Below are 56832 nucleotides of genomic sequence, written 5' to 3'. Positions count from 1 at the left end.
CCGACAGTGCGCTTTTCGACCTTGCGGCGTGGCAGGTCGGGCACGTCTTGGCGGCGCCGGGTCGACTTGGCTTTGCGGCGGGGGCTCTCGTCCAGGGCGGGGAACCGGCCACGCACGCCGAGGTCGCGCAGCTCGGCGTCGAGGTCGGCCACCAACGCGGCGATGGATTCGGCGAGGTCGTGATCACCATCGCGGAGAGCGTCGTGGTACTGGCCGAACAACTCGGCGCGAGCGGTCAACAGCTCCCGCTGCGCATCGGTCGGTTCCACGACATCGTCCACGGGTTCGGCCTGCAAGCACCAGCCCTCGCGGCACTGGTCCATCCGCAACCGCTTGAATTCCTTCGCGCACGCCGGGCAGACCGCAGAGTCGCGGGACTTGCACGGCGCCCCGACGTAGCTGATCGTTCCGGTGCGGTCGTCGACAGCGCGCATGGGGATGACCCGCGCGCATACGCCTTCCTTCTCCGCGGCGCTGGTCGCAACGTCGCGCAGGTCAGGCAGGGCGCGGCGCTGGGCCGCGGTCATCTTGCCGACGGAGGCCGCAGGAGCGGAATCAGTAGTGGCGTTCATCGTGTGGCCTCCTCAGCAGGATCGGGATATCGGAGTGGTGGTGGTCATGCAGCTTTTTGACCGGGCAGGGTCTTGAAGCCGGCGACCGATTCGATCGGGACGACGACGGTGTCAGCGAGCGCGTCGGAACGGCGGAACAGGATTTCGATCTGGGCAGGACCGGCGATCTTGACCCGGGCGTTCTGCGCGCCGAAGGCGTGCGCGAGGTGCTCGGCGCGGCCGGTCCACGATTCGGGGCAGTGCCCGGGCAGCATCCGCGCCCGCACGATGTCGGAGTTCTCACCGATGAGCACCTCGCTCAGCCGCGGCACCAACACCCGGTCACCGTCGACAATCGACAGCCCGCACGCGGTCATCAGCGCGGCCCACCGGCGCCGGTAGCGGAAGGCGGCCAGGAACCGGGCACGGGCTCGGCGGGTGAACCAGTCCTCGAAGGTCTCCCGGTGCCAGTGCCGCCACGCCAGCAGCGCAGCGACCATCACCCCGGCCACCGCGATCCCGGCGGGCCAGCCCAGCAGCAGCCACGCCGCGGCCGTCGCACCGATCGGGATGGTGACCATCGGGAACAAGATCGCCCACCAGATCAGTTCGAAGATCCCGAGCACGGCCCGGCCTATCCCGGTGAGGACCGCGTCGAACACCTCGCTGGTCGGATCGTGTTTGGTGGTGGGCTTGCTCATCGGTTTGCCTTCCGGGTCAGGTCTTCGACGGGGAACAGTGGTAGTTGGTCGGGAGTCGGAACCGGCTCCGGCAGTGCGGTGTCCGGCTGTTTCCGGATCTTCGCGGCCGCGGCAGTGACATCCGGATTTGATCTGCGGCCAACGGATTTCGTGGTCATGCCGCCTCCTGGGCGCCGGTGTTGGTGACGTGGTCGAGCAAGTGCAGGCCGAGGTGGTTGGTGTAGGCGGGCGGGATGGCTTGGGCCAGTTCCGGTCCGGTCATCCAGTCGATGCCCATGCACGCCGGACCGAGCCAGGTGCCCACATCGCCGGTGATCGAGATGTTCATGCCGGCGTCGAAGTCGCGGCGCCGATTCTTGGTCGAGGTACGCGCGGTGTGAGCGGGATGCCACGGAACCGAGGGCAGCCACGGAATCCGGTGATCGACCGCGAATTTGCGGTGCCGATAGGTCCGCAGCCCGAACATCGAGCCGCACAGCACGACATCAGAGCGCATCTCGGCGCCCATGACGTTCTCGACCAGCCACGGCACCGGCTGCGCGGCGAGCTGCCGCAGGGTCGCGCCCAACAGCCACCCCGAGCCGTTGACGCCGGCGCGCGACGACAGCGGCGAATGGTCGTGGCACGGCGGCGAGGCATGGACGGCGTCGAACTCGTGCCCGTGCGCGGCCAGGAACTCCAGCGCATCCCCCTGATGGAAGTCGAACGGGTAGCGCGGCTGGGGCTCGATATCGACGCCGACGACATCGAACCCCGCCCGGTGGTAGCCCATCGCGGCACCGCCGGCCTTGCAGTACAGGTCCAGCAGACGCGGACGGCGCACGGTGTTCATGCCGCGTCGCCCCAGTCGTCGCCGCTGTAGTCGTTCCAGGCCGGAGCCATCCCGGTTTCGGCGAGCATGTTCACCGCCACGGCGACCGGGTCGAGGCCGCGAGCTTCGGAGCGGCAGCGCGCCCGCGCGGCGAAGTCGATCACATCGGCCAGACCGGTCTCGGCGTGAATGTTGTTGCGGGCCATGGTCAGATCTCCTGTTCGGGTGCGAGGAGCCCGCAGCGCGAGCACTCGACGGTGTCCAGCAGCGGGGGCTGGTAGCGGGTGAGGACGAAGTCGTGGCCGTCGCGGCGGCACTGTTCGCCGATCAGGCAGGTCTCGCAGCGCACGAGGTCGCCGTCGAAGGCCCACCCGGTCGCGGTGTCCACGGCCAGGAACTCCACGGCCTGGGCGGTGGTGTCGAAGCAGATCGACTCGCCATCGGCGTCGGTGTAGATGTCGCCGCAGACGTGGCAGTAGGCCACGACGTGGCTTTCGGTGTGGAATCCGCGCTTCATGCCGCACGCCCCTGTTCGTCGTCCTCGCCGGGGATGTAGTCCGGGTCGAACGTGGCCGGGTCGAACTCGCCGTCGGCGCCGTCGTCGGACAGGTCGATGACCTCGGCCGGGGTCGGGGCGAAGGCGTCGACGATCGCGTCGGCCTGCTCGTCGGAAATCCAGAACGCGCGGACTCGCACGAACTCGGTGGTGCCGTCCTCGCCGACGTAGCCCACGCCCGGGGTGGTATCAGGGATTTCGTGGCACAGGGCACCGCGGTCCTTGGATCCCTGGCCGTGGATCATCGAGGTCTGCGTCGGCTCGTCCAGCCGGAGTCCGATGCGGACCGGGAACAGCTGCCGGAACGGCATCGTCTCCTTCGACGGGTCCTGCAACGCCGCGATCACCGAGACCCCGACCGCACGGCCCTGCGACAGCAGCAGCCCGAGCAGGCGTTCGAACTCCTGCCGCTGCTCACGACTGGCATAGGCCGACAGGGCGGCAGCCTCGTCGATCACGATCAGGATCAGCGGTGCGTCCGGGGTCGGCACGTGCTTGCGGACACCGGCGCCGCGCAGGTCCGACGCGCGGTTCTGCATCAGCTCCACTGCTTCGGTGAGCATGGCGAGGATGCCGTCAGCGGTCCATTCGAACCGCACCCACAGCTTGCCGCCGCGCCCGAACTCCATGCCGCCCTTCGGGTCCGCCATCCACACGTCCACGAATCCGGCTTTGATCGCCGGGCCGATGCCGCGGATGATCGACCACAGCACCGAGCCCTTGCCCGAACCGGTCGCCCCGGCGAGCAGGATGTGGGCGTAGAGGACCCGCAGCAGCCACAGCTGCCCGTCCTCACGGATACCGGCGACCACCGCTTCGAGGTCGACACCGGTCGAGGACACATCCAGCGGCGTCACCGGATCGACTGCGGCCGACAGCGTGTCGAAGGTCCGCAGCTCGATGTGCACGAACCCCGGTTCACGCTGCTGCACGAGCACTTTCGCGACGCCGAGGTACTGCGCGAGGACATCGCGGGTTTCCTCGTTGGTCCAGTCGGTCAGCTTCTGCCCGCCGAGGATCTGCACCTCGAACACCGCGCCCGAGGGGACGAGGTCGACGCCGCCGACGATGGTCGGCCAGTTGCCCGCCGAGCCCAGCCCGACCGCGGACCACATCAGCGCCAGGTGCCGGACATCGGTGAGGATGTTGGCCGCGGCCCGCAGCTCGACCGGGATGCCGGCGAATGGGTCGGTGTCCATAGCCGGACGGATCACCCCGTCGAGGTGGCGCCACCACAGCAGCACCCCGGCAGCGAGGATGGTCGACAACGCGACAATGGTCGTGACCATCACGCCACCGCCCGCAGGGTCGCGGTGTAGGCGTTGAGGGCCTCGGTGAGCTGGTCGACCAGCGTGGCGGCGTCGACCGGCGGCATGAACAGCCTGCTGTCCCCGAGCTGCACGACGAGCATGCCGGTCGGCTCGCTGTAGCGGACGTCGCAGGTGTTGTCGTCGGAGATGGTTGTGACCGTCATGAACGAGTGATCAGCCATGTCAGTTACCCCTTGTAGGGATCGGGACCGCGACAGGCAGCAACGGCGCAGCCGAACGCGGAGGATGGATGGTGTGCACCGGCACGAGAGCCGGAGCAGGAGCCGCGACCGCGGGCACCACATCGGGTCCGGGATCGGCGGAGTCGGGTTCTGCCACCACCGCGGTGGCGGGTATTGCGCTCTGCGACGGGGTGTTCCGCGCCCGCAGGAGCACGGCCAGGCCGTGAGTGTCGACCAACAGGGCGGCCGGAGCGATCACCGCCAGGACCGCGGCCAGGACGCCGTGGCCGGACACAACTGCGTGGGCGATGTTGCCGCCGATCGAGACCGTCGCCCCGGCGATCAGAACCCGGGTGAAGAAGGACCGTTCGGGACTGTCGGCCAGGGCGAGCACCGCGATGGTGGCTTGAATGATGGTGCCGTCCACGATCACCGGGAACAGCCACGCCAGTGGTGCGGGGGTGTTCGCCATGACCGCGAGGTCACGCAGCGCCGCGAACGACAATACGAACGCTGCGGCGCCGATCGCGACGACGATGACCACGGCGGACCAGCGTGCCCACCGGATGCCCTTAGGCTGCTGATCCGCCGTACCCATGGTCACGCCGCCTGGGACTCAGCCACAGCCGTAGCCTGCTCACGGGCAGCGCGTTCGGCGGCGTCGTGAGACATGAGGATGTCGGGCAGCTGCTCGGCAAGCTGGCGGACGTGCTCGATGTCCAAGAAGACCGTCGTATGCGCGGAGTTCTGCTCGTTCTCCATGGTGATCCAGACCGATGCGGGGCGGGTGTACCCGCGATCGGTGACCTTGGCCGGGTGGTACTCCACCGCCAGCCCGGTCAGCGTGCCGCTCGACGTGCTCGCGTGCGACATGGCGATCACGCGGCCTTCTGCGCGGCAGGCTGGTTGACCTTCGCGCCGGAGGTGTCGCCCTTGATCCCGGTCGCGCGGATGTAGAAGCTGATCGACTTGAACTCGCCGTTGCCGACGACACGCGGCTTGATCAGCAACCCCTCCAGCTCGATCGAGCGCAGCCCCGGCGAGACCTCCACGCCAGCCGGGATCGGCTGCTGATCGGCGACGAACGTGACGTCGAAGCTGGAGTTCTTCGCGTTCCCGCCCGAGGGGTCCATGATCGTGGCCTTCCACAGGCGCTTGCCGGTGCCGTTGCCTTCCCGGTCGAAGTCGAGGGCGTGCCGCTTCGGTGCGTTGCGGTCCGAGCTGAACTCGGTCTGAGCCTCGATGTTGCCGATCAGGAATACGCCCATCGGGAAGACGGAACGGAAGTCGGTGGGGATCCACATGTCCTTGAGTGCCATTGAATTCAGCTCCTGGTGTCAGAGGGATTGACAGAACGTCTGATGCGGTCGAATTTGACCGAGTCATACCCCTAGGTTCCCTAGGTAGCTTCAAGGTTACGTTAGCTCCCTAGGGAGGTCAATACCTACATGATTTACCTAGGGAATCGGCCCTATGCTGGGGCAATGGAGACAATCGACCCCGACGACCCGCGCCCGGCGTCCCAGCAGATCGCCAACATCCTGCGTGCGGCGATCCTCACCCGGAAGTTCGCTCCCGGCGAGCGCATCCCCTCCGGTCCGCAACTCGTTGAGCGCTTCGGAGTCGCAAAGGCCACCGCCGAAGCAGCGATCCGAGCGCTTCGCGAGGAGGGCCTAGTCGTCAGCAGACCGGGCAGTGGCACCTACGTCCGCGAGCGCACCGAGCGGCCGGTGGGACTGCGCCCGCACATCGAGCAAGCGTTCGAGGCGCCGAACGTCACCGTGGACTTCGCCGGGTTCTCCGGCGAGACACTGCACGGCGCGATAGCCGAACCGCTCGACCGCATCCGCGAAGGACGACTCCGTCCGGACAGCCTTACCGTCCGCCTACTGCTCCCCGATCCGTCGCAGCCGTGGTCGCTGCCAGCCCGAGTTGACAACCTCGAGGACAGCCCAGCGTTCCGCAAGCGAGCGACCAAGATCATGGACCGCCACGGCAGCGCCATCGTGGAGTCTGTCGCTGAACTCGGCCGACTGGGACTTGTTCCGTCGGCCTCTGCCCAGATCCGAACGTACCCAGCTGTCCCACTGTTCAAGCTCTACGTTCTCAACGGCGAGCAGGCGTTCTCTGGCTACTACCCAGTGGTTGAGCACACGATCCCACTCGACGGCGAGGACGTCGCTATGTGGGATCTCATGGGCAAGGACGCCACACTGTTCCACTACTCGCGGGATGTCGACCCAGACACCATGGGAAGCCAATTCGTCACTCAGTCGATGATGTGGTTCGACAGCATTTGGACCTCAGTCGCCCGGGACTACCATCCGTGAACGACCTCCGCCGCCTTATCGCCAACCGCCCGTGCCTGCTGCTCGACTTCGACGGCCCGATCTGTTCCGTGTTCTCTGGCATCTCCAGTCGACGTGTCGCCGAACAGCTCGGTGCAGCGATGGGCATCGCCCTACCTCCGAACCTCGGGGCGACGTCGGACCCGTTCGAGTTGCTTGACTACGCAGCCCAGATTTCCCCCGAGATTGCCATTGCCACTGAGGCGGAGCTGACGCGTCTAGAGGTTGAGGCAGTTGCCCTTGCATCTCCAACACCGCACGCGCACAACGTAATTCGTGAAGCATCTGCCCGCCGCTCAGGATCAGTTGCCATTGTCAGCAACAACTCAGCCGAGGCGATCGACGCCTACCTCCGCACCTACCACCTACGACGCGACGTTGCCGGCATCTTCGCGCGCACATCCTCGACGACGAGGCTCAAACCGAGCCCATACCTGCTCGACTTTGCGCTCATGGACCTACGGGTCGATGCGGGAAAGGCAACCTTCACTGGCGACTCAGTGACGGACCTGCAGGCAGCAGCCTCCGCCGGAATCCCCGCAATCGGCTACGCAAACAAACCAGGCAAGGCTGAGCGGTTCGCTCCTTTCGAACCAGTCGCGACCATCGCCAGCATGTCGTCACTGCTGAGTGCAATCTGCGGCAGGTCAGACTAACAGCGGCAGGCGCGTCGTCTGGATCGAATAGGCGGGAGGCACACGAGCACGCCCCGACGACCAAGCCGCCTCAAGCCACTATCGTCGCATACTCGCGATCGAATAGCTTTTGCGTGCCATCCTCAACAATCCGACGTACTGACTAGGCGACAACACGATCACCTGACTACCGAGAGAGCCGTCGCTGTGAGCCTTCAGGAAACCGCGGTCGCGGGTTACGCAGTAGACAGTACTAAGCGGGTCTTCGCTCGCCAGCGCTCTGCAGGCGCCGAACACCATGCCGTCCTCGTGATCGAGTGGCGGATCGCCCTCCGGGTAGTTGGCGCCCAGAGTACCGCCAGCGGACCTCGCCGTGACGTCGTAGATCAGGTCATCAATCAGCCCAGACGCGTCATCGTCAGTCCAACCCAGCCCCTTATGCCCACTGGCATCGTCAGGCACAGGTGACTGTTTTGCCTTGTACTGGACAGTCTGATCTATGTGCGCCGAAGTCCAGACCTCAAGTGTCTCACTCCCCGCAAACCGTCCTGAAGTACTCGCTGCCACGGCGCGCAGAGAGTCCCACGCCCGGTCACTCGGATGCGGGACCGGCACTGCAGCAAGAGTTGCCGTTAGTTCGCTGAACCTCAGCCACGTGAACGGCGGACCAACCAAGTTTGCGACGTCAAGGTAAATGTTGCAGTCAAAGACGACGACATGGCGGTTGTCAGGATGCATCGCTCACGCACCCGCAAAGGTGCGATGACGCTGCTCCTCAACTCCCTCTGCCTTTAAGGTAGCCCTATCGTGCAAGTTTGCGCCGCCCCATTCGTCGATACCTGGATCCGAGTAGTCGTCATCCATATCTGCAAGCAGTCCGCGAACATCAACGGGCTCCCTAACATCAGCACATCGAACGTAGATCCCGGTAGCCGACAGGTCGGCAGCGGTCCGCCCACCAAGCGTCCGACTAGCCCGGTAGAACCGCGCCATGGTGTCGAGTGGGATCTCGCTGTCGCACGAAGCTGACTCACCCAGGTCGCCACGAGCGTCCATCCATGGCTCCTCTACGTGGGTGAGTGCACGCAGCTCTTCGCCCGACATAGATCCATATGTGCCGAGAACCAAATCAATCAGCTCGGATGCAAGCGGCGGCAGGTCAACGCGCTCCGCATCTTGGTTAGCAGCGAGCCGGCTTTCCTGGCTGCGACGAGAACGCCAAACTGGAGGAACGACCGGGCCGTCCTTCCATGCCTCGATCCGATCCTCAAACAAGGGCGTGTTCGTAACCGCCATGTGCCACGCCTGCACGTAGTAGAGCAACTTCTGAAGGCTCCAGGCGTCCATCCATGTACCGCGTCGTGCGATGATTACCGAAGCAACATCGTTGGCAGCCAACACCTCGACACCCCACTCACTGTCTAGGCTCGTCCCTGCACCGTACAGCCTCTAGCCTTGACTGTTCAGTATATCGCCAGGTGGGGACAGATTGTTGCCCATGTGAGGTAAACCGCGTGGTCGGACGGACGCCACATCGTTGCTGAATTTGGCTATACGGGATCAAGACGGCGCGCTGCGCGCGCCGCGCCCCGCGGCGACGCACAGCCGCCCACCTCCGCTGGCGCTCCGGCGGGCGGGAGCGGCGGCGGGTCGCGGCACACCCAGCACGCCGAGGTTGATCCAAGTAATAGCCAAATCCGTCAGCCGCCCGTGACAGCAGCGTTCGACAACCGGACCCGGCCGGAGCAGACCCGCTCACCACGACCGCTCAGAACGGCTGCTCGTCGACCTGACCACTGCCGGCACTGCCGCGACTGCACCGGCTGACCTCCGCCTTCTGGGCCTGCACGCCGACGACGACCATGCCGACGGCGAGCCCGAGCACACCACGCGACTCGGCGCCCTTCCCGCTCCAGGCACCGCCGCTGACCCGGTGACCGGCAACGGCAACACGTCAGCCCTTGTCCATCCCGCCACCGGCGACTCCGACCACCTCACCCCAGCAGCCGACCCGGCTCACGGCCTCGGCCACGTCGACCCATCCGCCACGTTCACACCCGCACCACCGCCCGCCGCAGACCACACTGAACCCGCCGACGACCTCACCGGCGCCCGCGGCACGCACCCCGACGTCGACGACGAGGTCACCACTGCTGACACCACTGCCGCCGCCGACCACGCCTGTCGCCTCCCGGCTGGACCCCGCATCCGTCTCCCGATGGCGCGCGGGCCGAATGCCACCCTGGCAGCACCTCACCGACCAGGCCAAGACCAAGCCGAGGTCACCCCGAAACCGCCCCACATCAATGAGCTACGCCCCCAACATTCCTGTGCGTCGGCCCCGTGGCGAGTCCTGTCCCGCCCGGCAAGGCCCCGCCCTGCTGTCCTCCGTCCCACCCACCACCGGGAACCGGCTACCGGGACCCCCAGCCAGGAGGCAACAGTCATGGCCAACAACGTCACCGTCACCATCACCGGCCACCTCACTGCCGACCCCGAGGTCCGTACCACGGGCTCCGGCAAGCTCGTCGCCAACTTCACCGTGATCTCCAACGACCGCCGCTACGACCGCGAACGCAACGAATGGGTCGACGCAGCCAAGACCGCCATCCGCATCGCCTGCTGGGGCGATCTGGCCGAACTCGCCGGCGACAGCCTGGTCAAGGGCTGCCGAGTCACCGTCACCGGCCACCGCATCACCACCGACGCCTACATCGGAAAGGACGCCAAGCCACGCGCCGCACTCGAACTCACCGCCGACACGGTCGCCGTCGACCTGAAGGCCCAGAAGGCGAAGATCATCCGCTACAGCCGCAACAGCACCAGCAGCACCCAGGCCGACGAGCCTCCGTTCTGATCGGCCGCGGTGACCGGGCCTGCTCCACCCGGGTCCGGTCACCGACCACAACCATCACGAACAACTGCCGAATTCGTCTATTACTTAGATAGATAGCGGACCGACCCCAGCGCGCCCCGCGAGGCACCGAAATCGCCTGCGTGCCCTCGAATCTCATGGCCGTTCGTTGGTCGCTTCTGGCATTGCCGAGCAGTGCTGGGCGCGTCGGGTGCCCTACCGGACTGCCTCTGCCGCGGGTCGGGTGCCTTGGTCTCCGGTTCCAGCTGAGGGACTTGCTGTGGTCCGGTCGCGCGAAGGAACTACCCCGATTGACGTGGGATCGGCCCTGTCCGGTGTCGGCCTGCATTGTGTTCGTGCGCCCCTCACGCGTCAAGGGCGCCTTTGGCGTCAGCTGCGCTGATGGCTATCGCCACCCTTGACCCGTGAGCCTCTGCGCACGAAGGGCAGGCCCTAAGGGGCAGGCCGGAAGCCAGCCCCGCCATGCGCAGGCCGACCCCGCACAGGGCCTACCCAACGCAGCAACCGCGGACCTACTCGACCGGAATCTCCTCTCGGTCGAAACTGGCTGGCCACCGAGGCGCATCGGCGCCGACCGGCGTCGGAAGCGGTTCCAGCGCCGGTTCGTACTGCGGCACTGGCCGAACTACTACGTGCTGATTCTCTGTCATGCCTGGTTGGACGTTGCTGAACAGAATTCGGTTCCAATCGTCCGCCTTTGACCTGCGAGGAGCCCCGGCATGTGACAGGCAGGCCTAAGGGCAGGCCGGGAACCAGACCACATCATGCGCAACCCGACCTAAGCCGAGGCACTCGCTGGCCTATCTTCCTGTGAGCATGGCCAAGCAGGCGATCAGGACCGTCGCCGCTGTGTCCCAGTCCGTCACCACGCCGACGGCAGTGAAAACTGCGACGCAGAAAGCTGCTGACGCCATCGGGTCAGTTGGCCGATCGGGCTCGGGTACGTTGCGGCGGGGGTCGCTCTGTCCTGGTGTATCCAAATCAGGCATGATTGTCCTTGTTCATGGGTCGCGATATTCGTGGACATGGCTGCCCCCTCTCTGTTGCCTCAGATTGGGGGCAGCGCCCTTTTGGCGATCAATCACCAATGGGGCCAAGGCCATTGGAGCATGTTTCTGCGCCCTTGCGCCAACTGTCATCGTCGACGTCAGATCCTGAGATGTGGGTTCTGACGTGCATCGACGGCCTGGGGTTTTTATGGTGGATACGTGGGGGTGATGGCTTTTTTGTGGGGGTGATTGGCTGTTTCGCTGGGGGGGATGGCTGTTACGCGGGATTTGATGGTGGATACGCATGGGGGTGAATAGCGTTACGCAGGGGGTGAACGGTGGGCGCGAAGGGGGAGATGGCGGCAAACTTGGTTGCGTATGCGCCGCCGCGATGGGTTGAAAGTGATGTAAATCACTTCAAACAGGCTGCCGTGTGACGAGTGGTCGCAGCCGGTCGCGGCACTACATGAGTCGATCGACAGGCAGATACCCTGCCGATGTGCCACACACATGCCACAAGCCAGGGTCAGCAAGGGTAAGCCGAGGTACCCCACGCACAACGGCCAGCCCAGGTCAGACCGCCATTCCCGCACATCCTTCTACTTCCCAAGCAGACAGCGCGGGTTCGATTCCCGTCATCGGCTCCAGCACGAAAGCCCCCAGGTCACCCGGGGGCTTTCGTCGTTTCCGCGCTATTGACCCTTCAGGGCTCGGTCGGCGCGGTTGACCAACGCTGCGGTGGTGAAGGTGCCGATGGTGAGGGCGACCATCAGGATCTTCGCGGGCCATGGCCCTTCGATGACGGCGCCGACGGTTCCCATCAGGACCAGGCCGCTCGCGGTGACCAGCATCGTCATCGCCCTGGTGGTTCCGTTGATCTCGCCACGCAGAATCCGCCGTGACGCCGTGAGCAGGCTGAGGGCGAGAATCCCGGGCAGCAGCGCGACCACGCAGACGACGATCAGGTACTGGCGATCGACCAGGCCGGCTACCACGAGTCCGGCGGAGCAGGCCGCGAGCACGCTACCCAGCGCGATCCCGGCGGATCCGGCGAGGCGGGTCGATCGCCGAACCGCGGGCTGGTTCGCGTAGGGCGACGGCACGCCCGCCCGCATCGCATCGATCTGAGACATTCGAAAACCCCCGTGTGACAGTGGAAATGGCGGGCGAGAACGGCTCTCCGCAGCTCGTGCCGACTGTCCGAATCCCCCCGCCCGAAGGCTACCGTCCACGATCACCCGCGAACAACCGATACCGAACACATTGTCCGAGCGTTCGAGGCAGCACCGCGATCGACGACGAAGGCCCCGATCGTCGGATCAGGGCCTTCGTCGTCGAATCAGCCCGCGTGCAGCGTGCGGAACTTGCTGCCGTGGAACACGAGTGGGTCGAGGTCCTCACGCGCGGCGACGCGGTTGACGCGCAGGAGGACGACGAGGTGGTCGCCCGCGGGGACGTGGGTTTCCGGGACGCCCTCGATCCAGGCGGTGGCGCCGTCGATGAAGACGGCTTCGCCGGTACCGCGGTGCAGGGCGGTCTCGCGGAAGCGGTCGCCGTTGCGGGCGCCGAGGGCCTTGGCGGCCGCCTGCTGGTCGGTGCCGAGCAGGCTGAGGCCCAGGTGGCCCGCGCCGGCCAGTTTCGGCCAGGTCGACGAGGAGTTCTGCACGCAGAACGAGACCAGCGGTGGGTCGAGGGAGACCGGTACGAAGGTGCTCACCGCCAGGCCGTGCGGTGTGCCGTCGATCTCCGCGCACACCGCGACGACCCCGCTGGGGAAGTTCGCGAAGGCGCGGCGCAGGCCGGTGCCGTCGGCGGGAAAGTCCAAGAGCTCATGCATGATTCGTCGCCTCCACGGGCTGTTCGAGCAATGCCGTGACGACGGGCGCCCAGCGTTGGGCATACGCCTCGATGACGCCGTCCTCGGCGAAACCACGATCGGCGAGATAGAGCCCCGGCAGCGCCGCGGTCCCGCCGATCTCCACCAGCACCGGCTTGAGCAGCAGATCCGGCGCGAGCGCGTGGGCTGGCCCGGCACCGAGCATCACCGGCACGGTGACCACGCCCGCCAGCCCGGTGCCGCCGTCGAACTGTTCCAGGAACAGTTTCAGCAGCCCGGTGTAGGTGGCCTTGAAGGTCGGGCTGGCGAAGACCACCAGCTCCGAGGCGGCGACGGCGCGCGCGGCCGCGGTGACCTCGGGGTCGCCCCAGCCGAGCAGGCCGGGGCCGAGGGTCACGAGATCGATCACCTCGGGTTCGGCGCCGGGGCGCAGCGCCCGCGCGACCCGCACGGCCGCGTCCAAGGTGCGAGAGGCCGGCTTCGGATTGCCGACGACGACGGTCACTGTCACTGGATGTACCTCACTCTGTCTTTCGTCCGTGCTCAGATGACGCCGTGCAGCGGTGGCGGCCGATCGTGCAGCACCGCCCGGCCGATGTGCTGGTACTTCCAGCGCACCGGGTCGTGCAGGGTGTGGGTGCGCGCGTTGCGCCAGAAGTGGTCGAGCCGATGCCCGGCCGCGGCGCTGCGCGTGCCACCCACCTCGAATATCGCCGCCGACGCCTCGTTCGCAGCGCGATCGGCGAGGACCTTGGCGGTCGCGACCGCGATCGATGCCCGCGCGGCGTCGTCCTGGTGCTCGCCCACGTCGGCCCGCTCGGCCGGGGGACGGAGGGCGTGCCCCGCCGCCGAGGTTCCGCGGATCGCCGCGTCGACCGCCGCACCGGCGACGACCAGCGAGGATTCCGCCGCGGCCACCGACACGGCCAGCTCACCGAAGCGCTGCACCACCAGCGGATCATCGATCGCCCTGTCGACCCCGGCTTCGAACCACGGCCTGCTCCGCGTGCGCACGAATTCGGCGGCGGCTGCCAGCGCGCCCCGCGCGATGCCCGCGTCGATCGCGGCGTGCAGCAGCTGGGCGAACGCGCCGTAGCCGGTCGGCGCGTGCACCGCGGCGGCGCGCGGCACCAGCTGGTCGGCGTCCACGGTCACCGCGTCGAACTCGACGGTGCCGCTGCCGGTCGTCCGCTGGCCGAGCGCGTCCCAGTCGTCGACGATGCGCACGCCCGGTTCCAGCGCGGCGACGAAGGCCACGTACTCCCCCGGCTCCCGGCCCGAAACACCCTGCGGGTCATCGAGTCTGGTCAGCACCGCGAGCACGTCGGCGAACAGCGACCCGGTGCAGTAGTACTTGGTGCCGTCGACGACGAACCGCCCGTCGACCGGACGCACCGTCGTGGCGATGTCGGCGACGGTGGCCCCGCCCCGTTCGGACTGCGCGTTGGCGATGCGCGCGCCGGCGAGCACCCGCCCGAAGTACTCCCGCTGCTGCGCGGGAGTTCCGGCCAGCCGCAACAGGTTCAGATACACGAAGTGACTGTGCGGCACCTGCGCGATATTCGGATCGGCGCTCGCCAGGATGCGGAACACCTCGGCGACCACGCTCGGCGGCAGGTCGGCACCGCCGAAGGCCGCGGGCACCGTGATCGCCAGCAGCCCACTGGCCGAGAGCTGATCCAGTTCCTCGTGCGGCAGCCTGCGCGTGTGATCCCGCTCGGCCGCGCCGCGCGCGAAGTCGGCGGCGAGTTCGGCGGCGATCGCCAATGCCTGTGCGGCCGTGGTGATCCGCTCGGCGGTCACCACGGTCATCAGCGTCCCGCCGCGACCGGGGTTGCGGCGGCCTCCAGCTCACGCACCAGCGGCAGCACCTTGGCGCCGAAGTACTCGATCTCCTCCTGGAAGTGCAGGAATCCGGCCAGGATGAGGTCGACACCGAGCGCCCGGTACGCCACGATCCGCTCCGCGATCTGCTCGGGCGTGCCGATCAGCCCGGTGCGGAAGCCGTCGTTGTACTGGACCAGGTCCTCGAAGGTGGAGTCGGCCCACATGCCCTTGCGATCGGTGGTCGAGGCCCCGGCCTGCTGCACGGCGTCGCGGAACCCCTGCACCGCGGGCTTGTTCGCCTTCTCGACGATCTCGCGCAGGGTGTCGCGGGCTTCGCGCTCGGTGTCGCGGGCGATGATGAAGCCGTTGAGCCCGAACTTCACCTCGCGGTCGTTGTCCCTGGCGACGGCGCGCAGGTCGTCCAATTGCTCGGTGACACCGTCGAAGTCCTTGCCGTTGGAGAAGTACCAGTCGGCGTAGCGGCCGCCGTTGCGGCGCGCGGCGGTGGAGTTACCACCCTGGAACAGTTCGGGATTCGGTCTTTCCGCAGTGTTGAGCGGCTTGGGCTTGAGGGTGAAGTCGCGGATGCGGTAGAAGTCGCCGCCGTAGTTCACCGCGTCCTCGGTCCAGATCTTGCGGATCACCTCGAGGAATTCGGCACTGCGCCGGTACCTTTCGTCGTGCTCGAGCCACGGCTCGCCCAGCGCCTGGAACTCACCGGCGAACCAGCCGGACACGACGTTGATCGCGAACCGCCCACCGGAGAGGTGGTCGGCCGTCGCGCCGAACTTGGCCAGCACGGCCGGATGCCACAGCCCAGGATGGACCGCGGCGATCACCTTCAGCCGCTCGGTCGCCCCGAGCAGCGCGAGGCTGAACGAGGTCGACTCGTGCTGGTACTCCGCGCCATAGGAGGCGGTGTAGCGGACCTGGGAGAGCGCGTAGTCGAAACCGTTGCGCTCGGCGGTCTGCGCGAGCTTCTTGTTGTATTCGAAGTCCCAGCCGGTGCGCTGCTCGATCTCGCTGGTCACCAGCCCCCCGCTGACGTTGGGGACCCAGTAGGCGAACGAGACCTGGTCGGCGATTCTCTCCGTTGTCATAGCGGCTCCTTCTCGTCGGCGTTTCCAGTGCAACACCGGCGTGGGAGCCCGACGAGGGTTTGAATCGCCGCGATCGATACGGCCCGCGGCTCAGCGGCCCAGGTGCACGCAGTTCTCCGCGATCTTGGACTGCGCGGCGCCCACCTTGGCGGCGTCGTCCTGGCCGAGCAGCTTGGCCGGATCACCGGACTGCGCGTTGGACACCATCACCCGCAGCCCGTCCTGCGACATGCCCGAATCCAGGAAGACCTGCGCCGCGCAGTCGGCCAGCTCCGGATTGGTCAGCCCCTTGTCCTGCAACGACTTCGACAGCTCCGCCTGGGTGACCGCGGGCGCCTCGTCGCCGCCGCCACAAGCAGATAGCACCGGCACGGCGAGCAGCGCCGCGGCGAGCAAACAGATCCGCACTCTCGAGTCCTCTCGATCGGCGCGCATCGGCCGATGCGCAGCCGTGGAGGATCATGCCGCACCGCCGCCGCGAGGGCCACACCGTCCTGCCCACGCATAACTGACTCGCGAGTAAGGTAGCCCCATGGGAGACCACATCACCGTGCGCTTCGACAGCGATCGCGCATATATCGCCTTGAACCGGCCGGGCAAACACAACGGACTGACGCTGGAAATGCTCCGCGATCTTGTCGCCGCGGCCCGAAAAGTGGCCGAGCACAAAGAGACCCGGGTCGTCATTGTCAGCGGTAACGGTCCCAGTTTCAGTAGCGGACTCGATATCGCGGCGGCCACCCGCGATCCGCTGGCTATCGTCCGGGAATTTCTCCCGCGACCGTGGCGCGGAACGAATACTTTTCAGGAAGCCTGCTGGGCCTGGCGCCGCCTCGACGTGCCGGTGATCGCCGTGGTGCACGGGCGCTGCTACGGCGGCGGCCTCCAGCTCGCGCTGGCCGCCGACTTCCGGATCGCGGCGCCGACGGCGGAGTTCTCGGTGATGGAGGCCGCCCACGGCCTGATTCCGGACATGTCGGGCGTCGCCACGTTGTCGCAGCTCATCGGCATAGACCAGGCCATGCTGCTGACCATGACCGCCGACCCGATCGACGCCGCCCAGGCCGCCCGGATCGGCCTCGTCACCGAGGTCGCCGACGACCCGCAGGCCGCGGCCGCCGCCCTCGCCGACCGGATCACGGCCCGCGATCCGCGCGCCGTCGCCGCCGCCAAGCGCCTGTTCGACCGATCCTGGCAGCGGAATTCCCGCGCGACCTTCGCCGCCGAACGCGCGGCCCAGGTGCCATTGCTCCTGCGTAAGGCCCTGAATCGTAGCTAGTGACAGGCAACTGATCATTTGTTCATGCCGAGCCACGATCCGATGTACCACACCTCACACCGATCGGCTGTTAGCATCGCTGCGATTCGCCCAATAGTCGAAATGTGGTCCGCGACACAGGTGAACCTGAAGCGGGCTCGAATTTCGGCGTGACCCGGAGGCTCCGACGACCGTGAAGAAGACCGGTTCCATCCTGCTTGCCGCGTTCGCCGGAGCCACGGCCATGCTGGTGAGCGGGGCGACACCCGCCGTCGCGAATCCCAACGCGATCAACCCGATCCCGGTGCTCAACGGAACCAACGGCCTGCCCGCCCTGCACGGGCGCACGCAGGCCGTCTTCCAGGTCACCGGCATGGCGAGCCCGAACAACACCCAGAACTACAACGTCCTCGGCACCGACCTCGGGATCATGTGGGACAACGGCCGCGGCGAGATGCTGACCGCCTTCGGCGACACCGCCGGCATCGGCTTCCCCAACCTGCTGGCGGGCAGCACCTGGGCGTGGCGCTCGAACATCCTGGTCCGCAGCCACACCAAGGACCCCGCGGGCGGCGTCTTCTTCGACAGCGTGGTGCGCGATGTGGTCGGCCAGGCGCGCGACCTCATCCCCAGCCCGAAGATCCCGTTCCTGGAGATCAGCCGCATCCCGACCGCGGGCATCTCGGCCAACGGCGTGCAGTACATGTCGCTGATGTCGGTGAAGACCTGGGACGCCCCCGGCGAGTGGACCACCAGCTTCTCCGGCCTGGCCGCCTCCGCCGACAACGGCGAGACCTGGGCCGACCTCGGGCACACCCGGCGCCCCGACGAGGGCGGCAACACCAACTTCCAGATGAACGCCTTCCTCAAGGACGGCGGCTTCGTCTACGAGTACGGCACCCGCTCGGGCCGCAACAACGACGCCTTCCTCGCCCGGGTGCCGGAGGCCCAGATCGAGAACCTCGGCGCGTACGAGTACTGGGACGGCGGCGGCTGGAAGCTCAACGACGTGAACGCGGCCGCGCCGATCATGGGCGGCGTCGGCGAACTGTCGGTGATGTACAACGAGTACCTCGGCCAGTTCGTCTCACTGACCACCGACCCGTTCAACTCCGTGGTGATGCGCCGCGCGTCGTCGCCGGAGGGCCCGTGGAGCGCGCCGGAAGTCCTGATCGACGCCCGCGAACTCCCCACCGCCTACGCCCCGTCGATCTTCCCGTACCAAACGGGCCGCGACCTCTACTTCATGACGACCATCCACACCCAGTACAACGTCGTATTGATGCGTACCCGGCTCTGACACCCGCAGACCTGGCACCATAGGTCTGGCAAGCACATGGGTAACTCACCGGGGACGGGCTGACATGACCACCGATCAACCGCCGGCCGCATCGTCAGCCGGTGACGCACCCAGGTCTGGCCAGATATCGCGGGGAGGCGGATCGGCGGCGGAATGGGATGCTCGGTATGCCCATAGCGAATTGATCTGGGGCGCACCGCCGAACAGCACGGTGGTCGAGTACGTCTACGGCCTCGACCGCCGGATCCAGCTGCTGCCCGACGAACCGGGCGGCACCCCGCCCGCACTGCCCCGCGCGCTGGACCTGGCCTGTGGCGAGGGCCGCCACGCCCTGTGGCTGGCCACGCACGGCTGGCAGATCGACGCCGTCGACTTCTCCCAGGTGGGGATCGACAAGGGCCGCACGGTCGCGGCCCGGCTGTCCCGCTCGGTGCGTTCGCGGGTGAACTGGCACTGCGCCGACATCACCGAGCTGGCCGACGCGGGCATCACCGGGCCGTACGAGCTGATCCTGATGGTCTTCGTGCACCTGCCCGCCGACCAGCGCGGCGCGTTGCTGCGCGAACTCGCGGGCATGCTCTCTCCCGGCGGAGTCCTGCTGGTGCTCGGTCACGACACCAGGAACCTGACCGACGGCTACGGCGGACCGCAGGACCCGGCCATCCTGTTCACGCCCGACGACATCCGCGCCGAGCTGGGCGCCGCGGGCGAGCACCTCACCATCCGCATCGCCGACGCGGTGCTGCGGCCCACCGAGGGCCCCGACGCCATCGACGCGCTGGTCCTGGCCGAACGGGACCTGCCGGAATCAGGCGAACCGACCGCGTAGCTGCTCGGCGAAGCCGCGCGCCGAGGTCAGATCGTCGGGGCTGGGACGGCCCTTGTTGAGCCCGCCGACCAGCGCCAGCGGACCCATCGTGTCGAGTCCACGACAGGCGAACCCGCCCACCACCTCGAAGCCCTTCTCGGTCAGCTGGTCACCGAGATTACGCAGGTAGGGCCGGAATTTCGGCTCGGGCAAGCCACTGGTGGCGAAGACGAACGCCTCGCGCCCCTGCCCGGCGGGCAGCGCGTCGACGAACTCGCGCAGGCGCGCGTCCAGGGCCATCCAGTACACCCCCGACCCGAATCCGACGAGGTCGTAACCGGCGAGTTCGGCCGCGGTGATCTCCGACGGGTCGACCACCCGCGCGTCGAGCACCGACCCGATGGTGTCGGCGACCTTCCTGGTGTTGCCGTGCGACTTGGACGTGCAGACGATGAGCGCCTTCATGCCGTGCCCCCTGCCTCGATCGAAGCGTGCTTGCGCGGCCAGCCTAGCGCCAGCGGGCGAACCAGGGTTCGACTGTCGCGGCGATCACGTCGAACCCGGTGCGGAACGAATGTGCCTGCTTGGGGATCACTTTCACCTCGGCGGCATCGGCCGGATCGGGCACGCCGAACGGGTCGCTGCCGCCGTTGATCACCACGACCTCGATGTCCCCCGGCGCGAGCAACTCCGCCCGCCTGCTCTTGTCCGGCTTCCCGGGCGGATGCAACGGGAACGACAGCGCGATCACCCCGCGCGCGCCGACCGCCACGGCGGTGCGACACGCCACGCGCGCGCCGTTGCTGCGACCCCCCTGAACAATCGGCACCCCGGCAAACCTGGCCCGCAGCGCGGCCACGATCTCGAGCCACGCCTCATCCTGCTTGTCCGCCGACCCCGGCGCCCGGCGCCCGGCCACCCGGTACGGCTGCACCACCCTGGCCACCGCGCCACCGGCTTCGATCGCCGAATTACGTACTGCCAGAATGTCTTTCGCATCGACACCGCCACCGGCGCCGTGCGTGATCACCAGCAGGAAAGCCGGGTCGGCGACCTCGTCGAGCTCGATCTCGGCGGGTCCGGCACTCGTCTCGATGCGCACACCTCACGGTAGCCCCGCCGCCGCGGCGAGCAACGTTTCGGCGCCCGTGCGTGTTTTTCACGTCACATTGCCCCCAGCCCCTTTGCCGAGACGATTACTCACCGGTAATATGGTCCATAAGTTACCCGCGAGTAGCATGCGGAAAACCGGCAAGGCTACCCCGGTGGACGTCACAGGGCGGGAACGGCAGACAACCGACCGCACCAGAACTCAACGGAGAGTGAGTACTCACATGGGCCACTACAAGGCAAACGTTCGCGACCTCGAGTTCAACCTCTTCGAGGTCCTCGGCATCGACAAGCTGCTCGACGCGGGCACCTTCGGTGACCTGGACACCGACACCGTCAAGGAGATGCTCTCCGAGGTCCGTCGCCTGGCCGAGGGCCCGCTGGCCGAGTCGTTCGCCGACGCGGACCGCAACCCGCCCACCTTCGACCCGAACACCCACACGGTCACCCTGCCCGAGTCCTTCAAGAAGTCCTACAAGGCGCTCGAGGACGGCGAGTGGGCCAAGGTCGGCGTCGTCGAGGAGCTCGGCGGCCTGAACGCTCCCTCCGCCATCACCTGGGCGCTGTCCGAGATGGTGCTCGGCGCCAACCCGCCGATCCAGATGTACGCCGCGGGCGCCGGCTTCGCCCAGGTGTTCTTCAACAACGGCACCGAGGAGCAGAAGGGCTGGGCGGCCAAGATCGCCGAGCGCAACTGGGGTGCCACCATGGTGCTGACCGAGCCCGACGCGGGCTCCGACGTCGGCGCAGGCCGCACCAAGGCGGTCAAGCAGGAAGACGGCTCGTGGCACATCGAGGGCGTCAAGCGCTTCATCACCTCGGGTGACTCCGACGACCTGTTCGAGAACATCATGCACCTGGTGCTGGCTCGCCCCGAGGGCGCGGGCCCGGGCACCAAGGGCCTGTCGCTGTTCTACGTCCCGAAGGTCCACTTCGACTTCGAGACCGAGACCTACGGTGACCGCAACGGCGTGTTCGTCACCAACGTCGAGCACAAGATGGGCATCAAGGCCTCGGCCACCTGTGAGGTCACCTTCGGCGGCCACGGCGTGCCCGCCAAGGGCTGGCTGGTCGGCGAGGTGCACAACGGCATCGCGCAGATGTTCGACGTCATCGAGAACGCCCGCATGATGGTCGGCACCAAGGCCATCGCGACCCTGTCGACCGGCTACCTCAACGCGCTGGAGTACGCCAAGACCCGCGTCCAGGGTGCCGACCTGACCCAGATGACCGACAAGGCCGCGCCCCGCGTGACCATCACCCACCACCCGGACGTGCGTCGTTCGCTGGCCACCCAGAAGGCGTACGCCGAGGGCCTGCGCGCGATCTACCTCTACACCGCCGCGCACCAGAACCCGGAAATCGCCGAGGCGGTGTCCGGTGCGGACAAGGACGTCGCGTTCCGCGTGAACGACCTGCTGCTCCCGATCGTCAAGGGTGTCGGCTCCGAGCGCGCCTACCAGTACCTGACCGACTCGCTGCAGACCTTCGGTGGCTCCGGCTTCCTGCAGGACTACCCGATCGAGCAGTACATCCGCGACGCGAAGATCGACTCCCTCTACGAGGGCACCACCGCCATCCAGGCGCAGGACTTCTTCTTCCGCAAGATCGCCCGCGACCGCGGTGTGGCCCTGGCCCACGTGGCGGGCCAGATCCAGAAGTTCATCGACGCCGAGGGCGCCAACGAGCGCATCAAGGGTGAGCGCAAGCTGCTCGCCACCGCGCTCGAGGACGTCCAGACCATGGCCGCCACCCTGACCGGCCACCTGATGGGCGCCCAGGAGCAGCCGACCGAGCTGTACAAGGTCGGCCTGGGTTCGGTCCGCTTCCTGATGGCGGTCGGCGACCTGTTCATCGGCTGGCAGCTGCTGCAGCAGGCCGAGATCGCGCTGGCGGCCCTGGACAACGGCGCCACCGGCTCCGACGTCGCCTTCTACACCGGCAAGGTCGCCTCGGCGCAGTTCTTCGCCCGCAACGTCCTGCCGGAGCTGACCGCGACCCGCGCGATCCTGGCCAACCTGGACAACGACATCATGGAACTGGACGAGGCCGCCTTCTGATCCGCCTCCCCGCGAATTCTGGCCAGACTCAGGTGAGTCTTCGGCCTGGTACGCGGCCGGCGGGAAGTGGCGTGGGGAGTTAGCCGGTTCCCGGTGAGTTACCCATGTTCTCGCGAGACCAGTTGAACGGTCCGGAGTCTTCTGACTCCGGACCGTTTTTCTGTCTTCCGTCTAGCCGGCGAACCAGCCGGAGGGGCCGACCTCGGCGCCCATGCGGGGGACGTACTGGTCGAAGTAGACGCGGGCGATGAGTTCGCGGCGGCTGCGGACGCCCGCCTTCTCGAAGATCGACTTGAGGTGGTCCTGGACGGTGTAGGCCGAGACGTGCAGGGCCGCGGCGATCTCCTTGGTCTCCACGCCCTGGAGGACGAAACGGGTGACGTCGTGCTCGCGCGGGGTCAGGCCGAAGGCGGCGACGACCAGGGTGACGATCTCCGGCGGCCGCGCCTCCTCGATGGTGACGACGACATCGCCGACGGCGCCGTCGCGCCCGGCCAGCGGTGACGCGTGCAGCACCAGCCACACCCCGGACGGGGTCCGCACCCGCGCCCTCGGCATCGCGACGCCGGGTGTCCCCAGCATCCGCCGCGCCGCGCTGACCAGCGAGATCACCAGACTCAGCGGGTCACCGCTGTGCACCGACGACCGTAACTGCGCGAAGCGTTCCTCGGCGCCGAGGCTGATCTGGGACACCTCGTCGTTCGCGTCGACGATGACGACGGCCGGACCCGCGGTCTCGGCGCCCAGCTCCGGGGCGTCGGCGAGCCGCGTCAGCACGCCCGCGCGCACCCCGCGGGCGAACGCGCCGGACAGCGAGGCGAGGTAGTCGACCTCGTCGTCGACGAAGGCCGGGTCGTCGGTGCCGCGGAACAGCGCCAGGCACCCCCACGCGCCCGAAGCGTCCCGGAACACCAGTCGCGCTTCGTCGGCGAAGCCGTAGAGCGGGCGCATCAGCCGCGACATCCGCTCGCAGCGGTCGATGTCGTCGCCGAGGACCGCCTGCATGCCGATCGCGCGCCGGTCGGAGACCGCGAGCGAGCGGAACGACGTCGCGTCCTCGGTGCCGTACTCGATGAGGCCGAAGAGCCGGTCGTGCTCGTTCGCCGACACCAGCGACCCGTACTTGCGCGCGCTGGTGAGCATCATCGTCGCGGGATCGTGGGTGCCGACGCACGCGGCCACCGCCGGTACCGCCCGGCGCACCGCGTCGGTCGCCTCGACGAGGAATTCGTCGAGATCGAGACCGGCACGTGAGAGCACATCCAGATCGCTCCGCACGCGCTCGGGGAGAAGCCGGCTGCGCATGGTCCCCAGTATGCGCCGCGGACCATAGGCCGCCATATCCCAGATGGCTGGGATATCCGCTTCCCCAGACGGCTGGGATGGCCCCGACCAGGGCGAACGCGCGAATCTGGAGCACGTGACCATCACCATCGAGACGAACTCGGTCGACGAGTCGGGCCGCCTCGTGCACGCCGAGGACGCCGCCGCACAGCTGTGCCTGGCGTTCGAGCGGCTCGAGGCGGCGCTGGCCGCGCACGGGCTCGGTGCGTCATCGATCGTGCGTCTGCGGGTCAGCGCCCGCGCTCCCGCCGACGCCGCCGATCTCGCCGACCTCGTCATGGAATGGCTCGACGGCGCCCCGGTGCCCGTCGACCTCGTCGATGTCGCGCACCTCGCGCTACCCGGCACGCTCGTCGAGCTCAGCGCGCTCGTGATCCCCACTCCCTCCGATCCGAAGGACCGACCATGAACCCGACCACGACCGCCCTGCGCGACCTCGCGCTCCTGCCCGGCGACCCCGGCTACGACGCGGCCTGCACGCCGTGGAACCTCGCCGTCCGGCAGCGCCCCGCCGCCGTGGCGGTGCCGCGCACGGTCGACGAGGTCGTCGAGATCGTCCGGGCCGCCACCGCGCTCGGTCTGCGGATCGCGCCGCAGAGCACCGGACACGCCGCCGCCGCCCTCGCCGATCTCCAGGACGTGCTGCTGCTCCGGCTGCACGCGCTGACCGGCGTCACCGTCGATCCCCTCGCCCGTCGTGCGCGGGTCACCGGCGGCACGCTCTGGCGCGATGTGCTCGCGGCGACGGCACCGCACGGACTCACCGCCCTGCACGGCAGCGCCGGTGATGTCGCGGTGGCCGGGTACCTGCTCGGCGGCGGCCTGTCGTTCTACGGCCGCGAACACGGTCTGGCCAGCTCGGCTGTGCGCGCGATCGAGATCGTCACCGCCGACGGATCGCTGGTGCGGGCGACCGCCGAGGAGCACCCCGACCTGTTCTGGGCGGTGCGCGGTGGCGGCGGCGGTTTCGGCGTCGTGGTGGCGATCGAACTCGAGCTGCTCCCGCTCGCCGACGTCTTCGCGGGCATGCTGCTGTGGGATATCGAACGCGCGCCCGAGGTGCTGTCCGCGTGGCGGGACTGGACCGCCGCGGTCCCCGAGTCGGTCACCACCGCGGTGCGGCTCATGCGGTTTCCCCCGCTGCCCGAGCTGCCGCCGTTCCTGTCCGGACGCGCTCTGGTGGTGATCGACGGCGCCGTGCTCGAAGCCGACGACCGCGCCGCCGAGCTGCTCGCCCCGCTGCGCGCGCTGGCCCCCGAACTCGACACCTTCGCCCGCATCCCGGCCGCCGCCCTGCTCGACGTGCACATGGACCCGCCCGGTCCGACCCCCGCGGTGAGCGATCACGCGCTGCTCACCGACCTCCCGCCGGCAGCCGTCGAGGCCCTGCTCACCGTGGCGGGCCCCGGCGTGCAGACCCCGCTGATGTTCGCCGAACTCCGTCACCTCGGCGGCGCGCTCGCCCGCCCCCAGGACGCCGCGCTGACCCACCTGGCCGGCGCGTACGCCCTGTTCGCGGTGTCGCCCGCACCGACCCCGGAACTCGCCGCGCTCGGCGAGACCGCCACCACCGGCGTCGTCGCGGCGCTGCGGCCCTGGGCGGCGGCGACGTCGTTCCTGAACTTCGCCGACCGCCCGATCGACCCGGCCACCGCCTTCGGCACCACCGAATGGCAACGGCTCCAGCACATCCGCGACACCTACGACCCGGCCCGGGTCTGGGTCGCCGCGCACGCCGTCGACGCGTAGCCGAGCTCACGACGGTGCCGCGCGGACGAGGGGTTCGCGCGGCATCACTCGTGACCTGTTTTCCTGATCTCTCCCTCCGAACCCGGCGTACCCTGGGAATTGCCGTCGGTCGGGGTGAGGCTCGGGGGTCGTGATGGGTGAAAGTACCGCGCTCAGTGTGTATTTGCGGGAACGCCGGATGGCGGCGGGCCTCGCGCGAACCGAGCTGGCCGCGCGGGCGCAGATGGCGCCGCTGCTGATCAGCCAGATCGAGTCGGGCGCGCTGGTCCCGAATTCCCCTATGCTCCAGCGCCTTTTCGATTCCCTCGATGTGCCGCTGTGGTATCGCAAGCACATCCTCGTGCTCGGCCTGCCCGCCCTGGATTCCGGCACCCCACCCGCCGCGCCGACGGCGGAGGACCTGACGGATCTGGCCAGCCTCACGCATCCGGCGTGCTTCCAGCGCTTCCCCACCATGGACGTGCTCGCCGCGAACGCCGAATACCAGCGCCTGTTCCCCGGGCTCGGCGCCGGAGTGAACGCGCTCGAATGGATGTTCCTCGACCCGACGGCCAAGAAGGTGTTCATCGACTGGACCACCGAGGCGCAGCTGCTGGTGCACGCGTTCCGCATGCTCGCCCCGCTGGCGCCGACCCAGCGGGTCACCGCGATCACCGAATCCTGCGGCCAGTCCCCCGATTGGGACCCGATCTGGACCAGCGACGTCCGCCCCCAGGACATCGCCCGCCGTCACCTGCGCATCCGGGAACGCAGCACCGGCATCGAGCGCCGCCTGCTGCTGCGGATCTACGACCCGGCCTTCCCGTCCCGCCCGTGGTGGCTCTACCGCCTGATCCCCGCCAGGTAGATGACGGAAAACGGCGCCCGTCGCATCCGACGGGCGCCGTGAAATCCCAGGTAGTTCAGGCTGCCGAACCGCTGGCGAACGCGAGCAGGATGGGCAGGATCTGGACCAGGCTGTCGAACATTTTTTCTCCTTCTAGACGAATACTGAGTTCCTATCACGACAGAATTACGCGAAACATAATTCAAATGAACGTGAGGAGAACTCGTCGTCACAGGGTGAGCCGTCACGCTGTGCGATAGCGGTCAGCCGAGGCGGAACCTGTTCCGGTATTCGGTCGGGGTCGTGTCGAGGCGGCGCCGGAAGGCCCGGGTCAGGGTGTCGACGGTATTGAAACCGCAGGTGGTGGCGACCCGTGCGAGGGTGTCGTCGGTCGTCTCCAGCCGGTGCCGCGCCACCTCCACCCGCGCCGATTCGAGATAGGCGGCGGGCGTCATGCCGAGTTCGGTGCGGAAGATCCGGGTGAGCTGCCGCTCACTCACATGCGCCTGGTCGGCCAGGTCGGTGACGGTGAGCTGGGTACCGATATTGCCGGAGATGTAGTGCCGGAGATCGTCGATGCGGCGCGTGGTCGACACCGGCTCCAGCGACACACTGAATTGGCTCTGCCCACTGGGCCGTTTCAGATACATCACCAATTGCCGCGCCACCCGCAACGCCAGCTCGTCGCCGAAATCATCGGCCACCAGCGCCAGCGTCAGATCGAGGCAGGCGGTGAGTCCCGCTCCGGTCCAGATGTTCTCGTCGCGGATGTAGATCGGATCGGCGTCCACCTCGATCGCGGGATGCTCGGCCGCGAGTTGCTGCGCGGTCGACCAGTGGGTGGTCGCGCGCCTGCCGTCGAGCAGCCCGGCGGCCGCGAGAATATGCGCCCCGACACACACCGAGGCGACCCGCCGCGCGTCCTTCGCCAGCACCGTCACCGCGTAGACGACCCCGGGATCCACCAGTGCCCGCACCCGGCGGCTGCTGTCGGTCTCCACCGCGCCCGGCACGACCACCGTGTCGATCCGCCGCGCCGCGACCTCGGCGAAGGTCACGTCGGGCAGCACCCGCACCCCCGCCGACGTGGTCACCGGCGCCATCGTCTCGGCGGCCAGCACCACCTGATACCCGGTCGGCTCGTCCATCTCCCGCTGCAACAGCGAGAACACCTCCGGCGGCCCGGTGACATCGAGCAGGTCGACGCGATCGAACAGCACGATCACCACGAGCCGATCAGCCACCCCACACCTCCATGTCCGAATCTGCAGGTTACATGACATTGCCGACATTCCCGCCGCTCCCTAGCGTGGAACGCATCCCCGATAGGAAGGCTTTCCGATGGCTTCGACCACCCTCCGCCAGCTCAACGGTTTCGACGAGACCCCGGCCGCCCTGGCCGACTCCACCCTGATCCTGATCGACTACCAGAACACCTACACCCAGGGCGTCATGGAGCTGACCGAGTGGAAGCCCGCCCTCGACGCCGCCGCCGAATTGCTCACCAAGGCACGCGAATCCGGCGCGACGGTCATCCACGTCATCAACGACGGCGGCGCGGGCACCCCCTACGACATCACCGCCGAGATCGGTCGCATCCACGACGCGGTCGCCCCCACCGAAGACGAGCAGGTCGTCGTCAAGACCGTCCCCAACGCCTTCGTCGGCACCGACCTGGGCGACCTCGTCGACGCGGCGGGCCACGACACCGTCGTCATCGCCGGTTTCATGACCCACATGTGCGTCACCTTCACCACCGAGGGCGCCTTCCTGCGCGGCAACAAGCCGACCGTGGTCGCCGACGCCTGCGCCACCCGCCCCCTCGCCGACGTCACCGCGGACCAGCTCCACGACAGCGCCCTCGCCACCCTCGCCGACCTCTACGCCGTGGTGGTGCCGACCGGCGCCGCGCTGCGCTGACCAGCCTTGAACGAACGACTCCCGCACGGACCATGGCGGGAGTCGTTCGCCGGTTCAGGCGATCGGCGCCGGGGTCGGCCGGGTTCGCGCGTCCCTCCTGGCCATCACCCGATGACCGAGACGCAGGAAGGGTTGCTCGATCTTGTGGTAGGTCAGCGTGGCCAGGCCGATCGCGACGACCATCCACGTGCTCCAGGTGAGCCAGGCCGCATTGCCGCCGAAGATCGACTCCGGCCACTTGGGCACGGCATTGTTCACCAGGCCGTGCACCAGATACAGCGAGAAACTGATCCGTCCGAGGAACAGCAGCGGCCGGGGGAAGGAATACCGGCGCAGCAGCAGCATCACCGCGAACAGCAGATAGGCGACCACGATCGTGAAGGCCGGACCTGCCAGCCCACCCCATTCCGCGGCACCGGCGGAATCCGAGACGGTCTGCTGAACGAATCGCGGCGCGAGCAACAGACCCGCGGCGATCCCGAACACTCCCCAGCCGACCCAGGCGGAGATCTCGCCGGCTGTCATCCGATAGAGCACCGTGCCGACGAACATCGTCGCGAAGATCGCCGCGGAATACCCGGACGCCCCAGGCTGATTGAGCACCAGCGGGACAGCGAGCACCGCGATCAACACCGCCACGCCCGCCGAATTACCCCGAGCGGCCGCCCGGTACCCGAAGAAGACCGCGATAGCCACCGTCACCGCCGCGACCATCAGTCGAGTGGCGAGGTTCGCCTCGGGCCCGCCGACCAACGCGGTCGGCAGGAACAAGGCCGCCAACGGAATCGCACCGATCGCCAGGCAGGCCACCGGCACCGATCGCCGGTTGAGCCCGCCGAGGAACAACAGCGACACGAACGCGTAGAAGGCCAGCTCGTACGAGAGCGTCCACGCGACGATGAGAATCTCCGAATAGTGCCCGGCGAGAAACAAATGCGCCATCGTGGCATTCGTCGCGAGATTCCACACCGGGTCGACCATGAAGCCCGGCGGCCCGCCGTACATGCCCACATAGTGCAGCACCACCGCCGCGATCAGGAACACCCAGAACAGCGGGAACAGCCGGAAGAACCGACCCACCCAGAACGCCCCGAGCGACCTTCCCCGCTCCAGCGACGCCGGAATGATGTAACCGCTGACGAGGAAGAAAGCGAAGACACCGAGAACACCGAAATTGAAGTACTGGCCGATGATTCGACCGTACGACGACCACAGCGGGTCCGTGAAATGCTCGATCACCACCGCCAGCGCCGCGATCCCGCGCAGCGCGTCCAGAAACTCGAACCGACCACCACGGGTACGTCCGCGCTGCTCGACCGTGTCGGCCGAATCAGCGTCCCCCTCGACAGATTTCATAACTCCCCACCACTGGACAATCGAATCGGATCACACACCGACGTCACCCCACCGCGATCACCCAGCTCTGCTGACTACCGACCGCCTGGCCGATCTCGCCGACGAGCAGCCCGGCGGGCGCGTCGACATTCTTTCTCGTCACCACGACACGAGCACCGGTCGCCAATTCGTCGGGAGTGCAGACGAACGCGGCGGTGACCAACAGTTCCATCATCGGGGCATCGTCGGCGCAGACCCGCACGCCCTCGCGAGCCCCGGCCAAGACGAGCGGAACGACCTCGGCCCACGCCTCGTGCGGTCGGCGCTCCAGAACGATCGGCCTGCCGCCCGCGGCCGCCGCCATCGCGTCCAGAGCGGCCGGAACGCCGATCATTTCGTGTCGTCGATTCGCCAGCGAGTTCGTCAGTCCACTCACCACGAGCCCGACGACGAGCAAGCCGGCGACGGCGTATTTCAGCCACCCGATCCGCTGGGTGAGGCCGATCAGGGCGAGCATGATCATGAACAACGGGATCGCGTACGAGAAGTACCCGATGTACGCCTCCTCGATCTGATCGATGCCGATCATCGCGTAGACCGTCATCAGCGCCGCGGCCGCCGCGCAGAATGCCACACCACTGGCCAGGAACTTCTCACCCCGCGCCAGCCGCGCGACGAGCGCGAACAGCACGATGAAGACGATCAGGCCGACGATGCGGCTCGGCCCCCAGAACTGCACGGTGTAGGCCAACGCGGTCCACGGCAGATGGATCCCGTGCCCACCCCCGTACCCGACGTACTTCGGGAATTCCCCGGGGAAATTCACGATCGTATTGAGCAGGATCGGCGCCGCGAATACCGCCGCGACCCCACCGAACCGCCACCAATCCCGCTCGGCGACCGCCAGTTTCCCGCGCCACGCGAGGTACAGCGGCACCCCACCGAGCAATGGCACGAAGAACAGGAACTCCGCGTGCCCGTGGATCAGCAAGCCGCCCGCGAGCGCGACGATCCACAGGTGTTCGGTCCGCCGGGCCACCACCGAGGACACGGCCACCAGAAACACCAGGAACGGCGCGAAATACACATAGGGAAACCAGAGACCGCTGAGCAGCTCGCGATACACGGTGAGGAACAACAAGCTCGCCCCACCGAGCCCCGCGACCAGCATCCACGACGGATACCAGGCGTAGACAATCCACAATGCCAGCGCTACCAGCGCGGCATTGAGCAGCAGAATGGCGACCGCCTGCCCGTTCCACGGTGACGGCACCCACCGCAGCACGTCGTAGAAAAGCCACTCCCCGAACGCCTGCACATAGATGAACGCGGGCCCGGGATGATGGAATCCGACCCTGGAATAGTTCCCGACCAGCAGCTCGAAATCCTTCGCGGCGAACACCTGGATCGAGACGGTCGCCGCGTCACCCTCCTCGAACACCACCCGGGTGAACAGGTCCCGGCTGCTCACCAACAGTGCCGTGGCATACGCGAGCCAGGCGGTGAGGAAAACCCACAGGGAACCGAACCGACCATGCCCGGCGGGTAATTCTCCGGTGGTCGAGGAGCGCACCGCGTCCTGTTCCACGGTGAGCGACTGTGGTGCCGACATGGCACTCCCCCCATCGAAACAATCATCCGGCGCACACCGACCGAACACGGGTGCGCCCGACCGCACAGTAGGGCCTGTCACCCGTGCGCACAAACGGACCGAAGCAGAGGGCGTACCGCATCGACCGAGCGAGAATCGAAGGCCACGCACCGCCGGTACGTGGCCTTCTCGTCGATGACGACTACGCGCCGGCGCCCGTGCCCGGGTCGGTGCCGCCGCCGGTGCCCGGGTCGGTCGGGTCGGGGGTTTCGGCGGAGCCGGTGGTGAGGGCCTTCAGGATGGCGGCGAGGCTTTCGGCGGAGCCGGTCTCGGGCTCGGCGATCGGAGTGACGCGGGCGGCGGGCGTGGTTTCGGTGCCCGGGTCGGTGGGGTCGGTCGGGTCCGTGGCGCCGCCGGAACCGGTGGTCAGCGCCTCGAGCACGGCGGCGAGGCTTTCTGCGGAACCGGTGCTGGGCTCGTCGGCGGCGGTGGCGATACCGGTGCCGAACATGGCCATTCCGGCCGCGAGGACGAGACCGAAACCGAGCGTGCGGATCTTCTTCATGAAGTGAAACCCCTTGTGATGAATGGTGATTGTCGACCTCCCTGCCGACTGGAAGTTTCTAACACGTGTGTCAGTCGGCACCACAGCCCCGAGTTTTCGGGACATTCGCCTGTCGGATGCTGAAGGATTGCCAGCGCCAGTCATTCTGCGGATCGGCACCATGCGATCCCTCAGATCAATTCATCGGCGCGCAGGCCTCGCGGACGGAGTGATCGACCTCGAATGTCACGTAAGCACTGATCAATCGATCGAACCGGGGGCTACTCGCGAGGAAACAACAAGGCGAGGCCATGACGGCCTGGCGTACCAGCGGTGAACTCATCTGGTTTCCCCGCTATCACTCGGTTTACACCATGATAGATATCACTTCTCGAACCGGTAACGGTTGGTGATCTCAATACGATTGGGTGCCGCCATCATTGGACATCGAGATCGAGCGACCGATTCCACACCGACAGGGAACGTGCCGCCATGCCACCAGTTTTCTGCGTGATGTCTGGGATGTAGCCAGATTTCGTCCAGGGGAATGCTGTGCGAAACCACAGCCGCGCGTGCCTCACCCGTCCCCATGTCACAGTGACGAATCAGGGCAGTGGAGCACGAATCCGGCTCTCTACCCACTGAATACAGATCGGGCGGCCCGGAGAGTTCCGGACTGCCCGATGTCGCCTGCCACTACGACGGGCAGTTGACCGTGTACTCCCACTGCGTGTCGTCGGGGCCGCTGACCCGGACGGTCACCGTGGTCGAGGTGCCGCCGGGGAGGGAGACGACGGCGGAGCCAGTGCCCTGGTTCAGGTTGTCGCCGACGTAACCGGTGTCGAGCACCTGACCACCTTCGTAGAAGACCTGGATCCGGTCGGGGATGTTGAGGGTTTCGTAGGACAGCACGAAGGAGGTCGGTCCCGCCACGCCGAGCTGGTGCGTGGTGGTGGTGACGCCCGCCCCGCCGGACTTGGTCGAGCGATTGCAGGGCTGCACGCTTTCCGACGAACCACCCGAGCTGCCACCGAGGATGCCGCTGCCGGTGTCGAGTAGGTCGCCGAGAATGCCACTGCCGGTGTCGATCACACCACTGCCGGTCGAGCCGCTGCCGGTGTCGGCGCCGGCCAGGCCGGGCACCACCATCAGCGACCAGGCCGCCGTCGTCATCGCGATAGCCATCGTCTTCTTCACAATGCTTCCTCCACACCACTTCGAGCCAACGGATCATCAGGTGAAATGCGCTGGGCAGCAGCAGGATCGCCGCCCGATCGGGGAGTCGAACATCCCAGGTTTGCCAGCCCCGCAGACTGGGCACAGCAGTTCTAACACGCGTTTCCGGGCACGGGAACGGACCGGAATCGGGGCAGCGGACTGTTCGGATGCCGGAGGGTAACCGGAATTTCCGGCCCGGAATATTGGCGTCACGGCAACACCGGATCGCCCGCCCAGCAGGCGTCAGGCAATTTCTTAGCTCGGAGAAGAAAGCACCGGTCGGTAGACCAAGTGACCGGGAAAAGTGAAGTGCCGCAACTGATCAGCGAACGCAATTCTCGAAAATGAGTAATCTCACAGCGAATTCACGTAACGGCGGATTCGCGGCCGCCGATCGGGCCGCCGAAAACGGAACGGGCCGCACCTCCGGAAAGGAGGTGCGGCCCGTGGGGTACCGGGGTCAGCGCAGGGTTGCGGTGAGGTGGGGGTAGCCCTTTTTGGGGTTCAACATGGAGAGGTCCCAGCCGGAACCGACCTGCTCGGCGTAGATGTTGACCGAGGCGGGCAGGAAGACCGGCTTGCCGAATTTGACCGTGTAGGTGGTCTTCTCGGGGATGCGGCCCTCGATGGTGCCGAGGATGTTCGCGGCCGACCACATGCCGTGGGCGATGGTCTTCGGGAAGCCCATGGCCTTGGCGCCGAGTCCGGAGACGTGGATCGGGTTGTGGTCGCCCGAGGCCGCGGCGTAGCGGTTGATCATCTTCTGATCGACACGCTGCACGCGCAGCGGCGGCGGGGGGACCTCGTCGGCGGGCGGCGCCGACTTCGGGCCGCCCGACAGGGAGGTGCGCTGCTGGTGCAGGAAGGTGGTGACCTGCCGCCAGACCAGCTCCCGGCCGACGCGGATCTCGGTGATCGCGTCGACCAGCAGGCCCTTCGGGTGCTCGCGCAGGTTCTCGATGTGCGCCGTGAAATCGAGCGGCTCGGCGACCGAGATCTCCCTGGTGCGCTCGATGACGTTCTCGAAATGCACCGCGCCGACCGCGCTGAACGGGAAGTCCCGCGCGACGACCAGTTGCATCGCCAGCGGGAACGCCAGGATGAACGGGTAGGTCAGCGGCAGGGTGTCGCTGAAGCGCAGGCCCGTCGCGTGGCAGTACGCCGCCAGATGGTCCGGGTCGACCTGGAAACCGTCCAGGACGACGCGGCGGTCGGGCAGGGTGGGCTTGCGACCCGACAGCGGGGCGGGCAGCGGGACGGCGCCCAGCGCCGCCTTCGCGTACAGCCCGCCGTTCTTCGGAACCTCGGAGAGGGTGATCGTCTGGGTCATCAGGCGCCGATCAGGCTCTGACCGCAGACGCGAACCACGTTGCCGCTCACCGCGTTCGACGCCGGGCTGGCGAAGAAGGCGATGGTCTCGGCGACGTCGACGGTCTGGCCACCCTGCAGCAGCGAGCTCATCAGGCGACCGGCCTCGCGGGTGCCGACCGGGATCGCGGCGGTCATCGCGGTCTCGATGAAGCCGGGGGCCACCGCGTTGATGGTGATGCCCTTCTCCGCCAGCAGCGGGGCCTCGGCGTCGACCATGCCGATGACGCCGGCCTTGGAGGCGCCGTAGTTGGTCTGGCCGCGGTTGCCCGCGATGCCGGCGATGGAGGACACGTCGATCACGCGGCCGCCCTCCTTGAGCACACCCTTGGCCACCAGGCCGGAGGTGATGCGGTGCGGGGCAGCGAGATTGACGTTGATGACCGAGTTCCAGCGACCCTCGTCCATGTTCGCGAGCAGCTTGTCGCGGGTGATGCCCGCGTTGTGCACGACGATGTCGATGCCGCCGAACCGCTCGGTGGCGAACTCGGCGAGGCGCTCGGCGGCGTCGGGAGCGGTGACGTCCAGGGCCAGGGCGGTGGCGCCGACCTTGTTCGCGGTCTCGGACAGGGCCTCACCGGCGGCGGGGATGTCGGCGACGATGACGGTGGCGCCGTCACGGGCGAAGACCTCGGCGATGGTGGCGCCGATGCCGCGGGCGGCACCGGTCACGACGGCGACCTTGCCGGCCAGCGGCTTGTCCCAGCTGGCCGGGGCGACGGAATCGGCCTTGCCGACCCGGATGACCTGGCCGTCGACGAAGGCCGACTTGCCCGACAGCAGGAAGCGCAGGGTGGACTCGAGGCCGGTCGCGGCCGCGCCCGCCTCGGGGTGCACGTAGACGAGCTGGCCGGTGGCGCCGCGCAGCAGCTCCTTGGCGACCGAGCGGGTGAAGCCCTCGAGCGCGCGCTGGGCGATCTGCTCGTCGACCGAGCCGACGAGTTCCGGCGTGGTGCCGATGACGACGACACGCCCCGAAGGTGCGAGGTTGCGCATCGCGGGCTGGAAGAATTCGAACAGCTGCGAGAGCTTGTCGATGGAATCGATGCCGGTGGCGTCGAACACCAGGGCGCCGTACTTGGTGCCCGAGTCGAGCGAATCCGCGACGGTGTAGTCCGCGAGCAGCGCGCGGACCGGCTCGGCGAGGCGGCCCTTGCCGCCCAGCAGGACCGGGCCGGGGAGCGCGGGCTCGCCGGCCTTGTAGCGGCGCAGCTCCGCCGGCTGGGGCAGGCCCAGCTTGCTCGCCAGGAACGCGCCGGGGGCGGAGTGGATGAAGGATCCGTAGAGGTTGGGTGCACCCTTGCTCTTGGCTGCCACTGTTCCTACCTTCTCTGTGCTCGACGTGTTGTATGACCGTGCTCGCCCAGTGTCCCCCGTGTGAATCACATTTGCGGGTACGGTGTCGACAACGAACTTACTCCAGAGTAAGTTTAATGTAAACCGATACGCCCGGCGTACCCGGAACCGACGAGACCATGGAGAACTCGAGTGACAAGCAAAGCCCGCTCGGCGAAGACCCCGGCCAAGACCGCGAAGACCCAGCGCCCGGTCGCGATCGTTGGCGGTAACCGAATCCCGTTCGCTCGCTCAGACAAGGCCTACGCGAAGGCCTCCAACCAGGACATGTTCACCGCCACCCTGGACGGACTGGTCAGCCGGTTCGGTCTGCAGGGCGAGCGGCTCGGCATGGTCGTCGGCGGCGCGGTGCTCAAGAAGGTCGGCGAGCACAGCCTGATCCGCGAGAGCGTGCTCGGCTCCAAGCTCTCGCCGTACACCCCGGCCCACGACCTGCAGCTCGCCTGTGGCACCGGCCTGCAGTCGATCGTCACCGTGGGTGACGCGATCGCGCTCGGCCGGATCGAGTCGGGCATCGGCGGCGGCGCCGACACCACCTCCGACGCGCCGATCGGCGTCAGCGAGGACATGCGCGAGTGGATGCTCACCGCCAACCGCGCCAAGACCAACAAGGACCGGGTCAAGCTGGTCGGCCAGCTGCGGCCCTCGATGCTGGGCATCGAGATCCCGCGCAACGCCGAGCCGCGCACCGGGCTGTCGATGGGTGAGCACGCCGCCATCACCGCCAAGGAGTTCGGCATCGCCCGCGAGGCGCAGGACGAGCTGGCCTACCTCTCGCACAAGAACATGGCCGCCGCCTACGACCGTGGCTTCTTCGACGACCTGATCACCCCGTTCCTCGGCCTGACCCGCGACGACAACCTGCGTCCCGGCTCGACCGTGGAGAAGCTGGCCACCCTCAAGCCGGTGTTCGGCACCAAGCTGGGCGACGCCACCATGACCGCGGGCAACTCCACCCCGCTCACCGACGGCGCGTCGGCGGTGCTGCTGTCGAGCGAGGAGTGGGCCGCGCAGCGCAACCTGCCGGTGCTCGCGCACCTGGTGGACTCCGAGGTCGCCTCGGTGGACTACATCCACGGCCCCGACGGCCTGCTGATGGCGCCCACCTACGCGGTGCCGCGCCTGCTGGCCCGCAACGGCCTGACCCTGCAGGACTTCGACTACTACGAGATCCACGAGGCCTTCGCCTCCGTGGTGCTCTCCACGCTGGCCGCGTGGGAGTCCGACGCCTACTGCAAGGAGCGCCTGGGCCTGGACGGCGCGCTCGGCTCGATCGACCGCAGCAAGCTCAACGTCAACGGCTCCTCGCTCGCCGCGGGCCACCCGTTCGCCGCCACCGGCGGCCGCATCGTCGCCTCCACCGCGAAGATGCTGGCGGAGAAGGGCTCCGGCCGCGCGCTGATCTCGATCTGCGCCGCGGGCGGCCAGGGCGTCGTGGCGATCATCGAGCGCTAGTCGCGGGCTGAGACGACGACGGCGGGTGGTTTCCGGAGATCGGAAACCACCCGCCGTTTCACGTTGTCAGCGGCACATCGGGTTGGGGTGGGGCTGGGTGGAGCCCCAGGGGCCGCAGACGAGGAGCTTGAGGAGGCCGAGGGGGAGGTCGATGGCGGCGGAACCGGTGCCCGCGGAACCGGATTCGGCGATCACCGCCGGGGCTGCGGGGGCCGCGACGGCCGGGGAGGCGCCGGCGGCGATGCCGGCGATGGCTGCGGTGGCGACCAGGATGCGGACCATACGACGTTGCATGACAAGCCTTTCGAGAACAAATGATCTGAGCTAACAACATCATCGTTGGGTTCAATGTGCTTGTTATCCAGAACTTTTCGGGGCTTGACGCCGCGATACGCGACCGATCGTTCTAGTTGGCGCCGATGGCGGCGGCGATCATCGGCCAGGAGTTGTGCAGGTCCTGTTCCCAGTACTTCCAGGTGTGGGTGCCCGCGGCCCGGAACTCGGTCTGGGCGGGGATGTTCAGTTCCTGGAGCCGGGCGGCCAGACGCTGGGTGCACACGTTGGCCGCGGCCTCGATGGCGCCGCCGAGCAGGATCTGGTCGGTCATGCCGATGACCTTGCCGGGATTCGCGCCGGCCGGGAGCGTCTCGGCGACGCCGGGCAGGCCGGTGGCGCTGGAGAGGTAGATGGCCTTGCCGCGCAGGCGTTCCGCGTTCAGGTACGGGTCGTTGGCGCGCCAGGCCGGGTCGTCGGGCTCGCCCCACATGTTGGCGGGATCGGCGCCGGCGCGGGCGAAGACGATGTCGACATAGGCCCGGCCCATCGGGTCGGCGACCGAGGCGCAGCCGCTGTAGGCGCCGACAGCGCGGTAGCGGTCGGGGGCCGCGATGGCCAGGTTCAGCACCGCGGTGGCCGACATCGACAGTCCGGCGATGGCGTTGACGCCACTGGCGTGCAGCGTGTCGTCGATGATCGGCGGCAGTTCCTCGGTCAGGAAGGTCTGCCACTTGTTGCGGCCGAGCTTGGGATCGTCGCGCTGCCAGTCGGTGTAGTAGGAGAACTTGCCCGCGGCGGGGGTGATCACGTTGACGTTCTTGTCGGCGAAGAACTGCACGATGTCGGTCTGGTTGTACCAGTTCGCCTTGTCCTCACCGCCGCCCGCGCCGTTGAGCAGATACAGCGTCGGGCGCGGGACGGAGTTGTCGGCCGCGGTGATGACCTGCAGCGGGATCACCCGGTCCATCGCCGCCGAGTACACGTGCAGCACCTGCTGCCGCTGCCCGGGCCGCTCGATGTGATCGAGCCGGGAACCGTCGGCGCCCGCGGTGCCGACGGAGGCGACCGAGAGCAGCACCAGCGCCATGGCCGACACCGCGACCGCGCGGGAACGGGAGAACACGAACATCAATCCTCACTACAGAAGGGGCGGCCCGAGGGCCCAGAGCGCCGGGACGGCAGCGCGAGACCGTCCCGGCGACCAGGTGCTACGCGATCAGCTACCGATCAGATTGCGCAGCACGTCGGAGATGACGTCGCTGAGCGAGCCGGTGGAGCTCAGCTGACCGTCGGAGGAGCCGAGGCCGTTGTCGCCCAGGCTGCCGATCACGGTCTCGCCCGCGTTCGCGCCGCGCGCGGTGAAGCAGGCGGTCAGACCCGGCATCTCGTTGCTGACACCCACGGTGCCCGCGACGCCGACGCCACCGCTGGTGACCTGCTGACCGGCCTTCACGCTGTCCGGCACCGGGTAGGTGATGGTCAGGGTGACCGGGTTGCCGGAGTTGACGAACCAGCCGGTGCTGGTGACCTTCCAGCCACCGGCGTTCGGCTCGGGGGTGACGTCCTCGGTCACCTGGCCGCCGATCGCGTGGTAGGCGGTGATGGTGGTCTTGGTCGGGGCCCCGAAGCCGACCGGCGGGAAGTCGGTGATGGTGTTGACGTAGGGATTGCCGATCCCCGTGGTGCCGACGACCACCTTGTAGGTCACCGAGGTGCCGACACCGATCTGCTCGGCGCTGGCCGTCTTGTCGTAGACGTGCGTGATGCCGACGGTGCTGGCATCGCGCTTCTCGGCGTGGCTGGTGACCGAGCAGGAGCCAGCCGCGACGGCGGTGCCGGAACCGAGAGCGACACCGACACCGGCGACGACCAGAGCGGTGGTGGCGACGCCCGCGGTGATACGCGAAGTCCGGATCATGATTTTCCTCCAAGCCCCGGCGAAGTCGGCCGGGACGAATTCCTCATCGAGTGGTCTATCCCCCTCTGACCAGAAGGTATCCGCTGGACTGGACGGTTGTCCTGGAAAATAAGAACGTGTTCTCATCTTTGTGGAAGATTACCGTTTCACTCTCGAGGAGGGGTCACCGGGGGTAGCATCCGAGATTTTTCGGCATCGGCGAATCCGCCCGAAAAGCGCACACCGACCCTCCGCCGGGGCAGCGAAGGGCTGGCAAACGTCGTCAATACCCCTGGACGGACTACTTCCCCGGGAGCTCGTTGTGGCCGCCGAACGCCTTGCGCATGGCCGAGAGCATCTTGTCGGCGTAGAGCGCCTCACCACGCGAGGAGAAGCGCTGGAACAGGGCCGCCGACAGCACCGGGACCGGCACCGCGGTGTCGATGGCGGCGTCGATCGTCCAGCGGCCCTCGCCGGAGTCCGAGACGCGACCGCTGTAGCCGTCCAGGTTCGGGTCGGCGTACAGGGCGCTCGCGGTGAGGTCGAGCAGCCAGGACGCGACGACCGAGCCCCGGCGCCACACCTCGGTGATGTCCGGGATGTCCAGGTCGTACCGGTAGTACTCGGGGTGCTCCAGCGGGGTCTCCTCGGCCGAGTGCTCGCCGTCGCCCTGCGTGGCGCCCACGTTGGCGTGCTGGAGGATGTTCAGGCCCTCGGCGTAGGCGGCCATCGCGCCGTACTCGATGCCGTTGTGGACCATCTTCACGAAGTGGCCAGCCCCGGCCGGACCGCAGTGCAGCCAGCCCTGTTCGGCCGGGGTCGGCGCGCCGGTGCGGCCGGGCGTGCGCGGCGCGGCCTCGACGCCGGGGGCGATGGACTCGAACAGCGGCTGGAGGTAGGCCACCTGCTCGGCCTCGCCGCCGATCATCAGGCAGAAGCCGCGCTCCAGGCCGAACACGCCACCCGAGGTGCCGACGTCGAGGTAGTGGATGCCCTTGGGCGCCAACGCCTTCGCGCGCGCGATGTCCTCGTGGTAGCGGCTGTTACCGCCGTCGATGATGATGTCGCCCGGTTCGAGCAGCTCGGCCAGATTGTCGATCGCGGCGCCGGTCGCGCCCGCGGGAATCATCACCCAGACGACGCGCGGGGCATCGAGCATGGCGACGAATTCCTTCAGGTCGGTGCTGCCGTCGAAGCTGTCGCCGAGCTCGGCCTTCAGCTCGTCGATGTGACCCTGATGGCGTTCGTGACCGACGGCGGTGTTCCCGTCGCGCACGATGCGACGCACGATATTGGCACCCATCCGGCCGAGGCCGATCATTCCCAGCTGCATCAGTTCTCCCTCGTTGCGCGCTACCTGGTGTCGAGTCTCACGTGCGATTGTCCCGCGCGAGTGCCCGGATCGGCGCGGTGGCGCCGCCGGAGGCCGCCGAAACTGCCCGGAAAAACGGCTGTAACGCCCCGGAACGGGCCGCGATAAACAGATCGGCTCCGTGTAGTTGCCAGACCCCCGACCCGGCAACTACGCGGAGCCTTCCTGCTGTCCATCCACTGTTGCCAGGGTGCCGAGGACGACGAACACCGTTACCCTTGGCCGAGGCCCCGCAAACATCTGGGGCCGGGCGCACCTGATCCAGGACGACGCCATAACACCCAACGGAAGGACCTCCGTGCCCAGCGAGTCGAATGTCGGCGGACCGGCCGACCGACCAAGGGGCGAGGTCGGACTACGCAAGCTGCTCGAAGCAAATCGCACTTTCGATGCCGACGTCACCGCCGCCCTGCCCACCCAGCCCCTAGCCACCGTGACCCGTGACCGCTGGTCGCCTGCGCCCGCCCCGGCGGCGCCGCAGCCGCCGACCGGCTCCGGTACCCCGCAACTGGCCAAGCGGATCGGTATCGCCGTCGGCGCCGTGTTCGCCGTCGGCGCCGCCGCCTACCTGGCCGACCTGGCCCTGAGCAACGGCGAGGTGCCGCGCGGCACTGTCGTCGCCGGGGTCGACATCGGCGGCATGGACGAGTCCGAGGCGAACGCGCTCCTGCACGCCGAGCTCGGCCCCAAGGCCGAGCGACCGCTGCCGGTCCGGATCGGCGACGTGCAGGCCAGCATGGTGCCCGCCACGGCCGGTCTGCAGGTGGACTGGGACGGCACCTGGGACGCCGTCGGCGACCAGCCGCTCAACCCGGTGAGCAGACTGATCTCCCTGTTCGGCACCCGTGATGTCGCGGTGGTCAGCACCGTCGACGCGGCGGCGCTGGATCAGCAGGTGGCCGGTTTCCAGGCGCACGACAATCCGACCGTGGAAGGCACGGTGCGGTTCGTCAACGGCAAGCCGGTCGCGGTCGCGCCGGTGCCCGGCCGGGTGCTCGACACCGCGGCCGCGCGCACCACGATCACCGAGCGCTGGGCGTCGAGCAGCGAACTGGACCTGCCCGTGGTGGCCGCGCCCGTCGCGGTGCGCACCGAGGCCGTGCAGGCCGCGCTGCGCGATATCGCCACGCCGGCGATCTCCGCGCCGATCACGGTGAGCGGCAAGGACATTCGCGCCACGCTCACGCCGGAGCAGATCGCCGGGGTGCTCGGCTTCGTGCCCGACGGGAACGGTGGCCTGGCGCCGAAGATCGACAACGACGCCGCGATCGCCCTGCTCGCACCGCAATTGGCGGCCTCCGAGGTGGAGCCCAAGGACGCCACCTTCACCGTCGGCGCTGGCAAGCCGACCGTGGTGCCCGCCGTGGTGGGCAACAAGGTCGACTGGCCCAAGACGCTGGAGAAGCTGCCCGCCCTGCTCACCGCCACCGGCAACCGCAGTACCGAGGCGGTGTACCAGCGGATCGAGCCCAAGCTCACCACCGACGCCGCCAACGCGCTCGGCATCACCGAGATGGTCGGCCAGTTCACCACCGGCGGCTTCAGCGGCCCGTCCGGCGTGAACATCCGCACCGTCGCCGCCAAGGTCGACGGCGCGGTGGTGAAGCCGGGAGATACTTTCTCGCTCAACGAGTTCACCGGTCCGCGCACCGCCGCGGAGGGCTACGTCGAGTCCGGCATCATCGACAAGGGCAGGCCGAGCACGGCGGTCGGCGGCGGCATCAGCCAGTTCGCCACCACGCTGTACAACGCGGCCTACTTCGCCGGTATGGAGGACGCGGGCCACACCGAGCACAGCTACTACATCTCGCGGTACCCGGCGGCGCGCGAAGCCACCGTGTTCGACGGCGCGATCGACCTGGCGTTCCGCAACACCACCGCGACCGGCGTCTACATCCAGGCGGTCGCGACGGGCTCGGACATCACCGTGCGCCTGTGGGGCACCAAGACCGTCGACGTGGAATCGATCACCGGCGAGAAGTCGAAGCCGACCGAGCCGCAGGAGATCACCCTGCCCAAGGGCAAGGACTGCATCGCCTCCGAGGGCGCGCCCGGGTTCACCATCTCCGACACCAGGGTGATCACCGATCGCAAGACCGGCGCCCAGGTCTCCCGGCACACCCGGACCGTGAAGTACGACCCGATCCCGATCGTGAAGTGCGAGTGAGGGTTTCCTAGCAGTTGCAGTCGCAGCTGCAGCAGTCGCCGCACCCGCAGTCCTCACCGCAGCAGTTGCCGCAGCAGTCACCGCAGTCGCAGCATTCGCCGCAGTCGCAGCGCTTGGCCCAGGCGTCCTTCTGCTCGCCGGTGCAGGGACTGGTGTGGTCGACACAGCAGGCGACGCCGGTGCAGTAGACGCCCAGGATCAGCCCACCCGCCTTGAGCGGGCCGGGCCTCCTGGTCGGCCTGCGCCCGGGCCGGGATGGGAACTGGTACGGCGCATGCTGTTGCGCGACAGGCGATGTGCGGCAGACATGGCCGACGGCCAGGCCGAGGCCCTGTCCCAGGCGGCGCAGCAGTGCGGACAGCGGGTCGAGCAGCGCCCAGCGGACGGTGGGCAGCTGGTCGAGCTCCGCCTCGGCGGCGGCCGCGCGGATGCGCGATTCGCTCTCGCGCAACAGATCATAGGCGCGCGGCATCTCGGTGCCGGTGGCTTCGAGTGGGTTGAAGCGGCCGCGCAGGCGGTCGCGTTCGAGGTCTTCGATGGCGTCGGCGAGGTGGGCGATGCGGCCGACGTGGCGACCGATCTCCTGCAGGGCCGCAACGTTTTCCGGGCGGCCTGCCAGGGTGGCGGTGTGGCCGAAGAGGGTGGCGGCACAGAGCTGGGTCGGGCCGGTCAGCTGATCGAGGGTGATCGGCGTGGTACTCGAGTCGTCGGTGCGAGCCATGGTCGGCCCATGCGGCTTCGCGGGCGACGACGCGGTGCCGACCCACCCCGCCGCCTGCCGAACGGCGACCGCCGCTTCGGTGACGCGGCCGGGGCCGTTCGCCGCGGCGAGCGCCTCCAGCGCAGCCTGACTGTCGATAGCCGTGAACAACGGGCCGACGTCGAGGCCGATCCGGTCGGCCTGCGCCTGGGCGGCCGCCGACCAGATCCCGGCGACCCGCCCCATCGGACGGCGAGCGAGCCGACCAGCGTCGCCGTCGTCGACGTGGTCGCGAATCTTGGCCGCGCCCAACAGCAGTGAGGCCGTGGCGGCCAGCTGTACGCCGGGCGCGTCGGCCGCGACCACCGAGGCCCGGCGCATCCCACGCAGCGGGCACGGCCCGGCGGTGGTGCGGGCGTCGGCGTCACCGGACTGAGCCTCGGTGAGCACGCTGAGCACGATCGCGTCGGTGTTGGTCGCCGCGCGCGCCAGCTGTCCGTGCCCGTCGCGCAGGCCGAGACACAGCCCGCACATGTGCGCCTGCCACTGCCCCGGATCGATGCCGTATTTCGCCGCGCCGTGCGCACACGGCTTCAACACACCGAACACTGCCACCCCGTCTGTCGTGGAACTCCCGGGCGCCCGCGCCGCGGCCCCGCCCGGTCCGACGATGGCCGCGCCTCAGCGCCCGCTGTCGAGCACGATGGCAGGTCGGACGAGCGCGAGCAACCGGTGGCGGGCTATTCCGCCTTCTTGCGACCGGCCAGGCCGCGCCAGGCCAGATCGTCGAGCAGGTCGACGGCCTCGGCCACCTCGATCCGGCCGCCGGCGACCCGGTCGGCGATCGCCTCGCCCGCCCCGATCACCGCGGCCGCGACGACCTCGAAATTGGTGCCGGGATCGGCGTGCTTGGCACTGGACTCGAGCAGCTTCGCGGTGAGCTCGATGACACGCTCGCGCGCGTTGTCGATCTCGGACGCGAAAGCTTGCTGACCGATTGCCTGCCGATAGAGCACCTGCCACGACTGCCGGTTGCGGTCGACGAAGTCGAGGAAGCCCTCCAGCGCCGTGCGCACCTGCTCGTGCGGGGTGAGTTGCGGGTTGCCCGCGGGCGCGACGGCCTCGATGAAGCGCAGGCCCTCGCGCTGGATGCAGGCCCGGAACAACTCGTCCTTGGAGCCGTAATACAGGTAGAGCATGGGCTTGGAGATTTTCGCCTCGGCGGCGATGGCGTCCATCGAGGTGTCGTGGAAGCCCTTGCGTGCGAACACCTCGACGGCGGCGTCGAGCATCTGTTGCTCACGAACCGCCCGGGGAAGTCGCTTCGTTCCGCCCGCCATCCACTCTCCTACCGCAGGGTGAACCCCTATATTACTCCAAGGTAAGTTCGCCCGTGCCCATTTGCCGCACAGTCGCCGGACCGCCTCAGCAGCCCAGCTGTACGCCCTTGTAGCGCGCCATCCGCAGCACGGAGGCGTCGACCCGGTCGGCGGGCAGTTTGCCACTCGCCACCGACTGTTCCAAACGGTCGAGCACCTGGGGCACCGCGTCGGTACTGATCCACAGGGCATTGTCGGCGCCGGCGACCAGCGCCGCCTCCACCGCGTCGGAGATCGACATGCGGGCGGTGATGGCCGCCATGCCGCCGAGATCGTCGGTGAAGATCGGGCCGTTGTACGGCGGCGCGCCGTAGCCGGTGCCCTCGCGCAGCAGCGACATCACGGCCGGGCTGATGCTGGCCGGGACGTCGGGCTCGGTCAGGCCGGGCACGTCGAGGTGGCCGACCATCACGGCCGCGCCGGAGTTCACCAGATTGCGGAACGGGACCAGGTCCTTGTTCTGCAGCTCCGACAGCGGCGGCGTCCGGACCGCGCCGGTGTGCGAGTCGCCGGAACCGGAGCCGTGGCCGGGGAAGTGCTTCATGACCGCGCCGAGGCCGACCTCGTTGGAGGCGCGGATGTAGGCGCCCGCGTACTCGGTGACGACCTGCGGGTCGTCGCTGTAGGAGCGGTCGCCGATGACGCTGTCGGCGGGCTGGCTGCTCACGTCGACATCGGGGGCGAAGTCGACGGTGACGCCGAGGTCCTCGAGGGCCTTCGACCTGGTCAGCGTGTTCTGATAGTGCTGCTCCGGCGTCTGGGTCTGCGCGATCTCCCTGGCCGACGGCGCGACGCCGATGAGGTTCTTGGCGCGCGAGACCCGCCCGCCCTCCTCGTCGATGGTGACCATCAGCGGCGCCTTGGCCAGCGCCTTCACCGCGTCCAGCTGGGTGTTGTTCAGCAGGCCGGGATCGGTCCAGCTGCCGATGAAGATGCCGCCGACCTGCTCGGTGCTCACCACGTTCGTGGCGTCGGCCGAGCCGGTGATGCCGACGGTCAGCAGCTGCGCGAGTTTCTCGCGCTGGGTGAGTTTCGCGAGATAGTCGGCGCCGCAGGCGGATTGCGCCGGCGTGCCGGTCACCGGCGAGGTCGGGTCACCCCCTTGCGCGGCGGAGGGGACGCCGGTGCCGCTCGCCGTCGGTGTCGTCTCGGTCGACGATCCTCCCGAACAGGCGGTGGCGACGGCGGCTAGGACTGCGAACACGACCACAGGCGATTTCCGCATGCGCTCCACGGTAGTCCCGGCCGGGCCCGACCCGCGGCACCGGATCCGATTGGACCCGGTCGGGCGGGGGTAATCTGACTGCACGAGACGCTGTACCAGCGCAGGAGGTCGTCATGGCTTGCGATCGGATGCTCATCGCCTACGACGGTTCCGAACACGCCAAGCGGGCCATCGAGTACGCGGGCCGCTTCCTCACCGCCGAGCGCGCCATCCTGCTCACCGCCTGGGAACCGATGGTGCGCCAGGCCGCCCGCATCTCCGGGCTGGCCGGGGTGATGCAACCGGACTGGGTGCCCGACGAGGAGATCGAGGACATCGCCTACACCGATGCCCGCAAGATCAACGCCGAGGGCGTGCACCTGGCCGAACTGGCGGGCATCCACGCCGAACCGCGCACCGCCGAGTGCACCACGACCATCTGGAACGCGATCGTGGACTGCGCCGACGAGCTCGACGTCGACATCATCGTCGCGGGCACCCGCGGCGCCACCGGACTGCGCGCGCTGCTGCACAGCAGCGTGGCCGAGGCGGTGCTCAAGCACGGCCACCGGCCCGTTCTGCTGGTGCCACCGGAGCACTGAGAGTTCGATCGCTCCCCCGTTCCCGGCCACGGTCGGCGCGGCTATGGTCGAACCACCATGAACCGATTCCTGCTGGCCCGCCCCGACGGGGTGCTGCGCGCGGCGGGGGTGCGCGCCAGCTACCCCGACCCGCGGCAGGCGGTCGACACGCTGCGCCGGTGGACGGCGCCCGGCAGCGGGACCGGTCCGCGGCTGATCGTCGGCGCGCTGCCGTTCGACCCGGAGGAGCCCGCGGCGCTGTGGCAGCCGGAGACCGCGCTGCACACGGCCGGACCGTGGCGGCCCGCCGCGCTGCCCGCGCTGCCCGCCGTTCGGGTCGTCGCCGAGCTGCCCACCGCCGCCGAGCACGTGGCGCGGGTGACGAAGCTGGTCGAACAGCTCGGTGATCCCGGCACCGAGCTGCGCAAGGTGGTCGCCGCGCGGACCCTGCTGATCGAGGCCGACGCGCCGCTGGAACCGGAGGTCGTCGCCGGTCAGCTGCTGACCCGGCATCCCAACGCCACTGTGTACGCGGTGGACCTGACGGCGGCCGGGCGACCGGGCGAGACGCTGCTCGGCGCGACGCCGGAGGTGCTCGTCGCACGGCACGGCACCCGCGTCAGCCTGCATCCGCTGGCGGGCACGCTGCCCCGGCGCGCCGATCCGGACGCCGACGCTGCGCAGGCCCGGGAGCTGCTGTCCAGCGCCAAGAACCACGACGAGCACGGGTACGTGATCGAGTGGATCCGGCAGCAGCTGACCCCGGTCTGCCGGGAGCTGCACATCCCCGACGCGCCCGAACTGCTGAGCACCGAACAGGTCTGGCATCTGGCCACCCCGATCCACGGCGTACTGCGCGACCCGTCGACCACCGCGCTCGACCTGGCGCTGCTGCTGCATCCGACACCCGCCGTCAACGGGACGCCGTTCGCCGCCGCGCTGGCCGCGATCACCGCCGACGAACCGCGCCGCGGCTTCTACGGCGGCGCGGTCGGCTGGTGCGCCGACGACGGCGACGGCGAATGGGTCGTCGCGATCCGCGGCGCCGAGCTCGCGGCCGACGGGCGCACGCTGCGCGCCAGCGCGGGCGGCGGGATCGTGGCGGCGTCGGATCCCGCGGCCGAGCTCGCCGAGACCACCGCCAAATTCCGGACACTGCTCGGCGCGCTGCATTGCGACGTGCCCGATCACTGACCTGGCGGCCGACACCTGCTAGGTTGGCCGAGGTACCACCCCGACGTCGAGCGTATTGGAGTGCGCGATGAAGTTTGCTGTTCCGGCTGTTGCCAGCGCGGTCGGCGGCGCCCTGCTGAGCGCAATCGCCGTCTTCGCGATCACGGCCGCGGTGCAGCAGAACTCGGCGCCCTCGATCGACCGCAGCGGTGACAAGGATTCCTCGCTGCTCAACGCTCCTGAATACGGCAGCCGCTGAGTCCGACGCCCGCGCGTCACGCCCCCTAGCGGGGCACCCGGACACGGCTCCACTGGGTTGGCGCTGGTTCGTCGGCACGGTCGTAGCCGCCTTCGTCCTGACGTTCGCGCAGGCGCCAGGGCTCACCGTCGCGGACACCAAGTACGACCTCGCTCAGAACCCGCTCGGATTCCTCGCACGGGCATCGCACCTGTGGAGCAGTCAGGCTCCGATGGGCCAGGTGCAGAACCAGGCCTACGGCTACTTCTTCCCGCACGGCACCTTCTTCTCCGCCGGTCATCTGCTGCAGCTGCCCGCGTGGGTGACCCAGCGCGTCTGGTGGGCGCTGCTGCTGCTGGCCGGGTTCTGGGGCATCGTCAAGCTGTGCGAGGTGCTGGGGATCGGCGCGCGCGGGTCGCGGGTGATCGCCGGTATCGCGTTCGCGTTGTCGCCGCGGGTGCTCACCACGCTCGGCTCGATCTCCTCGGAGACGCTGCCGATGATGCTGGCGCCGTGGGTGCTGCTGGCACCGGCCGCCCTCGGGGTCGCGGTACGGAACCGGCGAGATGCGGGCGGGCCCGATGCGGCAGCGACCAAGGGGAACGGGCGTGGCGGTGCGCTCTCACCCGCCGGTAGCGCGCTCGCACTGGCTCTGATGGGCTCGGTGAACGCCGTCGCGACCGTGGCCGCGTTCCTGCCCGCCGCGCTCTGGTGGGCCTCCTACCGGCCGAATCGGCGCTGGTGGCGGTTCACGGCCGCGTGGATTCCGCTGCTGGTGCTGGCGACCTTCTGGTGGGTGGTGCCGCTGCTGCTGCTCGGCAAGGTGAGCCCGCCGTTCCTCGACTACATCGAGTCCTCGGGGGTGACGACGCAGTGGGCCTCGCTGGCCGAGGTGCTGCGCGGCACCGACAGCTGGACCCCGTTCGTCTCGCCGGAGCGGATCGCGGGCGCGGTGCTGGTCACCCAGCCCGCCGCGGTACTGGCGACCGGGCTGCTCGCCGCGGCGGGCATGGCCGGGCTGGCGCGATCGTCCATGCCGTACCGGGGGCGGTTCACGCTGATCCTGCTGGTCGGGCTGGCCGGTATCTGCGCGGGCTACGTCGGCGCGCTCGGCGGTCCGTTCGCCGAGTCGGTGCGGGTGTTCCTCGACTCCGGCGGCGCGCCGCTGCGCAATGTGCACAAGCTGGAGCCGCTGATCCGGCTGCCACTGGTGGTCGGCCTCGCCCATCTGCTCGGCCGGGTGCCGCTGCCCGCCTCGGTGCCGCTGCGCGAGTGGCGCAACACCTTCGCCCACCCGGAGCGGGACCGGATTGTCGCGGTCGCCGCGCTGATCCTGGCCGCGCTCACGCTGGCCACCTCGCTGGCCTGGACCGGCAAGCTCGCGCCGCGCGGCGCCTACGACCGGGTGCCCGCGTACTGGACCGACACCGCCGAGTGGCTGGCCGACAACGCCGCCGACACCCGCGCGCTGGTCGTGCCAGGCGCGCCGTTCGGCAGTCAGATCTGGGGCCTGACCCGCGACGAACCGCTGCAAGCCCTGGCCGAGACGCCCTGGGCCGTGCGCGACTCGGTGCCGCTGAATCCGCCGGGCACCATCCGCGCGATGGATTCGGTGCAGCGGCTCATCGCCGACGGCAGGCCGTCGACCGGGCTGGCCGCCACCCTCGCCGATCAGGGCATCGGCGTGCTGGTGTTGCGCAACGACCTCGACCCCGAGACCTCCCGCTCGACCCGGCCGATGCTGGCGCACCGGGCGATCGAGGGCTCGCCGGGGCTGACGAAGGCGGCCGAATTCGGCGACCTGATCGGGCCGCGCGCGGCCGACGCGGGCCTGGTCGTCGACAACGACCTCCAGCCCGCCTACCCGGCGATCGAGATCTATCGGGTCGAGGTGCCCTCGCCGGGCACCCCGGTGACGGTGCGCGGCGGGACCGGCGCGCCGCCGGGATTCCCGGGCGCGTACACCGTGCCGCTGGACGCCGTGCCCGTCGTCAAGGGTGGTCCCGAGGTGCTCGAGCGCATCCGCCGCGACACCGGAAACCCCACGGCCCCGGTGCTGCTCACCGCCGACGCCGCGCGCGCCGGGCTGCCGCCGAAGCCGGTCCTGCTGACCGACACCCCGATGGATCGCGAGGCCGATTTCGGCCGGGTCGACAACCACAACTCCGCCGTCCGCGCCGCCGATGACGCCCGCCGCACGCACAACCTGGTGCCCGACTACCCGGTCGAGGGCACCCCCCTCGTCCGGGGCGAATGGTCCGGCGCGAAGGTGACCGCGTCCAGTTCCGCCGCCGACGCCACCCAGATCGGCGGCGCCGCGCCCGGCAGCTCGACCGCCGCCGCCGTCGACGGCGACCCGAGCACCGCCTGGATCAGCAACGGCGCCGAACCCGCGCTCGGCCAGTGGCTCCGGCTCGACCTGGACAAGCCGATCACCGTCGGCTCGCTGCGGTTCACCACCACCGCCGCCGCGCTCGGCGACCCGGTGAAGTGGGTGGAGGTCCGTACCTCCCGCGGCACCGTCTCGGCGCGGATCACCGAACCCGGTGCGCCGGCGACGGTTCCGCTGCCCGCGGGCGAGACGGACTGGGTGATGATCACCGCCGCGCGCACCGAAACCGGGACCAGCGGTGGCCAGTTCGGGATCAGCGAACTCACCCTCGACGACTACAGCGTGCGCGACGCCCCGGTGCGGGTCGACATCCGGCACCGGGTCGTGCTGCCCGACGTCGCGCCGGGCAGCACCGTCACCGGCTGGGACCTCGGCCAGGAATTCCCCGGCCGCAGTGCCTGTTTCGACGGCCCCGACCGGGTGCATTGCAGCAAGGGACTCGGCCTGCCCGCCGAGGAGCCCGGTGTCTTCGGGCGCACGCTCGCCGTGCCCGAACCACTCACCGCCACCACCGACCTGACCGTGCGCACCCGGCCCGGCCCGGCGCTCGAGGCCCTGCTCACCGACCACACCCGGCCGGTGGCGCGCGGCAAGGCCGACGTCGGTGATCTGCGCGGCGCGGCCTTCGCCGCCACCGACGGCGATCCGAAGACCACCTGGACCGCGCCCGAGGCCACGGTCCGCGGGCTCGCCGGGGCCAAACCCACCCTGGTGCTGGAACTTCCGGAACCCGCCGAGGTCACCGGGCTCGACATCACCACCGCGCTCGGCGGGCTCCCCGCGACCGCCACCGCCGTGATGGTGAACCTCGGCAACGGCCCCCAGGTGCGCGAACTGCCCGAACGCGAACACGGCGAACCCGCGCGGATCTCGCTGTACCCCACCGTCACCGATCGCGTCGAGATCAGCATCCAGAGCTGGAACGAGGTGCTCGATCGCACCGCGCTCGGTTTCGTGCTCACCCAGCCGACCGGCCTCGCCGAGGTGGAGGTGCTCGGCCCCGAGTACCCGGCGCACGCGGCAGGCGACCGGCTGATCACCATCGGCTGCGAAGACGGCCCGGTGATCGCGATCGGCGGTCGCACCGTGCACACCACGATCACCGCCACCGCCGACGAACTCCGTTCCGGCGCACCGGTGTCCGCGCGGGCGTGCGCGCAGGACGCGGCCGATCTCGAACTGCTGCCCGGGCATCCCGATCTCACCGTCGCGCCGACCGAGCTGTTCACCGTCGACCGGTTGCGGCTCGTGCGCACCGATCCGATCGCGCCCGCGCCCGCCGATCCGGGCACCCAGCTGCTCGTTCTGCCGCTGAGCACCAATGTGGGCTGGCAGGCGCACACCGCCGACGGGCGCGCGCTGTCACCGGTGGTGGTCGATGGATGGCAGCAGGCGTGGCTCGTCCCGGCGGGCACGACCGGGGAGATCACCGTCTCGTTCCCGGCCGACCGCTGGTACCGGCTCGCCATCTTCGGTGGGCTGCTGCTGTTGATTCCGCTGATCCTGCTGGCGATTCCGCGGCGGCGACCGCTCCCGGATCCCGGTCCGGCGCCGGTGACCTGGGGTGTCCGCTGGGCCGGGGCGGTCGGGCTGACCGGCGTGATCACCGTGGTCTCCGGGCCGATCGGCGCGGTGTGCACGGTGCTCGCGCTCGCCTGCGTCTGGTTCCGTCCCGCCGTGACCACCCGGGTCCTGCCGTGGGTGGCGGGGCTGGGGACGCTGATCTCGGCTGCCGCGCTGTCGACCGGGACGTGGCGGTCGGGGACCGAGTACATGGGCGGCTCGCTGTGGGCGCAGGCGCCCGCTGTCCTCGCGGTCATCGCGGTCGGTGTCGCCGCGCTACCTCGTCGACGACGCTGACCCTGCTCCGCGCGCCGGCCCAGGGCGGTGGCCGACGACGATCATCGCGTTGTCGGCGGCAGCGCGGCACCACCGAGATCAGCGGAATCGCGCGGCGGGATCGACCCGGCCTGCTTGCGGGCGGCCGCGGCCTTGTCCCAGCGCCGGGCCAGCCGCCGCGCCGGGTCCTCGATCAGCGCGAAGCTCGCGGCGGCCAGCGGCAGGGTCAGCGCGGTGGTGAGCACCAGGACGTAGCCGAAGTTGCCGTTGAACGGGAGCAGGCCGAACACCGGGAACACCATGGTGAGCACCACCAGGTGCCACAGGAAGATGCCGTAGGACCAGCGGCCCAGCGTGGCGGCGGTCGGCGATTCCAGCCAGCGGTGCGGCGCGGCGTCACCGGGGCGCAGCACCAGTGGGGCGAGCAGGCCGAACCCGATGATCGTGCCGAGCAGCATCTTCATCGCGTACTGCCACGGCTCCGCCCGCTCCAGGCCGGCTGGGCCGCCGAACTCGGTGGCCGAGAGCAGGAAGGCGGCCAGCGCGATCGCCCACATCAGCGGTTGACTGGCGAACGGCGCGCGCCACCAGGCCGCGGGCCGCACCTGGTAGATCAGCTCGGCGAGCAGCATGCCCGCCGCGAACCACGGCAGATAGCCGGGCAGCCAGTTGTCGGCGTGGATGGCGTCCGGGGTCGGGACGGGCCACAGATTCCAGGTCAGCGTGACCGCCATCAGCGCGCAGATCACCGGGACGCGCCGGCGCGCGGCGGCGCCGCGCAGCCGCACGATCGCGAAGGCCAGCAGCGGCAGCACCAGGTAGAACGCCACCTCCACCGACAGGCTCCACATCTGGGTGAGCCCCTCGGTCAGCGTGAGCGGCACGAACACCTGCAGCAGGAACAGGTTCGACACCCACACCCGCAGATTCGCCGACTGCGCCGCGCCGGGCAGCAGCACCAGCACGAACACCACGACCGCCCAGTACGCGGGGATGATGCGCATGAGGCGATGCAGCAGATAGCGGATCGTGCCGGGGGCGGTCCCCAACCCGCGCGCGGCGGCCGCGTGTGGGCGCCACAGCAGATAGCCCGACAGCGCGAAGAACACCGCGACCGCCATGTCGAAGCGCTCCAGGATCGGGCCGATGACCGCGATCCCGCTCGCACCGGTCTGGAACGCGACGTGGGTCAACAGCACACCGAGTGCCGCCATTCCGCGCATCCCCTCGAGGGCGGGATTGAAGGCGCGGGGCGGTGAAACGGGGGCGGTAGCGGTCGTCATCACGCTCCAGTCTGCCGTGTCGGCGATTTACCGGGCGCAGCACGGCACACTGCGCAGTCGGGCTGTTAGTGTCGGGGCTCACGAGGGCTAGGTGCAATACCAGACCACCGGAGGATCCGGTGTTCGAACGACGAGGAGAGTTTGCATGGCACTGAGTGCCGGTACCAGAAGGACGGTCGCCTGCGTGCTCGTGGGTCTGGGCGCGGCATTACTCGTCGCCGCGCTGATGATCCCCACCTACACCGTGAGCAAGGTGGCCAAGACTCCGCTCGACCTCGAGATCACCACGATCGCCGAGAACCAGAAGGGCGAGGACAGTCTCGTCCTCGACTCCAAGTCGCTGACCACCGGCGACGGACCCGCCGTCGTGAACAAGGACGTGCCACTGGTCTCGCAGCGCTTCGTCACCGTCGAGGAGCCCTCCGACGCCGACGAGATGACGCTGCAGGCAGGCCAGACGCTGCGCCGCACCGACGTGCAGGGCGACACCGGTCTGCTCACCGCGACCATCGACCGGGTCACCATCGACCGCGTGACCGGCATGCCGGTCGACACCGAGCCCAACGGCTCGATCGCGGTCACCGTCAACAAGGACGGCAGCGTCATGGAGCCGGTGCAGCACACCGGCCTCGGCTACCGCTTCCCGATCGGCACCGAGAAGAAGACGTACCCGTACTTCGACATCAACGTGCGCAAGGCCTTCGACGCGAACTTCATCGAAGAGACCGAGATCAACAGCACGAAGGTCTACCACTTCCAGATGACCGCGCCGGTCACCAGCACCTGGGACGTCGTGCAGTCGCCGACCAACCGGCTGACCCTGCCCGCGTCGAAGTGGGGCGTCACCGACGTGCCCGCCGATCAGCCGGTCACCATGACCCGCTACTACACCAACGTGCGTGACCTGTGGGTCGAGCCGCAGACCGGCACCGTCATCAAGGGCGGCGAGTCGATCCACCTGTTCTACGCCCGCTCGGCCGACAAGCCCGAGGTGACCGCGCTCAAGTCGCACATCGTGTTCGACGAGAACACCATCGAGTCGCAGATCGCGATCGCCAAGGAGAACACCGACAAGCTGTCGCTGTTCGGCCGCGTCGTGCCGATCGTGTTCGGCATCCTCGGCGTGATCGCCCTGCTCGCCGGCCTGTTCCTCGGCCTGCGCGGCGGCGGCAGCACCCCGCAGCACGCCAGCCCCCGCGGCGCCCGTCCGACCCCGGCCCCCACCGCCGCCCCGGACGACACCTCGACCTGGGACGCCGACGACGCGCCGACCACCCAGTTCAACCGGGGTGACTACGACGCGCCGACCGAGCAGATCGATATCAACAAGCGTCCCTGAGGGATGTAGTTCCACGCACGGCCCCGGTCATCACGACCGGGGCCGTTGTCGTTTCCGGGCCTCGCTCACGTCGTTGTCCACAGATGATGTGGATGCCTGTGGAACGACGCGACTTTCGTTCCCGGGCTACGAGACGCTGCCTGTCGAGACGGTGGGGGCGGGGTTGCGGGTAGTCGCGCGGGCGGCGGTGCGCAGGACGACGACCGCGACAATCAGGGTGGTGACGGCGGCGACCGAGACGGCGGTGGTGATCAGTGCGCCGATGGTGCGGGCGAAGGTGAGCATGAGGGTCACCTCGAGGACCAGGCCGATCCAGGTGACGGCGGCCAGGGCGGTGCGTTCGACGGCGATCGCGGATAGCAGGGCGCCTTGGAGGACGGCCAAAATCGCGCCGTGCAGCGCGAACAGCCACAGCATGCCCTGGATCGGCGCGTAGTCCTGCCCGGCGAACAGCGGGGCGAGCGGGGCGGCCAGCGCGGCACCGAGCACCGCGACCACGCCGATGATCGACAGCACCGACAGCGCGTCGCGGATCGCGCGGGCCGAGTGCGTTGGCTGGGCCATGCGCGGATACAGCACGACGCCGACGGCCTGGGGCAGCCAGAACGCGATCTTCGTCGCGATGGTGCCCAGCGAGTAGCGGCTCGCGTCGACATCGTCGAGCACGATCCGCACGACGATCAGGTCCGCCGAGGACAGCGCCATGAGCGCCGCCTGCACCTGCACGGCCCGCAGCACCGGCAGCACACCGATCGTCCGGCCGTCCGGGCGCGGCGTCGGCTCGCGCGCGGTCGAGCGGGCGATGCGGCCGGCGATGATCGCCGCGCAGACGATGCCCGCCGCGCCCGCCCACAGCGCACCCGCCGCACCGCCGCCGAGGGCGAGGGCGATCAGTGCGGGCGCGACGCGTGCCGTTCCGGCCAGCGCGAGCACGGCGGCCAAGGCACGGAAGTGGTTGCCGCCTTGCAGAATTCCCTGTTCGCCGGAGAGCACGACCAGCGCGGGCGCCGCACCGAGCGCGGCGGCGGCCGCCCACACCCCGACGTGCAGCAGCCCGGCGACCACCGGGACCAGCACCACCGCGACCGCGGCGACCAGCGCGGCACACCGCCACTGCATCGCCCGCACCGCGCGCAGATCCGCCCCGCGGACCACCTCGCGCGCCACCACGTTCTGCATGGCCAGCGCGGGCACGGCGCACAGCAGCTGCACGGCGAGCAGGCTCGCGAACTCGCTGTACCCGGCGACGCCGAGCCAGCGGCCTGCGAGCAGTTGCAGCAGGTACCCGGCGACGTTGGCGGTCATCGCGCCTGCCGTCACCCAGGTCAGGTCAGCAACGACAGGGGGGCGACGGACCGAGGACACGCCTCATCGTCGCACCTCCGCGCCCTTCGTATCACCAGTACCCCGAAAATGTGAGTCCGACCGGACTCACCTTGGTGCCGCCAGCCCGCCGGGCCCGCGACCGATCGACGGGACGTAAGGTGCACTGGCGTGACGGGAGACAGGCGCGCGAGGGCCGCGGTGGCCGGATATTGCGCGCTGCTCGCGCTGATCATCGTCGGACCGCTGGCCGGTTCGGGGTACCTGCTGCTCCGCGATGCCGTCAGCACGCCCCGCTCCTACCTCACCGACTCCGCCCTCGGCCTCGGCGCCGCCGCCCCGCGCGCCGTCCCGCAGGACGCACTGCTCGCCGTGCTGTCACCGATGATCGACGGTGGCCTGCTCGTCAAGGCGATCCTGATCGTCGCCCTATGGGCCGCCGGCTACGGCGCCGCCGCCCTCACCCGCGAATTCCTCACCGCGTCCACCCCCGCCCAACTCGTCGCCGCCACCATCACCCTCTGGAACCCCTACGTCGCCGAACGCCTCCTCCAGGGCCACTGGAGCCTCCTCACCGGCTACGCCGTCCTCCCCTGGATCGCCCTGGCCGCCGCCCGCGTCCGACAAGCGACGCAGCCCCGCAGCCAGGCGTTCTCGAGCACGAGTGCGACGAACGGCATCCCGGCCGACGGGGCATCCTCCAGC

General features: G+C 68.9%; 55 protein-coding genes and 1 pseudogene (1 of these 56 only partly in view). 19 read left to right on the top strand and 37 right to left on the bottom strand.

Going from position 1 to position 56832, the window contains the following annotated elements; genetic code table 11:
* The 10 genes from ACFVW6_RS01730 to ACFVW6_RS01685 form a co-directional block, all read right to left on the bottom strand.
* Positions 1-572 carry the 5' portion of a replication initiator gene (locus ACFVW6_RS01730; protein ID WP_378824187.1) on the bottom strand. It extends 1120 nt beyond the left edge of the window, so only the first 572 of its 1692 coding nucleotides appear in the window; the start codon lies at positions 570-572; the stop codon falls past the left edge of the window.
* Positions 573-616: 44 nt separating this feature from the next.
* Positions 617-1252, bottom strand: a complete 636-nt coding sequence (locus ACFVW6_RS01725; protein WP_378824188.1) for a hypothetical protein — start codon at positions 1250-1252, stop codon at positions 617-619.
* A gap of 154 nt (positions 1253-1406) precedes the next feature.
* Entirely contained in the window at positions 1407-2084 is a 678-nt protein-coding gene (locus ACFVW6_RS01720) for a DNA methylase (RefSeq protein WP_378824189.1), read from the bottom strand.
* Entirely contained in the window at positions 2081-2269 is a 189-nt protein-coding gene (locus ACFVW6_RS01715; RefSeq protein ID WP_378824190.1) for a hypothetical protein, read from the bottom strand. Before ACFVW6_RS01715 ends, ACFVW6_RS01720 begins: the two co-directional genes overlap by 4 nt.
* A gap of 2 nt (positions 2270-2271) precedes the next feature.
* Entirely contained in the window at positions 2272-2580 is a 309-nt protein-coding gene (locus ACFVW6_RS01710; protein WP_378824191.1) for a hypothetical protein, read from the bottom strand.
* On the bottom strand, positions 2577-3908 hold the full coding sequence (locus ACFVW6_RS01705; RefSeq protein ID WP_378824192.1) for an FtsK/SpoIIIE domain-containing protein: 1332 nt from the start codon (positions 3906-3908) through the stop codon (positions 2577-2579). Before ACFVW6_RS01705 ends, ACFVW6_RS01710 begins: the two co-directional genes overlap by 4 nt.
* Entirely contained in the window at positions 3908-4093 is a 186-nt protein-coding gene (locus ACFVW6_RS01700; protein WP_378824193.1) for a hypothetical protein, read from the bottom strand. The genes ACFVW6_RS01705 and ACFVW6_RS01700 overlap by 1 nt, the downstream gene beginning before the upstream one ends.
* A gap of 19 nt (positions 4094-4112) precedes the next feature.
* Positions 4113-4709 (bottom strand): DUF2637 domain-containing protein, encoded by a 597-nt coding sequence (locus ACFVW6_RS01695; RefSeq protein WP_378824194.1) that lies wholly within the window; start codon positions 4707-4709, stop codon positions 4113-4115.
* Between the two features lie 2 nt (positions 4710-4711).
* Entirely contained in the window at positions 4712-4993 is a 282-nt protein-coding gene (locus ACFVW6_RS01690) for a hypothetical protein (protein WP_378824195.1), read from the bottom strand.
* Positions 4990-5430 carry a hypothetical protein gene (locus tag ACFVW6_RS01685; RefSeq protein WP_378824196.1) on the bottom strand — a complete coding sequence of 147 codons (441 nt, stop codon included), beginning with the start codon at positions 5428-5430 and terminating at the stop codon, positions 4990-4992. The genes ACFVW6_RS01690 and ACFVW6_RS01685 overlap by 4 nt, the downstream gene beginning before the upstream one ends.
* A gap of 165 nt (positions 5431-5595) precedes the next feature.
* Between ACFVW6_RS01685 and ACFVW6_RS01680 the strand changes: the two genes are divergently transcribed.
* Positions 5596-6441, top strand: a complete 846-nt coding sequence (locus tag ACFVW6_RS01680) for a GntR family transcriptional regulator (RefSeq protein WP_378824197.1) — start codon at positions 5596-5598, stop codon at positions 6439-6441.
* Positions 6438-7115: an HAD family hydrolase gene (locus ACFVW6_RS01675; protein WP_378824198.1), complete on the top strand. Its 678-nt coding sequence runs from the start codon at positions 6438-6440 to the stop codon at positions 7113-7115. Before ACFVW6_RS01680 ends, ACFVW6_RS01675 begins: the two co-directional genes overlap by 4 nt.
* Positions 7116-7835: 720 nt before the next feature.
* On the opposite strand, the gene ACFVW6_RS01670 is transcribed toward ACFVW6_RS01675, so the two are convergent.
* Both ACFVW6_RS01670 and ACFVW6_RS01665 read right to left on the bottom strand, forming a co-directional pair.
* Entirely contained in the window at positions 7836-8495 is a 660-nt protein-coding gene (locus tag ACFVW6_RS01670; protein ID WP_378824199.1) for a Panacea domain-containing protein, read from the bottom strand.
* A gap of 553 nt (positions 8496-9048) precedes the next feature.
* Positions 9049-9273 (bottom strand): hypothetical protein, encoded by a 225-nt coding sequence (locus ACFVW6_RS01665; protein ID WP_378824200.1) that lies wholly within the window; start codon positions 9271-9273, stop codon positions 9049-9051.
* Between the two features lie 267 nt (positions 9274-9540).
* Between ACFVW6_RS01665 and ssb the strand changes: the two genes are divergently transcribed.
* Positions 9541-9951 carry a single-stranded DNA-binding protein gene (gene ssb, locus ACFVW6_RS01660; RefSeq protein WP_378824201.1) on the top strand — a complete coding sequence of 137 codons (411 nt, stop codon included), beginning with the start codon at positions 9541-9543 and terminating at the stop codon, positions 9949-9951.
* A gap of 1699 nt (positions 9952-11650) precedes the next feature.
* Here the strand turns inward: ssb and ACFVW6_RS01655 are convergent.
* The 6 genes from ACFVW6_RS01655 to ACFVW6_RS01630 all read right to left on the bottom strand — a co-directional run bounded on the left by ACFVW6_RS01655 (position 11651) and on the right by ACFVW6_RS01630 (position 16130).
* Positions 11651-12091: a hypothetical protein gene (locus tag ACFVW6_RS01655; protein WP_355274876.1), complete on the bottom strand. Its 441-nt coding sequence runs from the start codon at positions 12089-12091 to the stop codon at positions 11651-11653.
* A 206-nt stretch (positions 12092-12297) separates the two neighbouring features.
* Complete coding sequence (locus tag ACFVW6_RS01650) at positions 12298-12795, bottom strand: flavin reductase family protein (RefSeq protein WP_378824202.1); 498 nt, start codon at positions 12793-12795, stop codon at positions 12298-12300.
* A complete protein-coding gene (locus ACFVW6_RS01645) occupies positions 12788-13306 on the bottom strand; it encodes an NAD(P)H-dependent oxidoreductase (protein ID WP_355274881.1) in 519 nt (172 codons plus the stop codon). The genes ACFVW6_RS01650 and ACFVW6_RS01645 overlap by 8 nt, the downstream gene beginning before the upstream one ends.
* Positions 13307-13338: 32 nt before the next feature.
* Complete coding sequence (locus ACFVW6_RS01640; protein WP_378824203.1) at positions 13339-14607, bottom strand: SfnB family sulfur acquisition oxidoreductase; 1269 nt, start codon at positions 14605-14607, stop codon at positions 13339-13341.
* Entirely contained in the window at positions 14607-15722 is a 1116-nt protein-coding gene (gene sfnG, locus ACFVW6_RS01635) for a dimethylsulfone monooxygenase SfnG (protein ID WP_378824204.1), read from the bottom strand. Before sfnG ends, ACFVW6_RS01640 begins: the two co-directional genes overlap by 1 nt.
* A 90-nt stretch (positions 15723-15812) precedes the next feature.
* On the bottom strand, positions 15813-16130 hold the full coding sequence (locus tag ACFVW6_RS01630) for a hypothetical protein (RefSeq protein WP_355274888.1): 318 nt from the start codon (positions 16128-16130) through the stop codon (positions 15813-15815).
* Between the two features lie 124 nt (positions 16131-16254).
* Here ACFVW6_RS01630 and ACFVW6_RS01625 point away from each other — a divergent pair, with 124 nt between their 5' ends.
* From ACFVW6_RS01625 to ACFVW6_RS01615, 3 genes are all read left to right on the top strand, one after another.
* A complete protein-coding gene (locus ACFVW6_RS01625) occupies positions 16255-17001 on the top strand; it encodes a crotonase/enoyl-CoA hydratase family protein (RefSeq protein ID WP_378824205.1) in 747 nt (248 codons plus the stop codon).
* A gap of 172 nt (positions 17002-17173) precedes the next feature.
* Positions 17174-18280, top strand: coding sequence for a DUF4185 domain-containing protein (locus tag ACFVW6_RS01620; protein WP_355274890.1), 1107 nt, complete (start codon positions 17174-17176; stop codon positions 18278-18280).
* A gap of 181 nt (positions 18281-18461) precedes the next feature.
* Positions 18462-19109, top strand: coding sequence for a class I SAM-dependent methyltransferase (locus ACFVW6_RS01615; protein ID WP_378824206.1), 648 nt, complete (start codon positions 18462-18464; stop codon positions 19107-19109).
* Here the strand turns inward: ACFVW6_RS01615 and ACFVW6_RS01610 are convergent.
* On the bottom strand, positions 19089-19553 hold the full coding sequence (locus ACFVW6_RS01610; protein ID WP_365008954.1) for a flavodoxin family protein: 465 nt from the start codon (positions 19551-19553) through the stop codon (positions 19089-19091). The genes ACFVW6_RS01615 and ACFVW6_RS01610 overlap by 21 nt on opposite strands.
* 43 nt (positions 19554-19596) lie before the next feature.
* The gene (locus tag ACFVW6_RS01605; RefSeq protein ID WP_378824208.1) at positions 19597-20190 is read right to left on the bottom strand and encodes an alpha/beta family hydrolase; all 594 of its coding nucleotides are present in this window, start codon (positions 20188-20190) and stop codon (positions 19597-19599) included.
* A 232-nt stretch (positions 20191-20422) separates the two neighbouring features.
* Between ACFVW6_RS01605 and ACFVW6_RS01600 the strand changes: the two genes are divergently transcribed.
* Complete coding sequence (locus ACFVW6_RS01600) at positions 20423-22258, top strand: acyl-CoA dehydrogenase (protein WP_355275414.1); 1836 nt, start codon at positions 20423-20425, stop codon at positions 22256-22258.
* Positions 22259-22429: 171 nt separating this feature from the next.
* Here the strand turns inward: ACFVW6_RS01600 and ACFVW6_RS01595 are convergent, their stop codons facing one another.
* Positions 22430-23563, bottom strand: coding sequence for a LuxR C-terminal-related transcriptional regulator (locus tag ACFVW6_RS01595; protein WP_378824209.1), 1134 nt, complete (start codon positions 23561-23563; stop codon positions 22430-22432).
* A gap of 115 nt (positions 23564-23678) precedes the next feature.
* Between ACFVW6_RS01595 and ACFVW6_RS01590 the strand changes: the two genes are divergently transcribed.
* The 3 genes from ACFVW6_RS01590 (at position 23679) to ACFVW6_RS01580 (ending at position 26198) form a co-directional block, all read left to right on the top strand.
* Complete coding sequence (locus ACFVW6_RS01590) at positions 23679-24011, top strand: Rid family hydrolase (protein WP_378824210.1); 333 nt, start codon at positions 23679-23681, stop codon at positions 24009-24011.
* Complete coding sequence (locus ACFVW6_RS01585; RefSeq protein ID WP_378824211.1) at positions 24008-25351, top strand: FAD-binding oxidoreductase; 1344 nt, start codon at positions 24008-24010, stop codon at positions 25349-25351. Before ACFVW6_RS01590 ends, ACFVW6_RS01585 begins: the two co-directional genes overlap by 4 nt.
* Positions 25352-25484: 133 nt before the next feature.
* Positions 25485-26198, top strand: a complete 714-nt coding sequence (locus ACFVW6_RS01580; RefSeq protein ID WP_355274908.1) for a helix-turn-helix domain-containing protein — start codon at positions 25485-25487, stop codon at positions 26196-26198.
* Positions 26199-26440: 242 nt separating this feature from the next.
* Here the strand turns inward: ACFVW6_RS01580 and ACFVW6_RS01575 are convergent, their stop codons facing one another.
* Positions 26441-27421, bottom strand: a complete 981-nt coding sequence (locus ACFVW6_RS01575; protein WP_378824212.1) for a GlxA family transcriptional regulator — start codon at positions 27419-27421, stop codon at positions 26441-26443.
* A 97-nt stretch (positions 27422-27518) separates the two neighbouring features.
* On the opposite strand from ACFVW6_RS01575, the gene ACFVW6_RS01570 reads away from it, so the two are divergent.
* Positions 27519-28097 carry a cysteine hydrolase family protein gene (locus tag ACFVW6_RS01570; RefSeq protein ID WP_378824213.1) on the top strand — a complete coding sequence of 193 codons (579 nt, stop codon included), beginning with the start codon at positions 27519-27521 and terminating at the stop codon, positions 28095-28097.
* Positions 28098-28151: 54 nt separating this feature from the next.
* Here the strand turns inward: ACFVW6_RS01570 and ACFVW6_RS01565 are convergent, their stop codons facing one another.
* From ACFVW6_RS01565 to ACFVW6_RS01540, 6 genes are all read right to left on the bottom strand, one after another.
* Positions 28152-29453 (bottom strand): acyltransferase family protein, encoded by a 1302-nt coding sequence (locus ACFVW6_RS01565; RefSeq protein ID WP_378824215.1) that lies wholly within the window; start codon positions 29451-29453, stop codon positions 28152-28154.
* Positions 29454-29496: 43 nt separating this feature from the next.
* Positions 29497-31044 (bottom strand): hypothetical protein, encoded by a 1548-nt coding sequence (locus ACFVW6_RS01560; RefSeq protein ID WP_378824216.1) that lies wholly within the window; start codon positions 31042-31044, stop codon positions 29497-29499.
* Positions 31045-31225: 181 nt separating this feature from the next.
* On the bottom strand, positions 31226-31588 hold the full coding sequence (locus tag ACFVW6_RS01555; protein WP_378824217.1) for a hypothetical protein: 363 nt from the start codon (positions 31586-31588) through the stop codon (positions 31226-31228).
* Positions 31589-32263: 675 nt separating this feature from the next.
* On the bottom strand, positions 32264-32764 hold the full coding sequence (locus tag ACFVW6_RS01550) for a hypothetical protein (RefSeq protein WP_378824218.1): 501 nt from the start codon (positions 32762-32764) through the stop codon (positions 32264-32266).
* A gap of 481 nt (positions 32765-33245) precedes the next feature.
* Complete coding sequence (locus tag ACFVW6_RS01545; protein ID WP_357342141.1) at positions 33246-34115, bottom strand: MaoC/PaaZ C-terminal domain-containing protein; 870 nt, start codon at positions 34113-34115, stop codon at positions 33246-33248.
* Entirely contained in the window at positions 34115-35470 is a 1356-nt protein-coding gene (locus ACFVW6_RS01540; protein ID WP_357342140.1) for a 3-oxoacyl-ACP reductase, read from the bottom strand. Before ACFVW6_RS01540 ends, ACFVW6_RS01545 begins: the two co-directional genes overlap by 1 nt.
* Before the next feature lie 171 nt (positions 35471-35641).
* Between ACFVW6_RS01540 and ACFVW6_RS01535 the strand changes: the two genes are divergently transcribed.
* Complete coding sequence (locus ACFVW6_RS01535) at positions 35642-36964, top strand: acetyl-CoA C-acetyltransferase (RefSeq protein WP_355274928.1); 1323 nt, start codon at positions 35642-35644, stop codon at positions 36962-36964.
* 66 nt (positions 36965-37030) lie between these two features.
* Here ACFVW6_RS01535 and ACFVW6_RS01530 read toward each other — a convergent pair whose 3' ends face one another.
* From ACFVW6_RS01530 to gnd, 4 genes are all read right to left on the bottom strand, one after another.
* Positions 37031-37258, bottom strand: a complete 228-nt coding sequence (locus ACFVW6_RS01530) for a hypothetical protein (protein WP_365008978.1) — start codon at positions 37256-37258, stop codon at positions 37031-37033.
* 112 nt (positions 37259-37370) lie between these two features.
* Positions 37371-38369: an alpha/beta hydrolase gene (locus ACFVW6_RS01525; RefSeq protein WP_378824219.1), complete on the bottom strand. Its 999-nt coding sequence runs from the start codon at positions 38367-38369 to the stop codon at positions 37371-37373.
* A gap of 87 nt (positions 38370-38456) precedes the next feature.
* Positions 38457-39158: a hypothetical protein gene (locus ACFVW6_RS01520; RefSeq protein WP_357342136.1), complete on the bottom strand. Its 702-nt coding sequence runs from the start codon at positions 39156-39158 to the stop codon at positions 38457-38459.
* 280 nt (positions 39159-39438) lie between these two features.
* Positions 39439-40470, bottom strand: coding sequence for a phosphogluconate dehydrogenase (NAD(+)-dependent, decarboxylating) (gene gnd, locus ACFVW6_RS01515; RefSeq protein WP_378824220.1), 1032 nt, complete (start codon positions 40468-40470; stop codon positions 39439-39441).
* Positions 40471-40807: 337 nt separating this feature from the next.
* Here gnd and ACFVW6_RS01510 point away from each other — a divergent pair, with 337 nt between their 5' ends.
* Positions 40808-42676, top strand: coding sequence for a VanW family protein (locus ACFVW6_RS01510; protein WP_378824222.1), 1869 nt, complete (start codon positions 40808-40810; stop codon positions 42674-42676).
* 7 nt (positions 42677-42683) lie between these two features.
* Here the strand turns inward: ACFVW6_RS01510 and ACFVW6_RS01505 are convergent, their stop codons facing one another.
* The 3 genes from ACFVW6_RS01505 to ACFVW6_RS01495 all read right to left on the bottom strand — a co-directional run bounded on the left by ACFVW6_RS01505 (position 42684) and on the right by ACFVW6_RS01495 (position 45980).
* The gene (locus tag ACFVW6_RS01505) at positions 42684-43991 is read right to left on the bottom strand and encodes a DUF5685 family protein (protein WP_387790450.1); all 1308 of its coding nucleotides are present in this window, start codon (positions 43989-43991) and stop codon (positions 42684-42686) included.
* Positions 43992-44116: 125 nt separating this feature from the next.
* Positions 44117-44716, bottom strand: a complete 600-nt coding sequence (locus tag ACFVW6_RS01500; protein WP_218716025.1) for a TetR/AcrR family transcriptional regulator — start codon at positions 44714-44716, stop codon at positions 44117-44119.
* Positions 44717-44801: 85 nt separating this feature from the next.
* A complete protein-coding gene (locus ACFVW6_RS01495; RefSeq protein WP_378824223.1) occupies positions 44802-45980 on the bottom strand; it encodes a glycoside hydrolase family 3 N-terminal domain-containing protein in 1179 nt (392 codons plus the stop codon).
* A gap of 113 nt (positions 45981-46093) precedes the next feature.
* On the opposite strand from ACFVW6_RS01495, the gene ACFVW6_RS01490 reads away from it, so the two are divergent.
* The 4 genes from ACFVW6_RS01490 to ACFVW6_RS01475 all read left to right on the top strand — a co-directional run bounded on the left by ACFVW6_RS01490 (position 46094) and on the right by ACFVW6_RS01475 (position 52203).
* Positions 46094-46561 (top strand): universal stress protein, encoded by a 468-nt coding sequence (locus ACFVW6_RS01490; RefSeq protein ID WP_355274941.1) that lies wholly within the window; start codon positions 46094-46096, stop codon positions 46559-46561.
* A 57-nt stretch (positions 46562-46618) separates the two neighbouring features.
* Positions 46619-47734: an isochorismate synthase MenF gene (locus tag ACFVW6_RS01485; protein ID WP_378824224.1), complete on the top strand. Its 1116-nt coding sequence runs from the start codon at positions 46619-46621 to the stop codon at positions 47732-47734.
* A 67-nt stretch (positions 47735-47801) separates the two neighbouring features.
* Complete coding sequence (locus ACFVW6_RS01480; RefSeq protein WP_181698846.1) at positions 47802-47972, top strand: DUF2613 domain-containing protein; 171 nt, start codon at positions 47802-47804, stop codon at positions 47970-47972.
* Positions 47953-52203, top strand: coding sequence for an alpha-(1->3)-arabinofuranosyltransferase (locus ACFVW6_RS01475; RefSeq protein WP_378825628.1), 4251 nt, complete (start codon positions 47953-47955; stop codon positions 52201-52203). Before ACFVW6_RS01480 ends, ACFVW6_RS01475 begins: the two co-directional genes overlap by 20 nt.
* Positions 52204-52244: 41 nt before the next feature.
* Here the strand turns inward: ACFVW6_RS01475 and ACFVW6_RS01470 are convergent, their stop codons facing one another.
* The gene (locus tag ACFVW6_RS01470) at positions 52245-53465 is read right to left on the bottom strand and encodes an acyltransferase family protein (protein WP_378824226.1); all 1221 of its coding nucleotides are present in this window, start codon (positions 53463-53465) and stop codon (positions 52245-52247) included.
* Between the two features lie 145 nt (positions 53466-53610).
* Between ACFVW6_RS01470 and ACFVW6_RS01465 the strand changes: the two genes are divergently transcribed.
* On the top strand, positions 53611-54804 hold the full coding sequence (locus ACFVW6_RS01465) for a DUF3068 domain-containing protein (RefSeq protein WP_378824227.1): 1194 nt from the start codon (positions 53611-53613) through the stop codon (positions 54802-54804).
* Between the two features lie 126 nt (positions 54805-54930).
* Here the strand turns inward: ACFVW6_RS01465 and ACFVW6_RS01460 are convergent, their stop codons facing one another.
* The gene (locus ACFVW6_RS01460) at positions 54931-56109 is read right to left on the bottom strand and encodes a polysaccharide biosynthesis protein (RefSeq protein WP_378824228.1); all 1179 of its coding nucleotides are present in this window, start codon (positions 56107-56109) and stop codon (positions 54931-54933) included.
* Positions 56110-56298: 189 nt separating this feature from the next.
* Between ACFVW6_RS01460 and ACFVW6_RS01455 the strand changes: the two are divergent.
* Positions 56299-56832 (top strand): annotated as a pseudogene (locus ACFVW6_RS01455) (hypothetical protein); the annotation flags it as partial.

It is taken from the genome of Nocardia sp. NPDC058244 (genome assembly GCF_042882065.1).
In the GTDB taxonomy this organism is placed as follows: domain Bacteria; phylum Actinomycetota; class Actinomycetes; order Mycobacteriales; family Mycobacteriaceae; genus Nocardia.
The sequence above is the reverse complement of the archived record's forward strand: the minus strand, read 5'-3'. Positions and strand labels throughout refer to the sequence as shown.

Bases quoted from the DNA above. Each gene is read 5' to 3' on its own strand.
- ACFVW6_RS01725 (WP_378824188.1), bottom strand. From the start codon at position 1,252: ATGAGCAAGCCCACCACCAAACACGATCCGACCAGCGAGGTGTTCGAC.
- ACFVW6_RS01720 (WP_378824189.1), bottom strand. From the start codon at position 2,084: ATGAACACCGTGCGCCGTCCGCGTCTGCTGGACCTGTACTGCAAGGCC.
- ACFVW6_RS01715 (WP_378824190.1), bottom strand. From the start codon at position 2,269: ATGGCCCGCAACAACATTCACGCCGAGACCGGTCTGGCCGATGTGATC.
- ACFVW6_RS01710 (WP_378824191.1), bottom strand. From the start codon at position 2,580: ATGAAGCGCGGATTCCACACCGAAAGCCACGTCGTGGCCTACTGCCAC.
- ACFVW6_RS01705 (WP_378824192.1), bottom strand. From the start codon at position 3,908: ATGGTCACGACCATTGTCGCGTTGTCGACCATCCTCGCTGCCGGGGTG.
- ACFVW6_RS01700 (WP_378824193.1), bottom strand. From the start codon at position 4,093: ATGACGGTCACAACCATCTCCGACGACAACACCTGCGACGTCCGCTAC.
- ACFVW6_RS01695 (WP_378824194.1), bottom strand. From the start codon at position 4,709: ATGGGTACGGCGGATCAGCAGCCTAAGGGCATCCGGTGGGCACGCTGG.
- ACFVW6_RS01685 (WP_378824196.1), bottom strand. From the start codon at position 5,430: ATGGCACTCAAGGACATGTGGATCCCCACCGACTTCCGTTCCGTCTTC.
- ACFVW6_RS01680 (WP_378824197.1), top strand. From the start codon at position 5,596: ATGGAGACAATCGACCCCGACGACCCGCGCCCGGCGTCCCAGCAGATC.
- ssb (WP_378824201.1), top strand. From the start codon at position 9,541: ATGGCCAACAACGTCACCGTCACCATCACCGGCCACCTCACTGCCGAC.
- ACFVW6_RS01655 (WP_355274876.1), bottom strand. From the start codon at position 12,091: ATGTCTCAGATCGATGCGATGCGGGCGGGCGTGCCGTCGCCCTACGCG.
- ACFVW6_RS01650 (WP_378824202.1), bottom strand. From the start codon at position 12,795: ATGCATGAGCTCTTGGACTTTCCCGCCGACGGCACCGGCCTGCGCCGC.
- ACFVW6_RS01640 (WP_378824203.1), bottom strand. From the start codon at position 14,607: ATGACCGTGGTGACCGCCGAGCGGATCACCACGGCCGCACAGGCATTG.
- sfnG (WP_378824204.1), bottom strand. From the start codon at position 15,722: ATGACAACGGAGAGAATCGCCGACCAGGTCTCGTTCGCCTACTGGGTC.
- ACFVW6_RS01625 (WP_378824205.1), top strand. From the start codon at position 16,255: ATGGGAGACCACATCACCGTGCGCTTCGACAGCGATCGCGCATATATC.
- ACFVW6_RS01610 (WP_365008954.1), bottom strand. From the start codon at position 19,553: ATGAAGGCGCTCATCGTCTGCACGTCCAAGTCGCACGGCAACACCAGG.
- ACFVW6_RS01600 (WP_355275414.1), top strand. From the start codon at position 20,423: ATGGGCCACTACAAGGCAAACGTTCGCGACCTCGAGTTCAACCTCTTC.
- ACFVW6_RS01595 (WP_378824209.1), bottom strand. From the start codon at position 23,563: ATGCGCAGCCGGCTTCTCCCCGAGCGCGTGCGGAGCGATCTGGATGTG.
- ACFVW6_RS01585 (WP_378824211.1), top strand. From the start codon at position 24,008: ATGAACCCGACCACGACCGCCCTGCGCGACCTCGCGCTCCTGCCCGGC.
- ACFVW6_RS01580 (WP_355274908.1), top strand. From the start codon at position 25,485: ATGGGTGAAAGTACCGCGCTCAGTGTGTATTTGCGGGAACGCCGGATG.
- ACFVW6_RS01570 (WP_378824213.1), top strand. From the start codon at position 27,519: ATGGCTTCGACCACCCTCCGCCAGCTCAACGGTTTCGACGAGACCCCG.
- ACFVW6_RS01565 (WP_378824215.1), bottom strand. From the start codon at position 29,453: ATGAAATCTGTCGAGGGGGACGCTGATTCGGCCGACACGGTCGAGCAG.
- ACFVW6_RS01560 (WP_378824216.1), bottom strand. From the start codon at position 31,044: ATGTCGGCACCACAGTCGCTCACCGTGGAACAGGACGCGGTGCGCTCC.
- ACFVW6_RS01555 (WP_378824217.1), bottom strand. From the start codon at position 31,588: ATGAAGAAGATCCGCACGCTCGGTTTCGGTCTCGTCCTCGCGGCCGGA.
- ACFVW6_RS01545 (WP_357342141.1), bottom strand. From the start codon at position 34,115: ATGACCCAGACGATCACCCTCTCCGAGGTTCCGAAGAACGGCGGGCTG.
- ACFVW6_RS01530 (WP_365008978.1), bottom strand. From the start codon at position 37,258: ATGCAACGTCGTATGGTCCGCATCCTGGTCGCCACCGCAGCCATCGCC.
- ACFVW6_RS01525 (WP_378824219.1), bottom strand. From the start codon at position 38,369: ATGTTCGTGTTCTCCCGTTCCCGCGCGGTCGCGGTGTCGGCCATGGCG.
- ACFVW6_RS01520 (WP_357342136.1), bottom strand. From the start codon at position 39,158: ATGATCCGGACTTCGCGTATCACCGCGGGCGTCGCCACCACCGCTCTG.
- gnd (WP_378824220.1), bottom strand. From the start codon at position 40,470: ATGCAGCTGGGAATGATCGGCCTCGGCCGGATGGGTGCCAATATCGTG.
- ACFVW6_RS01500 (WP_218716025.1), bottom strand. From the start codon at position 44,716: ATGGCGGGCGGAACGAAGCGACTTCCCCGGGCGGTTCGTGAGCAACAG.
- ACFVW6_RS01495 (WP_378824223.1), bottom strand. From the start codon at position 45,980: ATGCGGAAATCGCCTGTGGTCGTGTTCGCAGTCCTAGCCGCCGTCGCC.
- ACFVW6_RS01490 (WP_355274941.1), top strand. From the start codon at position 46,094: ATGGCTTGCGATCGGATGCTCATCGCCTACGACGGTTCCGAACACGCC.
- ACFVW6_RS01485 (WP_378824224.1), top strand. From the start codon at position 46,619: ATGAACCGATTCCTGCTGGCCCGCCCCGACGGGGTGCTGCGCGCGGCG.
- ACFVW6_RS01480 (WP_181698846.1), top strand. From the start codon at position 47,802: ATGAAGTTTGCTGTTCCGGCTGTTGCCAGCGCGGTCGGCGGCGCCCTG.
- ACFVW6_RS01470 (WP_378824226.1), bottom strand. From the start codon at position 53,465: ATGACGACCGCTACCGCCCCCGTTTCACCGCCCCGCGCCTTCAATCCC.
- ACFVW6_RS01465 (WP_378824227.1), top strand. From the start codon at position 53,611: ATGGCACTGAGTGCCGGTACCAGAAGGACGGTCGCCTGCGTGCTCGTG.
- ACFVW6_RS01460 (WP_378824228.1), bottom strand. From the start codon at position 56,109: ATGACCGCCAACGTCGCCGGGTACCTGCTGCAACTGCTCGCAGGCCGC.